The 48,564-nt window shown below is 71.4% G+C and carries 44 protein-coding genes and 7 tRNA genes; 14 read left to right on the top strand and 37 right to left on the bottom strand.

Annotation, left to right across the window (positions count from 1 at the left end; all coding sequences use genetic code 11):
• Positions 1–155 precede the first annotated feature (155 nt).
• From ruvX to ACIHEI_RS18240, 4 genes are read right to left on the bottom strand one after another with little or no spacing between them, the layout of a single operon-like run.
• Positions 156–650, bottom strand: a complete 495-nt coding sequence (gene ruvX, locus ACIHEI_RS18255; RefSeq protein WP_396607319.1) for a Holliday junction resolvase RuvX — start codon at positions 648–650, stop codon at positions 156–158.
• Positions 647–3,313 carry an alanine--tRNA ligase gene (gene alaS, locus ACIHEI_RS18250; protein ID WP_387642914.1) on the bottom strand — a complete coding sequence of 889 codons (2,667 nt, stop codon included), beginning with the start codon at positions 3,311–3,313 and terminating at the stop codon, positions 647–649. The genes ruvX and alaS overlap by 4 nt, the downstream gene beginning before the upstream one ends.
• Complete coding sequence (locus tag ACIHEI_RS18245) at positions 3,313–3,747, bottom strand: DUF6167 family protein (protein WP_387642915.1); 435 nt, start codon at positions 3,745–3,747, stop codon at positions 3,313–3,315. Before ACIHEI_RS18245 ends, alaS begins: the two co-directional genes overlap by 1 nt.
• 6 nt (positions 3,748–3,753) lie before the next feature.
• The gene (locus tag ACIHEI_RS18240; protein ID WP_387861619.1) at positions 3,754–4,230 is read right to left on the bottom strand and encodes a DUF948 domain-containing protein; all 477 of its coding nucleotides are present in this window, start codon (positions 4,228–4,230) and stop codon (positions 3,754–3,756) included.
• 263 nt (positions 4,231–4,493) lie between these two features.
• On the opposite strand from ACIHEI_RS18240, the gene ACIHEI_RS18235 reads away from it, so the two are divergent.
• The gene (locus ACIHEI_RS18235; protein ID WP_396607318.1) at positions 4,494–6,539 is read left to right on the top strand and encodes an ATP-binding protein; all 2,046 of its coding nucleotides are present in this window, start codon (positions 4,494–4,496) and stop codon (positions 6,537–6,539) included.
• 57 nt (positions 6,540–6,596) lie between these two features.
• Here ACIHEI_RS18235 and rpsD read toward each other — a convergent pair whose 3' ends face one another.
• The 8 genes from rpsD to ACIHEI_RS18195 all read right to left on the bottom strand — a co-directional run bounded on the left by rpsD (position 6,597) and on the right by ACIHEI_RS18195 (position 15,167).
• On the bottom strand, positions 6,597–7,211 hold the full coding sequence (rpsD, locus tag ACIHEI_RS18230) for a 30S ribosomal protein S4 (RefSeq protein WP_035860039.1): 615 nt from the start codon (positions 7,209–7,211) through the stop codon (positions 6,597–6,599).
• 306 nt (positions 7,212–7,517) lie between these two features.
• On the bottom strand, positions 7,518–8,867 hold the full coding sequence (locus ACIHEI_RS18225) for a replication-associated recombination protein A (protein ID WP_387643039.1): 1,350 nt from the start codon (positions 8,865–8,867) through the stop codon (positions 7,518–7,520).
• A 237-nt stretch (positions 8,868–9,104) separates the two neighbouring features.
• Positions 9,105–9,716, bottom strand: coding sequence for a hypothetical protein (locus ACIHEI_RS18220; RefSeq protein WP_392954768.1), 612 nt, complete (start codon positions 9,714–9,716; stop codon positions 9,105–9,107).
• Between the two features lie 73 nt (positions 9,717–9,789).
• Positions 9,790–10,578, bottom strand: coding sequence for a polyphosphate kinase 2 (ppk2, locus tag ACIHEI_RS18215; RefSeq protein WP_387861926.1), 789 nt, complete (start codon positions 10,576–10,578; stop codon positions 9,790–9,792).
• A gap of 150 nt (positions 10,579–10,728) precedes the next feature.
• The gene (locus tag ACIHEI_RS18210) at positions 10,729–11,235 is read right to left on the bottom strand and encodes a GNAT family N-acetyltransferase (RefSeq protein ID WP_392954770.1); all 507 of its coding nucleotides are present in this window, start codon (positions 11,233–11,235) and stop codon (positions 10,729–10,731) included.
• A 154-nt stretch (positions 11,236–11,389) separates the two neighbouring features.
• Positions 11,390–13,180, bottom strand: a complete 1,791-nt coding sequence (aspS, locus tag ACIHEI_RS18205; protein WP_387642920.1) for an aspartate--tRNA ligase — start codon at positions 13,178–13,180, stop codon at positions 11,390–11,392.
• Positions 13,177–14,448: a histidine--tRNA ligase gene (hisS, locus tag ACIHEI_RS18200; protein ID WP_392954774.1), complete on the bottom strand. Its 1,272-nt coding sequence runs from the start codon at positions 14,446–14,448 to the stop codon at positions 13,177–13,179. Before hisS ends, aspS begins: the two co-directional genes overlap by 4 nt.
• A gap of 11 nt (positions 14,449–14,459) precedes the next feature.
• Positions 14,460–15,167: an MBL fold metallo-hydrolase gene (locus ACIHEI_RS18195; RefSeq protein WP_396607317.1), complete on the bottom strand. Its 708-nt coding sequence runs from the start codon at positions 15,165–15,167 to the stop codon at positions 14,460–14,462.
• Positions 15,168–15,392: 225 nt separating this feature from the next.
• Between ACIHEI_RS18195 and ACIHEI_RS18190 the strand changes: the two genes are divergently transcribed.
• Both ACIHEI_RS18190 and ACIHEI_RS18185 read left to right on the top strand, forming a co-directional pair.
• Positions 15,393–16,142, top strand: coding sequence for a peptidylprolyl isomerase (locus tag ACIHEI_RS18190; RefSeq protein WP_396607316.1), 750 nt, complete (start codon positions 15,393–15,395; stop codon positions 16,140–16,142).
• Positions 16,143–16,347: 205 nt separating this feature from the next.
• Complete coding sequence (locus ACIHEI_RS18185; protein WP_396607315.1) at positions 16,348–17,577, top strand: DUF349 domain-containing protein; 1,230 nt, start codon at positions 16,348–16,350, stop codon at positions 17,575–17,577.
• A gap of 63 nt (positions 17,578–17,640) precedes the next feature.
• Here the strand turns inward: ACIHEI_RS18185 and ACIHEI_RS18180 are convergent, their stop codons facing one another.
• From ACIHEI_RS18180 to pgsA, 17 genes are all read right to left on the bottom strand, one after another.
• Complete coding sequence (locus tag ACIHEI_RS18180; RefSeq protein WP_396607314.1) at positions 17,641–18,432, bottom strand: hypothetical protein; 792 nt, start codon at positions 18,430–18,432, stop codon at positions 17,641–17,643.
• Between the two features lie 89 nt (positions 18,433–18,521).
• Positions 18,522–20,813, bottom strand: coding sequence for a RelA/SpoT family protein (locus tag ACIHEI_RS18175; protein WP_387642926.1), 2,292 nt, complete (start codon positions 20,811–20,813; stop codon positions 18,522–18,524).
• A 202-nt stretch (positions 20,814–21,015) separates the two neighbouring features.
• Entirely contained in the window at positions 21,016–21,570 is a 555-nt protein-coding gene (locus ACIHEI_RS18170; protein ID WP_387861608.1) for an adenine phosphoribosyltransferase, read from the bottom strand.
• A 26-nt stretch (positions 21,571–21,596) separates the two neighbouring features.
• Complete coding sequence (gene secF / locus ACIHEI_RS18165) at positions 21,597–22,697, bottom strand: protein translocase subunit SecF (protein ID WP_387642928.1); 1,101 nt, start codon at positions 22,695–22,697, stop codon at positions 21,597–21,599.
• A gap of 3 nt (positions 22,698–22,700) precedes the next feature.
• Positions 22,701–24,485, bottom strand: coding sequence for a protein translocase subunit SecD (gene secD, locus ACIHEI_RS18160; protein WP_392954785.1), 1,785 nt, complete (start codon positions 24,483–24,485; stop codon positions 22,701–22,703).
• A 155-nt stretch (positions 24,486–24,640) separates the two neighbouring features.
• Positions 24,641–25,042, bottom strand: a complete 402-nt coding sequence (yajC, locus tag ACIHEI_RS18155) for a preprotein translocase subunit YajC (protein ID WP_387642930.1) — start codon at positions 25,040–25,042, stop codon at positions 24,641–24,643.
• Between the two features lie 184 nt (positions 25,043–25,226).
• Positions 25,227–26,300, bottom strand: coding sequence for a Holliday junction branch migration DNA helicase RuvB (gene ruvB, locus ACIHEI_RS18150; RefSeq protein ID WP_387642931.1), 1,074 nt, complete (start codon positions 26,298–26,300; stop codon positions 25,227–25,229).
• Positions 26,301–26,383: 83 nt separating this feature from the next.
• Positions 26,384–26,995: a Holliday junction branch migration protein RuvA gene (ruvA, locus tag ACIHEI_RS18145; protein WP_387642932.1), complete on the bottom strand. Its 612-nt coding sequence runs from the start codon at positions 26,993–26,995 to the stop codon at positions 26,384–26,386.
• Between the two features lie 37 nt (positions 26,996–27,032).
• Positions 27,033–27,707 (bottom strand): crossover junction endodeoxyribonuclease RuvC, encoded by a 675-nt coding sequence (gene ruvC / locus ACIHEI_RS18140; protein ID WP_392954788.1) that lies wholly within the window; start codon positions 27,705–27,707, stop codon positions 27,033–27,035.
• A gap of 121 nt (positions 27,708–27,828) precedes the next feature.
• Complete coding sequence (locus ACIHEI_RS18135) at positions 27,829–28,584, bottom strand: YebC/PmpR family DNA-binding transcriptional regulator (protein WP_014134592.1); 756 nt, start codon at positions 28,582–28,584, stop codon at positions 27,829–27,831.
• Between the two features lie 91 nt (positions 28,585–28,675).
• The gene (gene pdxT, locus ACIHEI_RS18130; protein WP_387642934.1) at positions 28,676–29,284 is read right to left on the bottom strand and encodes a pyridoxal 5'-phosphate synthase glutaminase subunit PdxT; all 609 of its coding nucleotides are present in this window, start codon (positions 29,282–29,284) and stop codon (positions 28,676–28,678) included.
• Positions 29,285–29,407: 123 nt separating this feature from the next.
• Positions 29,408–30,319, bottom strand: a complete 912-nt coding sequence (gene pdxS / locus ACIHEI_RS18125; RefSeq protein WP_073817016.1) for a pyridoxal 5'-phosphate synthase lyase subunit PdxS — start codon at positions 30,317–30,319, stop codon at positions 29,408–29,410.
• Positions 30,320–30,478: 159 nt separating this feature from the next.
• Positions 30,479–31,024: a hypothetical protein gene (locus ACIHEI_RS18120; RefSeq protein ID WP_387642935.1), complete on the bottom strand. Its 546-nt coding sequence runs from the start codon at positions 31,022–31,024 to the stop codon at positions 30,479–30,481.
• Between the two features lie 20 nt (positions 31,025–31,044).
• Positions 31,045–31,407 (bottom strand): isomerase, encoded by a 363-nt coding sequence (locus ACIHEI_RS18115; RefSeq protein WP_387642936.1) that lies wholly within the window; start codon positions 31,405–31,407, stop codon positions 31,045–31,047.
• Positions 31,408–31,434: 27 nt separating this feature from the next.
• Positions 31,435–32,607 carry a glycosyltransferase family 4 protein gene (locus tag ACIHEI_RS18110; RefSeq protein ID WP_396607313.1) on the bottom strand — a complete coding sequence of 391 codons (1,173 nt, stop codon included), beginning with the start codon at positions 32,605–32,607 and terminating at the stop codon, positions 31,435–31,437.
• A complete protein-coding gene (locus ACIHEI_RS18105; RefSeq protein ID WP_396607312.1) occupies positions 32,604–33,509 on the bottom strand; it encodes a phosphatidylinositol mannoside acyltransferase in 906 nt (301 codons plus the stop codon). The genes ACIHEI_RS18110 and ACIHEI_RS18105 overlap by 4 nt, the downstream gene beginning before the upstream one ends.
• Positions 33,506–34,162, bottom strand: a complete 657-nt coding sequence (pgsA, locus tag ACIHEI_RS18100) for a phosphatidylinositol phosphate synthase (protein WP_396607445.1) — start codon at positions 34,160–34,162, stop codon at positions 33,506–33,508. Before pgsA ends, ACIHEI_RS18105 begins: the two co-directional genes overlap by 4 nt.
• Positions 34,163–34,289: 127 nt before the next feature.
• Here pgsA and ACIHEI_RS18095 point away from each other — a divergent pair, with 127 nt between their 5' ends.
• Positions 34,290–36,305 carry an elongation factor G gene (locus tag ACIHEI_RS18095; RefSeq protein WP_396607311.1) on the top strand — a complete coding sequence of 672 codons (2,016 nt, stop codon included), beginning with the start codon at positions 34,290–34,292 and terminating at the stop codon, positions 36,303–36,305.
• A 4-nt stretch (positions 36,306–36,309) separates the two neighbouring features.
• Here ACIHEI_RS18095 and ACIHEI_RS18090 read toward each other — a convergent pair whose 3' ends face one another.
• Positions 36,310–36,732, bottom strand: a complete 423-nt coding sequence (locus ACIHEI_RS18090) for a thiol-disulfide oxidoreductase DCC family protein (protein ID WP_392954796.1) — start codon at positions 36,730–36,732, stop codon at positions 36,310–36,312.
• 165 nt (positions 36,733–36,897) lie between these two features.
• On the opposite strand from ACIHEI_RS18090, the gene ACIHEI_RS18085 reads away from it, so the two are divergent.
• On the top strand, positions 36,898–38,541 hold the full coding sequence (locus ACIHEI_RS18085) for a hypothetical protein (RefSeq protein ID WP_387642941.1): 1,644 nt from the start codon (positions 36,898–36,900) through the stop codon (positions 38,539–38,541).
• 74 nt (positions 38,542–38,615) lie between these two features.
• On the opposite strand, the gene ACIHEI_RS18080 is transcribed toward ACIHEI_RS18085, so the two are convergent.
• Positions 38,616–39,173 carry an HIT domain-containing protein gene (locus ACIHEI_RS18080; protein ID WP_043908607.1) on the bottom strand — a complete coding sequence of 186 codons (558 nt, stop codon included), beginning with the start codon at positions 39,171–39,173 and terminating at the stop codon, positions 38,616–38,618.
• An 82-nt stretch (positions 39,174–39,255) separates the two neighbouring features.
• Entirely contained in the window at positions 39,256–41,235 is a 1,980-nt protein-coding gene (thrS, locus tag ACIHEI_RS18075) for a threonine--tRNA ligase (RefSeq protein WP_396607310.1), read from the bottom strand.
• A 257-nt stretch (positions 41,236–41,492) separates the two neighbouring features.
• On the opposite strand from thrS, the gene ACIHEI_RS18070 reads away from it, so the two are divergent.
• Positions 41,493–42,266, top strand: coding sequence for an exonuclease domain-containing protein (locus ACIHEI_RS18070; protein ID WP_396607309.1), 774 nt, complete (start codon positions 41,493–41,495; stop codon positions 42,264–42,266).
• 62 nt (positions 42,267–42,328) lie between these two features.
• Here ACIHEI_RS18070 and ACIHEI_RS18065 read toward each other — a convergent pair.
• Positions 42,329–42,400: transfer RNA gene (locus ACIHEI_RS18065), tRNA-Val, on the bottom strand.
• Between the two features lie 213 nt (positions 42,401–42,613).
• A tRNA-Val gene (locus ACIHEI_RS18060) sits at positions 42,614–42,685 on the bottom strand.
• 399 nt (positions 42,686–43,084) lie between these two features.
• On the opposite strand from ACIHEI_RS18060, the gene ACIHEI_RS18055 reads away from it, so the two are divergent.
• From ACIHEI_RS18055 to ACIHEI_RS18045, 3 genes are all read left to right on the top strand, one after another.
• Positions 43,085–43,498, top strand: coding sequence for an SsgA family sporulation/cell division regulator (locus ACIHEI_RS18055; RefSeq protein ID WP_030056266.1), 414 nt, complete (start codon positions 43,085–43,087; stop codon positions 43,496–43,498).
• Positions 43,499–43,757: 259 nt separating this feature from the next.
• Positions 43,758–44,339: a CGNR zinc finger domain-containing protein gene (locus ACIHEI_RS18050; protein ID WP_387642944.1), complete on the top strand. Its 582-nt coding sequence runs from the start codon at positions 43,758–43,760 to the stop codon at positions 44,337–44,339.
• A gap of 57 nt (positions 44,340–44,396) precedes the next feature.
• Entirely contained in the window at positions 44,397–44,885 is a 489-nt protein-coding gene (locus tag ACIHEI_RS18045; RefSeq protein ID WP_387642945.1) for a DsbA family protein, read from the top strand.
• A gap of 54 nt (positions 44,886–44,939) precedes the next feature.
• Here ACIHEI_RS18045 and ACIHEI_RS18040 read toward each other — a convergent pair whose 3' ends face one another.
• The 3 genes from ACIHEI_RS18040 to ACIHEI_RS18030 all read right to left on the bottom strand — a co-directional run bounded on the left by ACIHEI_RS18040 (position 44,940) and on the right by ACIHEI_RS18030 (position 47,701).
• Positions 44,940–45,782, bottom strand: coding sequence for a GNAT family N-acetyltransferase (locus ACIHEI_RS18040; RefSeq protein ID WP_396607308.1), 843 nt, complete (start codon positions 45,780–45,782; stop codon positions 44,940–44,942).
• 63 nt (positions 45,783–45,845) lie between these two features.
• Entirely contained in the window at positions 45,846–46,664 is an 819-nt protein-coding gene (locus ACIHEI_RS18035; RefSeq protein WP_396607307.1) for an aminotransferase class IV, read from the bottom strand.
• Between the two features lie 20 nt (positions 46,665–46,684).
• A complete protein-coding gene (locus tag ACIHEI_RS18030) occupies positions 46,685–47,701 on the bottom strand; it encodes a chorismate-binding protein (protein WP_396607444.1) in 1,017 nt (338 codons plus the stop codon).
• Between the two features lie 302 nt (positions 47,702–48,003).
• Here ACIHEI_RS18030 and ACIHEI_RS18025 point away from each other — a divergent pair.
• From ACIHEI_RS18025 to ACIHEI_RS18005, 5 genes are all read left to right on the top strand, one after another.
• Positions 48,004–48,076, top strand: a tRNA-Gly gene (locus ACIHEI_RS18025).
• A gap of 66 nt (positions 48,077–48,142) precedes the next feature.
• Positions 48,143–48,216 (top strand) — tRNA-Cys (locus ACIHEI_RS18020).
• Between the two features lie 37 nt (positions 48,217–48,253).
• Positions 48,254–48,325: transfer RNA gene (locus tag ACIHEI_RS18015), tRNA-Val, on the top strand.
• 35 nt (positions 48,326–48,360) lie between these two features.
• Positions 48,361–48,435: transfer RNA gene (locus tag ACIHEI_RS18010), tRNA-Val, on the top strand.
• Between the two features lie 33 nt (positions 48,436–48,468).
• Positions 48,469–48,540, top strand: a tRNA-Val gene (locus tag ACIHEI_RS18005).
• Positions 48,541–48,564: the final 24 nt, after the last annotated feature.

The following is a 48,564-nucleotide window of genomic DNA, read 5'->3' as shown; positions in this document are numbered from 1 at the left end:
CCCCTCTTCCCCCCCCCCCCCCTCTGCCTTGGGGGTGTGGGGGGGGGGGGGTTGGGGGGGGGCCGGGGGGGGGCCCCCGGGGGGGGGCAAACCGGGGGGGGCCGGGGCGGCCGCGCGCCCCCCCGGGCCCCGATCGGGAACCTAGACCTGGCCGGTCAGGCCACCGGCTCGACACTCTCGCCGGGTGCGCGTCCGCTCACCCGTTCGGTCTCAAGCGCGGACTGGAGGATCACCACGGCCGCGGCCTGGTCGATCACCGAGCGGCCCTTCTTCGAGGACCGGCCGGAGGCGCGCAGCCCGGCGGCGGCGGTGACGGTGGTCATCCGCTCGTCCACCAGCCGCACGCCGACCGGGTAGGTCAGCATGGCCAGCCGGCCCGCGTACTCGCGGACCTTGGCGGCGGCCGGGCCTTCCTTGCCGCTCAGTGAGCGCGGCAGGCCGACCACCACCTCGATCGCGTCGTACTCCTCGACGATCGCCTTGAGCCGGGCCTGCGAGCGGCCCCCGGCGGGGACGGTCTCCACGGGTGTGGCGATCAGCCCGTCGGGGTCGCAGACCGCGACCCCGATCCGGGCGTCACCCACATCGACGGCGATCCGCCGGCCGCGCCGGAAGACCTTCTCCGGGAACTCGATGTGCTCCTCGCTCACGCGCGCTCGGCCACCAGTGCCCGGACGGCCTCGATCGCCTCGCCGACGGCGGCCGGGTTGGTGCCGCCGCCCTGCGCCACGTCGTCCTTGCCGCCACCGCCGCCGCCGAGCGTCTTCGCCGCGGTGCGGACCAGCTCGCCGGCCTTGATGCCGCGGGCGCGGGCGTCCTCGCTGGTGGCGATGACGGTCAGCGGGCGGTCATTGGCGACGGTGAACGCCGCGACCACGGCCGGGCGGTTGCCGAGCCGGGCGCGGACGTCCAGCACCAGCTTGCGCAGCTCGTCCGCACCGGTGCCGTCACCGACGCGGGCGGCGACCAGGGCCACGCCCTTGACGTCCTCCGCGCCCTCGGCGAGGCCCGCGGCGGCCTGCAGCACCTTCTCGGCGCGGAACTTCTCGATCTCCTTCTCGGCGTCCTTGAGCTTGGCGAGCATGCCGGAGATCTTCTCCGGGAGCTCCTCCGGACGGCCCTTGACCAGCTCGGTGAGCTGGGAGACCACGGTGTGCTCGCGGGCCAGGAACTTGTACGCGTCGACGCCGACCAGCGCCTCCACGCGGCGCACGCCGGAGCCGATCGAGGACTCGCCGAGCAGCTTCACCAGGCCCAGCTGGGCGGTGTTGCCGACGTGCGTGCCACCGCACAGCTCCTTGGAGAAGTCGCCGATGGTGACCACGCGGACCGAGTCGCCGTACTTCTCGCCGAACATCGCGATGGCGCCCTGCTTGCGGGCCTGGTCCATCGTCATGACCTCGGCGGTGACGTCCAGCTCGCGGGTCAGCACGTCGTTGATCTTCTGCTCGACGTCGACCAGCACGCTGCCGGGAACGGCGGCGGGCGAGCCGAAGTCGAAGCGGAAGCGGCCCGGCGCGTTCTCGGAGCCGGCCTGGGCGGCCGTCGGGCCGAGCGCGTCGCGCAGCGCCTGGTGGGTCAGGTGGGTCGCCGAGTGGGCGCGGGCGATGGCCCGGCGGCGCTCGGTGTCGATGGTGGCGTACGCGGACGCGCCGAGCACCACCTCGCCGAACAGCACCCCGCCGGAGTGCACGATGACGCCCGGCACCGGCTGCTGCACGTCGCGGATCTCGACGACCGCGCCGGAGTCCAGCCGGATCCGGCCGTGGTCGGCGAGCTGGCCGCCGCCCTCGGCGTAGAACGGGGTGCGGTCGAGGATCAGCTCAACCTCGTCGCCCTCACTGGCGGCCGGCGACGGGACGCCGTCCACCAGCAGGCCGACCACGGTGGCCTCGCCCTCGGTGTGGTTGTAGCCGGTGAAGACGGACGCGCCGGCGCTGTCGGCGACCTCGCGGTACGCGGCGACGTCGGCGTGGCCCATCTTCTTCGCCTTGGCGTCGGCCTTGGCGCGGTCCCGCTGCTCCTGCATCAGGCGGCGGAAGCCGGCCTCGTCGACCTGGAGGCCCTGTTCCTCGGCCATCTCCAGGGTCAGGTCGATCGGGAAGCCGTAGGTGTCGTGCAGCTTGAACGCCTGCTCGCCGGAGAGCACCACGCTGCCGCCGGCCTTGGTCTCGGTGACGGCGGCGTCCAGCAGGTTGGTGCCGGAGCGCAGGGTCTGCAGGAAGGCGTTCTCCTCGGCGACCACGACCGTCTCGATGCGCTTGCGGTCGGTCTCCAGCTCCGGGTACTGCGGGGCCATCGCCTTGATCGAGATGTCGATCAGGTCCTTGGCGACCGGCCCGGTGGCGCCGAGCAGGCGCATGTTGCGGATCGCGCGGCGCAGGATGCGGCGCAGCACGTAACCGCGGCCCTCGTTGCCGGGGGTGACGCCGTCACCGACGAGCATCAACGCGGTGCGGAAGTGGTCGGTGACCACGCGCAGCGAGACGTCCGACTTGTGGTCGGCGCCGTAGGTGTGGCCGGTGAGCTCGGCGGCGCGGTCGAGGATCATCCGGCTGGTGTCGATCTCGAACAGGTTGTCGACGTCCTGCAGGACGGCGGCGAGGCGCTCCAGGCCGAGGCCGGTGTCGATGTTCTTGCTCGGCAGGTCGCCGAGGATCTCGAACCCGTCCTTGCCGTCGCCGTGGCCGCGCTCGTACTGCATGAAGACCAGGTTCCAGATCTCCAGGTAGCGCTCGCCGTTGACCGCCGGGCCGCCCTCCTCGCCGTACGCGGGGCCGCGGTCGTAGTTGATCTCCGAGCACGGGCCGCACGGGCCGGGAACGCCCATCGACCAGAAGTTGTCCTTCATGCCCAGGCGCTGGATCCGCTCGGACGGGACGCCGATGACGTCACGCCAGATCTGCTCGGCCTCGTCATCGTCCTTGTAGACGGTGATCCAGAGCTTCTCGGGGTCCAGGCCGTAGCCGCCGTCCGCGACGGAGCTGGTGAGCAGCTCCCAGGCGAACTTGATGGCGCCTTCCTTGAAGTAGTCGCCGAACGAGAAGTTGCCGCACATCTGGAAGAACGAGCCGTGCCGGGTGGTCTTCCCGACCTCCTCGATGTCCAGGGTGCGGACGCACTTCTGCACGCTGGTGGCGCGCGAGAACTGCGGCTTGACCTCGCCGAGGAAGTACGGCTTGAAGGGCACCATGCCGGCGTTGACCAGCAGCAGGGTGGGGTCGTCGGCGACCAGCGAGGCCGACGGTACGACGGTGTGGCCGCGCTCCTCGAAGAAGCGCAGCCAGCGGCGGCGGATCTCTGCCGACTCCATCAGTGGGGGTCCTTCCGATCGGTCGTGCTGCCCGGCAGCTCGCGCTGACGGGGCTTGGCAACGATTGTCTGGGGGGTGGTGCGGCGGGTGCCGCGGGACGTGGGCAGGGCGGCGGCCGGGGAGCCCGGGGCCGCCGAGATAGCTCGGCCACCGCTCGACCCGGCCGCGCCGCTGAGCGTGCGGCGGCGGGGCGGCTCGACGACCGCGGTGCCGTCCAGGCCGAGGTCGGCGCGCAGCTGCTGCTCGCGCTCGGCCATGCCGGCCTTCACGTCGCGGGCGAACTGCCGGGCGGCATCGCCGAGTTGGAGCGCGCCGCGGGCGGCGGTGCCGGACAGCGAGTCGGGCGTGAGGCGGTGCACCGCCTCGTTGGCCTTGTTCATGGCCCAGACGGTGGCGCCCGCGCCGACCGCCATCCAGAAGATTCTGCGCACCATCGCCGGTCAGCCCCTCACGGCCCGGCGGACCCGGGCCAGCAGCCCGCCGCGCGGCGCGGTCGCGGCCCGAACCTCGGCCCGGATCAGCCGGGCCAGCTCCTCGCGCTCACCGCTCTGCTGCGGCACCACGGGCCCGGCCTGCTGCCGGTTCACGGCCCGGCGCACGCCGTAGCTGAACGCGGCCAGCTTCACCAGCGGCCCGCCGACGGTGGCGGCCACCGTCGAGGACAGCGCCTTGGCGTCGGCCGCCGCGTCCTGGACGTTGGCGGTGATCTCGTCGACCCGCTCCAACTGCTCGTGCGCGCTGCGGACGGCGGCGTTCGCGTCCTGCAGCAGCGGCACGGCCTGCTCGGTGACGGCGGAGACCAGGACGGTCGCCTCCCGCAGCACCTTGGACAGCCGGACCAGGACCACGGCGAGCAGGGTGACCAGGACCGCCCAGAAGACGGCGACCAGCAGCCCGGCCAGCTCTCCCACGGACACCTTCGCGCGCTCCCTCGCCTGTCGCTGCGACACTCTTGCAATCCGGGGTTGCGCAACTATCACAATCCCAGAGCTGAACCCTACCGTGGCGGCCGACCGCTCCCCGACCGGATATCGGCAGGTACGCCCGCCCCCGAACCGGTCGGATGTGCGAACACCGCGCGTAACCTACCGCCCGGTCACCTCGTTGGTGAGTTGGCTCGCGGAAGCGCGCGCCCACCGGTGAACGGGTTCCTAGCGACGGGGGCGTCCCTATGGATGGCATGGCGGCAGCGCCGAGAGAACCGGGCCGACTGCCCGCCGAAGCCACCGCGTTCATCGGCCGGGCCGCCGAACTCGAGGCCCTGACCGCCCTGTTGGGCCGCTCCCGGCTGGTCACCGTGACCGGCCCGGGCGGGGTCGGCAAGTCCCGGCTGGCGCTGCGGGCCGCCGCCCGGCTCGCCCCCGATTTCCCGGACGGCACGCGCCTCGCCGACCTCGCGCCGGTCCGTGATCCGCTGCTGCTCGGCCCCGCCGTACGGGCCGCCCTGGACCCCACCGGCCGGTTGCCGCTCGCCGAGCGCCGCGTGCTGCTGGTGCTGGACGGCTGCGAGCACCTGGTCGACGCCTGTGCCGAACTGGTCGACTCGCTGCTGCGCGCCGCGCCCGGGCTGCGGGTGCTGGCCACCTCCCGCCAGTCGCTGCGGGCGGCCGGCGAGCACCTGCTGCCGCTGGCCCCGCTGCCGGTCGAGCCGGGAGGCGGCGGGGCCGACTCGGAGGCGATGCGGCTGTTCGCCGACCGGGCCGCCGCCGCCCGGCCCGGCTTCCGCCTGGCGGGCGCCAACCGCGCCGGGGTGGCGCTGCTCTGCCGCCGCCTGGACGGCCTCCCACTGGCCCTGGAGCTGGCCGCCGGCCGGTTGCGCGGGCTGTCCGTGGAGCAGCTGCTGGCCCGGCTCGACGACCGCTTCCGGCTGCTCACCGGCGGCGGCCGCACCGCCCCGTCCCGGCACCGGACGATGCGCACAGCGATCGGCTGGAGCCACGAACTCTGCACCATGCAGGAACGTTTACTCTGGGCCCGTCTGTCGGTCTTCGCCGGCGACTTCGACCTGGACGCCGCCGAATACGTCTGCGGCGGCCACGGGCTGGACCTCGACGACGTCCTCGCCCTGCTCGACTCGCTGGCCGACAAGTCCGTCCTCGAACGCCACGACGGCGAACCCGCCCGGTTCCGGATGCTCGACACCCTGCGCGACTACGGCGGCCACTGGCTGCGGGCCGGCGACGACCACCGGCGGCTGCTGCGCCGCCACCGCGACTGGTACCTGGGCGTCGCCACCTGGGGCGAGGTCGAGTGGTTCGGCCCCCGGCAGGCCGAGACCGCCGAACGCACCCGGCTCGCCCACCCGAACCTGCGCGCCGCCCTGGAGTTCTCGCTCGCCGAACCCGGCGAGGAACAGCCCGCCCTCACCCTGGCCGGCGCCCTCTGGTACTTCTGGCTCGGCACCGGCCTGCTCGGCGAGGGCCGCCACTGGCTCGACCGCGCCCTCGCCCGCGCCCCCGAAGCGACCGAAGCCCGCGCCAAGGCCCTCTGGATCACCGGCCACCTCGCCACCCTCCAAGGCGACCCGGCCCGCGCCCGCCCCGCCCTCGAGCGGTGCCACCGCCAGGCCCTGGCCACCGGCGACCGCCGGGCCCTCGCCCACGCCGTCCACCGCCAGGGATGCGCCGCCCTGATCGGCGACGACCCGGCCCGCGCCGCCGAACTCCTCGACGAGGCACTGCGGCACTACACCGCCCTCGGCGAGCTCGACACCCACGTCCTGATGGCCATGGCCGAACTCGCCCTGGCCCACCTGTTCCTCGGCGACGGCCCGGGCGCCGCCGCCTGGGCGGAACGCGTCCGGCAGACCTGCGAGACGCACGGCGAGCAGTGGGCGCACGCCTACGGCCTGTACACGCTGGCCCACGCCCGCCGGCAGTCCGGCGAGTCGCGGGCCGCCCGGGGCTTCGCCCGCGACTCGATCCGCCTCACCCACCCGCTGGGCGACCCGCTCGGCCTCGCCCTCGCGATGGACCTGCTGGCCCTGCTCGCCACCGAGGACCCCGCCCCCGACCCGTACGAGGCGCGCGTCCTGCAGGGCGCCGCCCACCGGCTCTGGACGGCCCTCGGCACCCCGTTCCTCGGCTCCCGCACCTTCCGCGGCCCGCACCGCACCTGCGAGCAGCGCGCCCGCGCCGCCCTCACCGCGCAGCAGTACGAGGAAGCGTTCCGGCTGGGCACCCGCCTCGACCTCGACACCGCCGTCCACCGCGCCCTGAACACCTGACCGGAAACGGGAAACGCCCCCGCGGTCCGAAGACCGAGGGGGCGTTCCGCTCGCGGGTCAGCGCGAGTAGTACTCGACGACCAGCTGCTCGTCGCAGACAACCGGAACCTCGCGGCGCTGCGGCGCGCGGTCCAGGCGGAAGGCCAGGGCCTTCAGGTTGACCTCGAGGTACTTCGGGGTCTGGCCCTCGCCGGCGTTGCCACCCTCGCGAGCCACCTGGAAGGGGACCTTCTCCTTGGACTTTTCCTTCACCGTGACGACGTAGCCCGGCTTCATCTGGAACGACGGCTTGTTGACCTTCGAGCCGTTGACCTCGATGTGACCGTGCACGACCATCTGGCGGGCCTGGTAGATGGTGCGGGCGATGCCCGAACGCAGAACCAGGGCGTCGAGGCGGACCTCCAGCAGGGCGACGAGCGCCTCACCGGTCTTGCCCTCGACCTTCTTGGCGGCCTCGAAGGCACGCGCCATCTGCTTCTCGCTGAGGTCGTACTGCGCGCGCAGACGCTGCTTCTCGGTCAGACGGACCTTGTAGTCAGAGTTCTGCTTGCGGCCACGGCCGTGCTGGCCGGGCGGGTACGGGCGGGCCTCGAAGTACTTGACGGACTTCGGGGTCAGCGGAACGCCGAGAGCACGGGCGATCTTGACCTTGGGGCGCTTCTGGTTCGCCATGTTTCCTTTTCCTGTTCAGATACGGCTGTCACCAGGTGTTGACGGAGGACGCTTCTCGCGGCCCGGAGAAAAACCGTCCGTCGCCGGATGGTCAGCCGCTCTCCGCGACCGGGCACTATGTGCTTGCACACGAGACGCCCACCGACCGGGAAAGGTGGCGGGCTGCCCGCGACACCGAAAACCGGTGCGCGCCGCTCCTGGAGAACTCCCTTGCGGGAGGCCTCCGTTGGTTGCCCCGCTGGTGCGGCCGGTCGTTCCTCGCGGAACCCCGGGCCCGGGACACACTGCGGACAGTCTACAGGCTGTTCACTCGCCCTTGAGCCGGGCCCTGGTCCACTCCGCGATCTCCGCGTACCGGGCCTCGCCACCCCGCCTGGTCGGCTTGTAGTACTCCTTGCCGTGCACCGCGTCCGGCGCGTACTGCTGCGCCGCGATGCCCTCCGCCAGGTCGTGCGGGTACTGGTACCCCTTGCCGTGCCCGAGCTTCTTCGCCCCGCCGTAGTGCGCGTCCCGCAGATGCGGCGGCACCGCGCCCGCCAGCCCCTGCCGGACGTCCGCCAGCGCGGCGTCGATCGCCAGGTACGCGGCGTTCGACTTCGGCGCCAGCGCGAGCGCGATCGCCGCCTGCGACAGGATGATCCGCGCCTCCGGGAACCCGATCAGCGCCACCGCCTGCGCCGCCGCGACCGCCGTCGACAGCGCGGTCGGATCTGCCAGCCCGATGTCCTCGCTCGCCGAGATCATCAACCGGCGCGCGATGAACCGCGGGTCCTCCCCCGCCTCGATCATCCGCGCCAGGTAGTGCAGCGTGGCATCCACATCACTGCCCCGGATCGACTTGATCAGCGCACTCGCCACGTCGTAGTGCTGGTCGCCGTCCCGGTCGTACCGCACCGCCGCCTTGTTCACGGCCGTCTCGGTCGCCGCCAGCGTCAGCACGCCCCCGCCCTGCTCCAGCGCCGCCCCCGCCGCCGCCTCCAGCATGGTCAACGCCCGCCGGGCATCACCCCCGGCCAACCGCACCAGGTGGTCCTCCGCCTCCTCCGCCAGCTCCACGCTCCCGCCGAGCCCGCGCTCGTCGGTGGTCGCCCGGCGCAGCAGGACGCGAATGTCCTCGTCGGTCAGCGACTCCAGGGTCAGCAGCAACGACCGCGACAGCAGCGGCGAAATGATCGAGAAGTACGGGTTCTCGGTGGTCGCCGCGATCAGCGTCACCCACCGGTTCTCCACCGCCGGGAGCAAGGAATCCTGCTGCGCCTTCGAGAACCGGTGGATCTCGTCCAGGAACAGCACCGTCTCCCGCCCGGTCATCCCGACCGCCCGACGCGCCCCCTCGATCACCGCCCGGACTTCCTTGACCCCGTGCGTGATCGCCGAAAGCTCGACGAACCGCCCCTCCACCGCCTGGCTGATCACATGCGCCAGCGTGGTCTTCCCCGTCCCCGGCGGCCCCCACAGAATCACCGAACTCGTCGCCGCCGGCCCCTTGGCGCCCGCCACCAGCCGCCGCAACGGCGACCCGTCCTTCAACAGCTGCTGCTGCCCGGCCACCTCGTCCAACGTCCGCGGCCGCATCCGCACCGCCAGTGGGGCGCGCCCCGGCTCGGCACTCTGGCGTTCCTCGGCTGCATGCGTGAAAAGGTCGGGCTCGTCCACGGAACGCAACCCTATACGGTGCGAAATCAGGGGCGCGGGGAACTGCGCGAAGGGGGAACGCGCCCACCAGCCAGATCCCGACGCAGGACAGCCACTTGCACGTGATCGCGACCTCGCGGACGTGATGTGCGCTTGTCGCGCAGTTCTCCCCCAGCCCTAGCGGGCCGGGAGGTGCCCCCACGCGCCCCTGTTCTCGCGCCCCTCCGCTCGCGCAGGTCTCCCCGCGCCCGCCTGCTCTCAGCCCTCCGGCGGCCGGTGAAGCAGGACGACGTCGAACTCCTCCATCCCGTAGATCACCGTCCCGGAAGCCTTGCTCGCCGCCGCGCGAACCGCGGCCTGCGCCCCGCGCGAGGCCTCGAACGCCCCCCGGTCCGCGAAGATCGTCCCGACCACCCCTACCGACCGCCCGCGGTCGATGAGCATGGCGGCGCCCACATACCCGTCGATCTCCCTGATCGCCGGGAGGCCGCTCTCCTCGAATCCCTTCACCACCCCGTCCAACCCGGCCGCGTCGTACGCGAAGCGAGTCAGCCGGAAGCCCCCGTTCTCCACCGCGGGCCCGGGTTCCGCCGCGACAACGTCCCAGCGGTTGACGGCAACGGTCGCGGCGAACGGCACCAGCAACGTGTCCCGCCGGTCGGCCAACGCAGTGTCACTCGCGGCTTCGTGTTCGGGGCTGTCCCACCAGGAGCCCATGGTGAGCGTGCCGAGCGCCCGGTTGGCGAACAGCCCGTAGCCGCGGTAGCCGGGCTGGGTGGAGAGGAGTTCGACAGCCTCGCCGCGCAGCGCGTCGAGGCTGTCCTCCAACAGGGCGGGGTCTCCGGTGGCGTAGACGGTACGGACATACATGGGAGTGCCTCCAGCCGTTGCGGGATCCCCTCCATCGCACGCCCGCCACGTCGGCCGGGTCAACCGGGGGCGGTCACCGGGCGAGCAGTGTCGCGGTGTGGTCGAAGACGTACTTCTGGAGGTCGCGCGGCGGCCGCTGGTACCCGCGCGGTTCGGGCCGGTCCGGAAGTGTGATCGCCGGGCGGACCACCTCGTGGTACGGGACGGAGGACAGCAGGTGGGCGATCATGTTGAGCCGGGCGCGGCGCTTGTCGTCGCTGTCGACGACGTTCCACGGGGATTCGGGGATGTCGGTGTAGACGAACATCTCGTCCTTGGCCCGCGAGTAGTCCTCCCAGCGGGTGATGGATTCGACGTCCATCGGGGAGAGCTTCCACTGCCGCATGGGGTCGTCGAGGCGGTCGCGGAAGCGGCGTTCCTGTTCGATGTCACTGACCGAGAACCAGTACTTGCGCAGCACGATGCCCGCTTCGATGAGCATCCGTTCGAAGGTGGGGCACTGGTGGAGGAACTGCCAGTACTCCTCCTCGGTGCAGAATCCCATCACCTTCTCGACGCCGGCCCGGTTGTACCAGGACCGGTCGAACAGCACCATCTCGCCGGCCGCCGGGAGCTGCTCGACGTAGCGCTGGAAGTACCACTGACCGCGCTGGCGTTCGGTGGGGGCGGGGAGGGCGACGATCCGGGCGATGCGGGGGTTGAGGTATTCGGTGACGCGTTTGATCGCGCCGCCCTTGCCGGCGGCGTCCCGGCCCTCGAAGATCACGACCATCCGGATGCCCTCGCTGCGCACCCACTCCTGCATCTTGACCAGCTCCTGCTGGAGCCGGAGCAGTTCGGGTTCGTAGATCCGCTTGGGGATGCGCGGGGCGCTCTTGGCGCCGCGGGGCTTCCTGCCTCGCTTGGGGTCCGCCACTTCGTGTGCCTTTCTCACCGTGCCGCCGACGAGCACTCACGCTACGGGCCGCCGGTGGTCGACGCAGGTCGGCCGACGGCCAGTGGCGGGCGTCGGTCAGACTTCGTCGAACGGCGCCGCGTAGCGGCAGACGCCGTGCGGGGCGCTGTCCGCGCCGGACAGCAGGAGTGCCTGGAAGTACACGTCAGGGACGTCGTACGGGCCGCTGATGCGGTGTCCGGAGGCGGGCGCGAAGCCGAACCGCCCGTAGTAGCCGGGGTCGCCGAGGACCACCACGACGCGCTCGCCGGCTTCCGCGGCGGCGGTCAGCGCGGCCCGGACCACGGCGGTGCCGACGCCCTTGCGCTGCCATTCGGGGGCGACGGCGACGGGGGCGAGGGCGAGTCCCTTGCCGTTGCCGATCTTCAGCCGGGTGAGCAGGGCGTGGCCGATGACGACCTCGCGGTCGTCGACGGCGACCAGGGAGAGTTCCGGCAGCCAGGCGGGGTCACGGCGCAGCGCGTCCACCAGGTCCGCCTCTTCGGGGCCTGGGAAGGCCGCCATGTGCACGCGCCGGGTCTCGGCGGTGTCGGTGGGGAGTTCAACTCTGGTTCGTACGGTCATCCTTGACCCCTCTTGCGCCCTGCACCCCGTCGTGCAGCGTTCCGGCCCCGGGCGGTGCGAGCCTACTCCTGGTAGGCGGGCACCGGCCGGGGCCGGAACGAATCGTGATCTTTGTGATGTGCCGTCAGTTTTCGACGGTGCGTCAGACGGTGGGTCAGGCGGTGGGCTCGGCCTCCGCCTTGGCGCCGTCCTTGGCCTTCGGCTTGGCGTCCACGCCGGCCTCCCGGCGCTGGGCCGGGGTGATCGGGGTGGGGGCGCCGGTCAGCGGGTCGCCGCCGGTGGAGGTCTTCGGGAAGGCGATGACGTCCCGGATGGTGTCGTAGCCGCCCAGCAGGGTGACCACGCGGTCCAGGCCGAGCGCGATGCCGCCGTGCGGCGGCGGGCCGTAGTTGAAGGCGTCCAGCAGGAAGCCGAACTGCGAGGCGGCCTCCTCCTCGGACAGGCCGATCGCGTCGAACGCCCGCTTCTGCACGTCGCGCTGGTGGATACGGATCGAACCGCCGCCCAGCTCCGAGCCGTTGAGCACCAGGTCGTACGCGTTGGAGAGCGCGCTGCCCGGGTCGGTGTCGAAGGTGGCGAGCGACTCGGCGGTGGGCGCGGTGAACGGGTGGTGCACCGCGTGCCAGCCCTGGAACTCGCCCTTGTCGTCCTCGATCGGCTCGAACATCGGGAAGTCCACGACCCAGAGGAAGGCCCACTGGGACTCGTCGATCAGGTTGCAGCGGCGGCCGATCTCCAGGCGGGCGGCGCCGAGCAGCTCCTGCGAGGCGGTCTTCTTGCCGGCCGCGAAGAACACCGCGTCGCCGGGCTTGGCGCCGGCGGCGGCGGCCAGGCCGGCCAGGTGCTCCTCGGACAGGTTCTTGGCGACCGGGCCGCGCAGTTCGCCGGTCTCGGCGTCCACCAGGACGTACGCGAGGCCGCGGGCGCCGCGGGCCTTCGCCCAGTCCTGCCAGGCGTCGAGCTGCTTGCGGGGCTGCGAGGCGCCGCCGGGCATCACGACCGCGCCGACGTACGGCGCCTGGAAGACCCGGAACTCGGTGCCCTTGAAGTACTCGGTCAGGTCGGTGAGTTCCTGGCCGAAGCGGACGTCCGGCTTGTCGGAGCCGTAGCGCGACATGGCGTCGACGTACGTCATCCGCGGCAGCGGGTTGGGGATCTCGTAGCCGTGCACCTCGCGCCAGATCGCGGCGATGACCTTCTCGCCGAGGGCCAGGATGTCCTCCTGGTCGACGAACGACGCCTCGATGTCCAGCTGGGTGAACTCCGGCTGCCGGTCGGCGCGGAAGTCCTCGTCGCGGAAGCAGCGGGCGATCTGGTAGTAGCGCTCCATGCCGGCCACCATCAGCAGCTGCTTGAACAGCTGCGGGGACTGCGGCAGGGCGTACCAGTGGCCGGGCTGGAGGCGGACCGGGACCAGGAAGTCGCGGGCGCCCTCGGGGGTGGAGCGGGTCAGGTACGGGGTCTCGATGTCGAGGTAGTCGTTCTCCTCCATCACCGTGCGGATGATGTGGTTGACCTTCGAGCGCAGCCGCAGCGCGCGGGCCGGGCCCTCGCGGCGCAGGTCGAGGTAGCGGTAGCGGAGCCGCACCTCCTCGTTGACCGAACCGGGCTCGTACTCGGCGACCTGGAACGGCAGCGGCGCGGCCTCGGACAGCACCTCGATGGACTCGACGACGACCTCGACGGCGCCGGTCGGGATGTCCGGGTTCTCGTTGCCCTCGGGGCGGACCCGGACGTCGCCGATCACCTTCACGCAGTACTCGGAGCGCAGCCCGTGCACCGACTCCAGGTCGCGGACCACGACCTGCACAGTGCCGGAGGCGTCCCGCAGATCGATGAAGGCCACGCCGCCGTGGTCACGGCGGCGGGCCACCCAGCCGGCCAGGGTGACGGTGGTGCCGGCGTGCTCCGGTCGGAGCGTGCCCGCGTCGTGCGTGCGGATCACAGCTGCTTCTCCTTCAGGGTGGTGACGAGCGCCTCGAGGGCGACGGGGGTCTGCTCGCCGGACTCCATGTCCTTGAGCTGGACCACGCCCTCGGCGAGGTCCCGGTCGCCCGCGATCAGGGCGAAGCGTGCTCCGGACCTGTTCGCGGACTTCATGGCGTTCTTGATGCTCTTGACGCCGAACGCGAGGTCGGTGGCGACGCCGGCCCGGCGCAGCTCGACGGTCTTCGCGAACAGCACGTTCTTGGCTTCCTCGCCGAGCGCGACCGCGTACACCTCGGTGGTGACGGGCAGGTCGAGCTCGATGCCTTCGGCCTCCAGCGCGAGGAAGGTGCGGTCCACACCCAGGCCCCAGCCGACCGAGGGCAGCGCCGGGCCGCCCAGCATCTCGGACAGGCCGTCGTAGCGGCCGCCGCCGCCGATCGCGGACTGCGAGCCGAGGCCGCCGTGCACGAACTCGAAGGTGGTGCGGGTGTAGTAGTCCAGGCCGCGCACCAGCTTGGGGTCGTCGACGAACGCGACCCCGGCGGCGGTGAGCAGCTCGCGGACCTTCTCGTCGTACGCCTTGCAGTCCTCGCACAGGTAGTCGCGCAGCATGGGCGCGTCCACCAGCTGGGCCTGCACCTCGGGGCGCTTGTCGTCGAGGACGCGCAGCGGGTTGATCTCGGCGCGGCGGCGGGTGTCGGCGTCCAGCTCGAGGCCGGAGAGGAAGTCCACCAGCGCGGTGCGGTAGACCGGGCGGCACTGCTGGTCGCCGAGCGAGTTCAGCAGCAGCTTGTACTCGCGCAGGCCGAGCGAGCGGAAGGCGTCGTCGGCGAGGATGATCAGCTCGGCGTCCAGCGCCGGGTCCTCGGCGCCCAGCGCCTCCGCGCCGACCTGCGAGAACTGCCGGTAGCGGCCCTTCTGCGGGCGCTCGTAGCGGTAGAAGTTGCCGGAGTACCAGAGCTTGACCGGCAGGTTGCCGAGCTTGTGCAGGTTGGCTTCCAGCGTGGCGCGGACCACCGACGCGGTGCCCTCGGGGCGCAGCGCGAGGTCCTCGCTGCTCTCGGGGCGCTTGGCGAGGGTGAACATCTCCTTGGTGACGATGTCGGTGGACTCGCCGACGCCGCGGGAGAACAGCTTGACGTCCTCGAACACGGGGGTCTCGACGTAGCCGTACCCGGCGCGGCGCAGCGGCGCGGACAGCCGCTCGCGGATCGCCAGGTAGGCCGCGGAGTTGACCGTGGGCAGCAGGTCGTAGGTGCCCTTGGGGGCGGTGAAGGTGCTCAACTTCTCTTCCGTCACATTCCTCGTCGCGGGAAAGCCTGGGCGCCGACCGCCCCTGCTGCCTGCTGGAGGTAGGGGTTGGTGGCGCGCTCTCGGCCGATGGTGGTCTGCGAGCCGTGGCCGGAGAGCACCACGGTCGCGTCGTCGAGGGGCAGGCACACCCGGGCCAGGGAGCGCATGATCGCGCCGCTGTCTCCGCCCGGGAGGTCGGTACGCCCGATGGAGCCGGCGAACAGCAGGTCGCCCGAGAACAGCACCGGCGGGATGTCCGGTGTGGCGGGCGTCCTGAACGTCACCGACCCCTTGGTATGGCCGGGGGCGTGGTCGACGGTGAGCCGCATGCCCGCGAGTTCCAGCACGCTGCCGTCGGTCAACTCGCGGACGTCGTCCGGTTCGCCGACAGTGATCGAGCCCATCAACTGCTGCCCGAGAGAGCGCCCGAGGCCCTTCTCGGGGTCGGCCATCATGTACCGGTCCTCGGGGTGGATCCAGGCCGGGACGCCCTGCGCGCCGCAGACCGGGACCACCGAGGCGATGTGGTCGATGTGCCCGTGGGTGAGCAGGACCGCGACCGGCTTGAGCCGGTGCTCGCGGATCAACTCCTCGACGCCGCTTGCCGCTTCGTGCCCGGGATCGACGATCACGCACTCCTCACCTGCGGCGGGAGCGACCAGGTAACAGTTGGTGCCCCAGGCCCCGGCGGGGAATCCGGCGACGAACACGCGAGTCCTTCGTTTCGTAACGGTGGCGGTCTTGTTTCCCCCGCAGCCTACCGGCGGCACCGGGCCGCGGGCGAACCGGTTCCCGCGCGCGTTCAGGCCTTTCTCATGTGGCACTGATCCCCTGCTGACGCGCGGGGTCCCTACACTTGGCCGCCGACGGGTGCGACGATGCGCACACGACAGTCACAAGTCCCTCGCCCCACAGCGCATTAGGAGACACGTCCGGTGGTCAGCAGCGAACAGCGTCGGCGACAGCTCGCCCGCGAGAAGTACGAGCGCCAGATGCAGGCGCGCGCCGAAGCGGCGACCAAGCGCAAGAAGCGCAACGTCGTGGTGGCCTCGGTGGCGGCCCTGGTGGTGCTGGCGGGCATCGGAGCGACCGCGGCCGGTGTGTTCAGCTCGGACAAGAAGGACGACAAGAAGGCGTCCGCCGCGCCGACTCCGTCCGAGAGCGGCAAGAAGTGGGCGGCCGAGCCGGCCATGTCGATCGACGCCGCGTCCCCGTACACCGCGACGCTGGACACCTCGGCGGGCAAGGTGACCCTCTCGCTGGACGCGAAGAAGGCGCCGCACACCGTCAACTCCTTCGTTTTCCTGGCGGGTCAGCAGTACTTCGACGGCTCCACCTGCCACCGGCTCACCACCGACGGCATCTTCGTCCTCCAGTGCGGCGACCCGACCGGCACCGGCCGCGGCGGCCCCGGCTACCAGTTCCAGGACGAGAACCTGACCGGCGCGACCTACCCGGCGGGCACCGTGGCGATGGCCAACGCCGGCGCCAACACCAACGGCAGCCAGTTCTTCCTGGTCTACAAGGACACCCAACTGCCGCCCCAGTACACCCCGTTCGGCAAGATCACCGGCGGCCTGGACGTGCTCCAGAAGGTCGCCGAGGCCGGCGTCAAGGGCGGCGCGACGGACGGCCCGCCGGCCACCCCGGTCGACCTCAAGGCCGTCACCGCGACCAAGGGCTGACCCGCCGCGAAAATCGACCGGCGCCGGATGCGGACAGCACCGGCGCTGGTCGCCTATGTTGCTGTTGTATAGGGTGCCCAGACCGTCGGCCGTCACCCTCGGCACGACAACGACGGCTCGGGACGGCGGACTCCATCGGTCCGCCGCACATCAACTGTGGACGACGCTCCCGCCCGTGGGCGTGGCGTCATGTGGAGGAGGCGCTGTGAGCAGCGACCCGTGGGGCCGTGTCGACGAGCAGGGGAACGTCTACGTGAGGACGGCCGACGGCGAACGCCAGGTCGGCTCCTGGCAGGCCGGCTCTCCCGAGGAGGCCCTCGCCTACTTCGAGCGCAAGTTCCAGGGCCTGGAGGCGGAGACCGCCCTCCTGGAGCACCGGGTGCGCAAGACCGACCTGGCCGCCAAGGAGGCACAGGCCGCGCTGGAGCACCTGCGCGCGCAGGTCGTCGAGGCGCACGCGGTCGGCGACCTGGAGTCGCTGGCCAAGCGCCTGGACACGCTGGCCGGCGAGATCGAGACCCGGCAGACCGAGCGCAAGGCCGCCCGGGCGAAGGCCCAGGAGGAGACCCGCACCGCCAAGGAGGCGCTGGTCGCCGAGGCCGAGCAGCTCGCCGACTCCAACCAGTGGCGGGAGGCCGGCGACCGGCTGCGCGCCCTGGTCGACAGCTGGAAGGCGCTGCCGCGCCTGGACCGCAAGAGCGACGACGAGCTGTGGCACCGTTTCTCGCACGCCCGCTCGGTGTTCTCCAAGCACCGCAAGGCGCACTTCGCGGCCCTGGACTCGGAGCGCGACCACGCCCGCGTGGTCAAGGAGAAGCTGGTCGCCGAGGCCGAGCAGCTCGCGAACTCCACCGACTGGGGCCCGACCGCGGCCGCCTACCGCGACCTGATGACCCGCTGGAAGGCCGCCGGCCGCGCCCAGCGCGAGGCGGAGGAGGAGCTGTGGGCCCGCTTCCGCGGCGCCCAGGACGTCTTCTTCCAGGCCCGGTCCGCGGTGTTCACCGAGCGTGACGCCGAGCAGGGCGAGAACCAGAAGGCCAAGGAGGCGCTGCTGGTCGAGGCCGAGGCGATCCTGCCGATCACCGACCTGAAGGCCGCCAAGGCCGCGCTGCGCGAGGTCTCCGAGCGCTGGGAGGCGATCGGTCACGTCCCGCGCGACGCCCGTCCGAAGCTGGACGGCCGGCTGGCCGCGGTGGAGCGCGCCGTCCGCGAGGCCGAGGAGGCCGAGTGGCAGCGCTCCAACCCGGAGGCCCGCGCCCGCGCCACCGGCATGACCGCGCTGCTGCAGTCCGCCGTCGACAAGCTGCAGTCCGACCTGGACAAGGCCCGCTCGGCCGGCAACGCGTCGAAGGCCGCCAAGCTGGAGGCCGAGCTGGCGGGCCGTCAGGCGCTGCTCGACCAGGCGCAGAAGTCGCTGCAGGAGTTCAGCTCCTGACGCTTCGTCGAGGAAGGGGCCCGGTCGCCGTCACGGCGGCCGGGCCCTTCTGCGTGCGGGCGCTCAGACGGTGGTCGGGCTGGCCTCGGGCTGGAGCTGGTCGATGTCCACGCTCTGGTCGGGGCCGGGGGTGGCGGAGGGCACCGGGGTGCCGAAGTCGCTGAAGTCGACCGCGCCGACGGACTGTTCCAGCCGCAGCGGCACCGGCGGGCCGGAGGTGGCCACGTACAGGGTGGCGGTGCCGCTGTCGGTGCTGCGGGTGAGGGCGACCGCCGGGCGGCCCTGGACGGTGCTGGTGGCGCCCTTGGCGAGGTCGCTCGCCGCGCTGCCGAGCTGGTCGGCGAGGGCGCCGAGGTCGCACAGGCCGGCGATGTCGCCGAAGTCGGGGTCGTCGCTGGTGGTCTTCAGGTAGCGGTCGCCGACGGCGTCGGCCAGCGCGGATCCGCCGTGGCTCTGCCAGAACGCCTGGTCGGGTTTGACCCACAGCTGCTGGCCGGCCTTCACCACCTGGAAGCTGCCCACGCCGCTCTGGCCCAGCGTGCCGGTGCAGTTGCCCGCCGTGTCCAGCCGCAGGTCGATGGTGATCGCCTGGCCCTCGCCGCCGACCGTGCCGACCGCCCGTACCGCGTGGGCGTCGGTGAGGGCCTGGACGGACTGCCGGAGGATCTCGTCGGCCGGTCGGCCGGCCACCCCGTTGTCGGTGCCGGGTGCGGGGGCGGTGGCGCTCGCGGTGGCCGCCGCCGGGCTGCCGGCGGCGCCCGGTCCGGTGGAGTGGCGCGAGCCGCAGCCGGCCGTCAGGGCCGCGACGGCCGCCGCCGCGACGGCCATCGCCGTCGTCGTCCGAATCGCGTGCACGGTGCCTCCGGGAATGAGCGGGCCGCCCCCACCCGGCCAGTGTCGGCGGGGCGGGGGCGGCCTGCACCCGGAGGGCCGGGCGCGGAGGGCTACTTGTTGCGGGCCGAGGTGACCCGGTAGACGTCGTACACGCCTTCGACGCCGCGGACGGCCTTCAGGACGTGGCCGAGGTGCTTCGGGTCGCCCATCTCGAAGGTGAACCGGCTCATCGCCACCCGGTCGCGGGAGGTCTGCACCGCCGCGGACAGGATGTTGACGTGCTGGTCGGAGAGCACCCGGGTGACGTCCGACAGCAGTCGGGAGCGGTCCAGCGCCTCCACCTGGATGGCCACCAGGAACACCGAGGACTGGGTGGCCGCCCACTCGACGTCGATGATCCGCTCGGGCTGCTGCTGCAACGACTCGACGTTGACGCAGTCCGCGCGGTGCACCGAGACGCCGTTGCCGCGGGTGATGAAGCCGACGATCGGGTCGCCGGGCACCGGCGTGCAGCAGCGCGCCAGCTTCACCCACAGGTCGTCGACGCCCTTGACGATGATGCCCGGGTCGCCCTTGGCCCGGCGGCGCATCGAGCGCGGCTGGTGGGACGGGGTGGTGGTCTCGACGAGGTCCTCGACCGCGCCTTCCTCGCCGCCCATCGCCTGGACCAGCTTCTGCACGATGGCCGGCGCGGCGACGTGGCCCTCGCCGATCGCCGCGTACAGCGAGGAGATGTCCGGGTAGCGCATCTCGTGGGCCAGCGTGACCAGCGAGTCCCCGGTGAGGATCCGCTGGATCGGCAGGCCCTGCTTGCGCATGGTCCGGGCGATCGCCTCCTTGCCCTGCTCGATCGCCTCCTCGCGGCGCTCCTTGGAGAACCAGGCGCGGATCTTGTTCCGGGCCCGCGGCGACTTGACGAAGTTCAGCCAGTCCCGGGACGGGCCGGCGTTCTCCGCCTTCGAGGTGAACACCTCGACCGTGTCGCCGTTCTCCAGCGTCGACTCCAGCGGCACCAGCCGACCGTTCACCCGGGCGCCGATGGTCCGGCAGCCGACCTCGGTGTGCACCGCGAACGCGAAGTCCACCGGGGTGGCCTTCGCGGGCAGCGCTATCACGTCGCCCTTCGGGGTGAAGACGAACACCTCGTTGCTGGACAGGTCGAAGCGCAGCGACTCGAGGAACTCGCTGGGGTCCTCGGTCTCCTTCTGCCAGTCCAGCAGCTGCCGCAGCCAGGCCATCTCGTTGACCGCGTCGGCCTTGTCGTGCTGCCGCTTGTGGGTCGGGGTGTCGGTGCGCACCTTGGACGCGCCGGCCACCGCCCGCTGCTTGTACTTCCAGTGCGCGGCGATGCCGTACTCGGCGCGGCGGTGCATGTCGAAGGTGCGGATCTGGAGTTCGACGGGCTTGCCGCCGGGACCGATCACCGTGGTGTGCAGCGACTGGTACATGTTGAACTTGGGCATCGCGATGTAGTCCTTGAACCGCCCCGGCACCGGGTTCCACCGCGCGTGGATGGTGCCCAGCGCCGCGTAGCAGTCGCGGACGGTGTCGACCAGGACCCGGATGCCCACCAGGTCGTAGATCTCGGCGAAGTCCCGGCCCCGGACGATCATCTTCTGGTAGACCGAGTAGTAGTGCTTCGGGCGGCCCGTCACCTGCGCGGTGATCCGCGCCCCGCGCAGGTCGCCCTGCACCTGGTCGATCACGGTCGCCAGGTACTCGTCGCGCTTCGGGGCGCGCTCGGCCACCAGCCGGACGATCTCGTCGTACATCTTGGGGTAGAGGATGGCGAACGCCAGGTCCTCCAGCTCCCACTTGATGGTGTTCATGCCCAGCCGGTGCGCCAGCGGGGCGTAGATCTCCAGCGTCTCGCGGGCCTTCTTCTCCTGCTTCTCCCGCTTCAGGTAACGCATGGTGCGCATGTTGTGCAGCCGGTCGGCGAGCTTGATCACCAGGACCCGCGGGTCCTTGGCCATCGCGACGACCATCTTGCGGACGGTCTCCGCCTGCGCCGCCTCGCCGAACTTCACCCGGTCCAGCTTGGTGACGCCGTCGACCAGCAGCGCCACCGAGTCACCGAAGTCGTGCCGCAGCGTCTCCAGGCCGTAGTCGGTGTCCTCGACGGTGTCGTGCAGCAGCCCCGCCATCAGCGTCGGCGCGTCCATCCCCAGCTCGGCCAGGATGGTCGCCACCGCCAGCGGGTGCGTGATGTACGGGTCGCCGCTCTTGCGCTTCTGCCCGCGGTGCCACTTCTCGGCCACCGCGTACGCCCGCTCGATGTCCTTGAGCAGGGCCGGGTCGGCCTTCGGGTCGTTGGCCCGGATGGTCCGGAACAGCGGTTCCAGCACCGGGTTGACCATCGAACTGCGCTGTCCGCCCAGCCGAGCGAGGCGAGCCCGCATCCCGCCGGGGGAAGGGCGGGAACTGGCAGTCGCAGCCGTGGGCACAACCTCGTCGGGCAAGGACACTCCTACGTGCAGACGGATCAATCTTCATCGTACCGGCGGCGCGACGGGCTTCCGCGCCCGGCCGACCCCACATGTGCGGAAAGCCGCCCGGGAACAGGATCTGTTCCCGGGCGGCTCCCGAAAGCGGTCTTCCCGCTCAGACCACGACCAGGGTCTCCAGCGGCGCACCGTGCAGGTGCGGCTCCAGGCGCTCACGCCCAGTCAGGAACCCGAGCTCCATCAGCACCACGACGCCCACCAGCTCGGCGCCGGCCTCCTGGACCAGGTCCAGCGAGGCGGAGATGGTGCCGCCGGTGGCCAGCACGTCGTCCACCACCAGCACCTTCTCGCCGGGGGCGAACGCGTCGCACTGCACCTCCAGCGTCGCCGACCCGTACTCCAGGTCGTACGAGCGGGAGAACACGTCGCCGGGCAGCTTGCCCTTCTTGCGGATCGGGACGAACCCGAGTCCGGCCGCGACCGCGGCGGGCGCGGCCAGCACGAACCCCCGCGCCTCCAGGCCGACCACCTTGGTGGCGCCGAGTTCCTTCGCCCGCTCGGCCAGCGCCCGGGTCAGCGCGCCGAACGCCTCGGCGTCGGCCAGCAGGGGGGCGATGTCCTTGAACAGGACGCCCGGCTTCGGGTAGTCCTGCACGTCCCGGATCCGGCTGTTGAGCAGCTCGGACAGGGCGGGGTCGGTGGTGGAGGTCACGGGGGTTCCTTAACTGACAGCGGGGTTCAGCGCTTGCCGGACGGCCGTCCCTTGCCCCGGGAGCGGCTGGTCGGCTGGTTGCGCTGTCCGACCATACCTGCCGCGAGCTCCTCGTCGATCATCCCGTCCTCGCCCCGGGCCTCGGCCTCCTCGGCCGCCTTCGCCTCGGACGCCCGGCGCTGCAGGACCCGCTTGGCGAGCGCCTTCATCTCCGGGGTCTGCTCCTTGAGCTGCGCGAGCAGCGGGGTGGCGACGCAGATCGAGGAGTAGGCACCGGCGGCGAGACCGATGAACAGCGCCAGCGAGATGTCGTTGAGGGTGCCCGCGCCGAGCAGGCCGCCGCCGATGAACAGCAGGGCGGAGACCGGCAGCAGCGCGACGACCGTGGTGTTGATGGAACGCACCAGGGTCTGGTTGAGGCCGTGGTTGGCTGCCTCGCTGTAGGTCCGGCGCGACTGCTTGGTCAGGCCGTTGGTGTTCTCCTTCACGGTGTCGAAGACGACGACCGTGTCGTAGAGCGAGTAACCGAGGATGGTCAGGAAGCCGATCACGGTACCCGGAGTGACCTCGAAGCCGACCAGCGCGTAGACACCGATGGTGATCAGCAGGTCGTGGATCAGCGCGACCAGCGCGGCCAGCGCCATCCGCCACTCGAAGGCGATCGCCAGGTAGACGGTGACCAGGACCATGAAGATGACCAGGCCGGTCAGCGCCTTCTTGGAGATGTCCGAACCCCAGGAGGGGCCGATCACCTGGGCGTTGATGTCCTTCTCCTCGACGCCGACGGCCTTCGAGAACTCCTTGGTGAAGGTCGCGGCCGGCACCGACTCCTCGGCGCTGATCTGGACCCGGACGTCGCCCTTGTCCGTGGTCTGCACCAGCGCGGTGTTGGAGCCGGTGATCTTGTTCGCGACGTCCTTCGCCTGGGACACCGTCAGTCCGGGCTTGTGCACGGTGTAGACCGAGCCGCCCTTGAACTCGATGCCCAGGTGCAGGCCCATGGCCAGGCCGATCGCGGCCACCAGGACGATCACCGCGGAGATCGAGTACCAGATCTTCCGCTTGCCGACGAAGTCGAACGAGACCTCGCCCTGGTAGAGGCGGTGACCGATGTTGCGGAGCGACATGGGTCAGACCTCCTGGGTCTGCTGGGAGGGGGCGGGACGGCGGCGCGAGCCGCGGATCGGCGGACGGGCGCCGAGCCGCTTCGGGTCCAGGCCGGACCACGGGTGACCGCTGGAGAAGAACTTCGTGCGGGCCAGCAGGGTGATCAGCGGCTTGGTGAACAGGAAGATCACCACGACGTCCAGCAGGGTGGTCAGACCCAGGGTGAAGGCGAAGCCCTGCACCTTGCCGACCGACACCAGGTACAGCACCGCGGCACACAGGAAGGACACGAAGTCCGACACCAGGATGGTGCGCCGGGCCCGCGGCCAGGCACGCTGCACGGCCGGACGCAGCTGGGCGCCCTCGCGGACCTCGTCACGGATGCGCTCGAAGTACACGATGAACGAGTCGGCGGTGATACCGATCGCGACGATCGCGCCACAGACCGCGGGCAGGTTCAGCGCGAAGCCGACACCGGCACCCAGCAGGCTCATGATCGACCAGGTCAGGACCGCGGAGACCACCAGGCCGGCGATCGAGATCAGGCCCAGGCCGCGGTAGTAGACCAGCGAGTAGACGACCACCAGGACCATGCCGATCAGACCGGCGATCAGGCCTGCCTTCAGCTGGTCGGAGCCGAGCTGCGGGGAGACGGTGGTGACGTCGCTCTTCACGAAGTCCAGCGGGAGCGCGCCGTAGCTCAGCACGTTGCCCAGCGACTTGGCGTCGGCCTGGGTGAAGGTGCCGGAGATGACCGCGCTGCCACCGGTGATCGACTCGGAGACGTACGGGTGCGAGACGACCGCGCCGTCCAGCACGATGGCGAACTGGTTGCCCGGGGACTGCTGGGTGGCGAGCTTGCCGGTGGTGGCCGCGAAGGCCTTCGAGCCCGCGTCGTTGAACGACAGGTCGACCATCCAGCCCTTGGCGCTCTGGGTGTCGTATACGGCCTGCGCCTTGGTGACGTCCTGGCCGTTCACGGCGACACCACCGAGCGCGAACTTGTACCAGAGGCCCTGCTCGGCGTCGTACGAGCAGGCCACGGTCGGCTGGGCCGGGTCGCTGGACTGGTAGTTCTTCCGCTGCTCCTTGACCGAGCAGTCCAGCGCGGTGAACTGCTTCTGCAGCTCGGCCGGGGCGGTGCCCTGGGTCAGCGCGGCAGTCATGTCGGGCTGGTCGGCCGGGGCGCTGGCGCCGGCGCTCGGAGCGGCCGAGCCGGTGGCCGGGGCCGAGGCGGAGCCGCTCGCGGCGGAGGTCGGGTCGGCCTGCAGGGCGCCGGAGACGGCGCGGCCGGCCTTGCTCGCCGAGGAGCTCGGCGAGGCGGGCGCGGAGGCGCTGCCCGAGGCGGACGGGCTGGCCGAGCCGCTGGGCGCCGACGACGGCGACCCGCTCGGCTGCGGCTGGGCGCTCACACCGCTCGGCGCGGCGGCCAGGACCGGGCGGAAGTACAGCTTCGCGGTGTCACCGACCTTGTCGATGGACTCCTGCGTGTTACCACCGTCGGGGATGTTGACGATGATGTTGCTGTTGCCCTGGGTCTGGACCTCGGCCTCGGAGACACCCATGCCGTTGACGCGCTTCTGGATGATGCCGACCGCGGTGTCAAGGTTTGCCTTGTTGATCGCGGAAGGATCGTCCGACTTGGCGGTCAGCGTGACGCTGGTGCCACCGGCGAGGTCGATACCGAGACGCGGCTTGGTGTAGCCCGTCCCGAACATGAGGGCCACCAGGCCGACGGTGACCACCAGGATGAGCGCCAGCGCCCTCCCCGGGTATCCGTCGCGCGACCGCGACTTGGGTGTTGCCACCTTGTTCGTTTCTCCCTGTCCATGCCGCCCGGCGGCCGGCCCCGGACCCCGCACAGGGCGGGGCCCGGGAGAGACGGACGCACGGCGGCCCAAGAGGTCCTGTGGGCTTGCGGCGGATGCCGCTGGTCGGGGAAGAGAGGCCCCCCCCGGCCGTACTACTTGCTCTCGGGAGCCTCGGCGCCGACCTTCGCCTCGTCCTTGGACAGGCTCAGCGGCTTCTCGTCGGCGTCCGTGCCCTCGGCGGCCTCGACCACGTCGTCCTCCGACTCGTCCTCGGCGGGACGGCCGTTGATGATCGCCTCGTACTCGAGCGGCTCCAGGACCGCGGCGATGGCGCCCTTGGTGTAGTGCGCCACCACACCGGGAGCGACCTCGAGCTCGACCGTCTCATCGTTGATCGCCTTGACCAGCGCGTACATGCCGCCGATGGTCCGGACACCCGAACCCGGCTGCAGCGCGGACTGCATGGTCTGCATCTGCGCCTGCCGCTTCTTCTGCGAGCGGAACATCAGGAAGATCGCGAGGAGCGGGAGGACAAGAATGATGTATTGAGACACAGCCAGGGTCCTTAGTCGGTCACCGGTCAGGTGGCCAGTGCGTGTACGTCGGCCCGTCGGGCGAGAGGGGCGGTCCGGCGGAGTCTAGGCGACCCGCACTCAACGGACAACGCCAAGCATGCCAGTGCGGCGCCGAAAGTGGCGAGCCTTGGCATGGACATAAACCCCCGATAAGGCAACCCGGTCAGGCCTGGCCGTCCGCCCACAGTTCGGGCTGCGCCCCGCGCGGCGCCCGGGCCGGCTGCGGCGGAGTGAGACCCAGGTGCTGCCAGGCCGCCGCCGTCGCGATCCGCCCGCGCGGGGTGCGCGCGAGCAGCCCTTCCCTTACCAGGAAAGGCTCGGCGACCTCCTCGACGGTCTCGGACTCCTCCCCGACGGCGACCGCCAGGGTGGACAGGCCGACCGGTCCGCCGCCGAAGAGCTTCAGCAGCGCCTCCAGCACCGCGCGGTCCAGCCGGTCCAGTCCGCGCGCGTCAACCTCGTACACCTCGAGCGCCCGGGCGGCGATTTCCCGGGTGATCAGACCGTCGTGACGGACCTGGGCAAAATCCCTCACCCGGCGCAACAACCGGTTGGCGATGCGGGGCGTGCCACGGGAGCGGCCGGCGATCTCCGCCGCGCCCGCCGGGTCGATCTCGACGTCCAGCAGACCCGCCGAACGGTGGACCACCCGCTCCAGCTCGGCGGGCGCGTAGAACTCCATGTGGCCGGTGAAACCGAACCGGTCGCGCAGCGGCGGCGGTAGCAGACCGGCCCGGGTGGTCGCCCCGACCAGCGTGAACGGCGGCAGCTCCAGCGGGATCGCGGTCGCCCCCGGCCCCTTGCCGACGATCACGTCGACCCGGAAGTCCTCCATCGCCATGTACAGCATTTCCTCGGCGGGCCGGGACATCCGGTGGATCTCGTCGAGGAACAGCACCTCGCCCTCGGTCAGCGAGGACAGGATCGCCGCCAGGTCGCCGGCGTGCTGGATCGCCGGGCCGGAGGTGATCCGGATCGGCGCGTTCAGCTCCGCCGCGATGATCATCGACAGCGTGGTCTTGCCCAGCCCGGGCGGGCCGCTCAGCAGCACGTGGTCCGGCGCCGCGCCGCGCTGACGGGCCGCCTGCAGCACCAGCGACAGCTGCTCACGCACCCGCTCCTGACCGATGAACTCCTCGAGCATCCTCGGCCGCAGCGCCGCCTCCACCGCCTGGTCCTCGCCGTCGGCGGACGCCGTCACCAGGCGGTCAACGGGCTCGGACTCGTACGGATTCATCGGAAAACGGCTCCCCATCGGCTGGTCGTCGGTCGTGTCGATTGTCGACTTGGTGACGGATCGTCAGATTGCTCTGACGCCGGTCAGCGGGCGCGGTTCAGCCCGCGCAGCGCGAGGCGCAGCAGCGCGCCCACGTCCGGCGTGCCCTGCGCGTCGGCGTCCGGCGTCACCCGGGCCACCGCCTCGTCCGCCTCCCGCGGAGCGTAGCCCAGGCCCACCAGCGCCGAATGCAGCTGCTCGTGCCACGGCGCCGGGCCGGTCGCGACCGGCTTCTGCGCCGGCACCGTCCCGTGCGGGGCGCCCAGCTTGTCCTTGTACTCCAGCAGCAGCTTCGCCGCCTTCGCCTTGCCGATCCCCGGCACCGCGATCAGCGCCTTCTCGTCACCGCCCGCCACCGCGACCCGCAGCGCCTCCGGCGAGTGCACCCCCAGGATCGCCTGCGCCAGCTTCGGCCCCACGCCCGGCGCCGCCTGCAGCACCTCGAACGTCGCGCGCTCGTCGTCGTCCGCGAAACCGAACAGCGTCAGCGAGTCCTCACGGACCACGAGAGACGTCGCCAGCCGGGCCACCTCCCCCACCCGCAGGGTCGCCAGCGTGTTCGGCGTGCACTGCACCGCCATCCCCACTCCCCCGACCTCCACCACGGCCACCCCGGCCCCCACCACCGCGACGGGCCCCTGCACAAAGGCGATCACGTGACGTCGTTCCTTTCCTTGCTGTACTAAGCACCCGTCAGGGGCGCGTGGAAGTGCGCGACCGGCCAGGCACTCTGCCGTACGCCGCCCGGGGTGCAACTGGCTGCTGCTCGGGCGGATCTTGCCCGATGCCGTCTTCCGCTTCGCGCAGCTCCCCGCGCCCCTGACTGCGCACCCCTCCGCCGCTGTGCCACTTTCCGCTCTCGTGCGCGCGAATGGCCGCCGTCAGGCGGTTGGTGGTGCCGCCGCGCCAGATGTGGCAGATGGCGAGGGCGAGGGCGTCCGCCGCGTCGGCGGGCTTGGGCGGGGCGTCGAGCCGGAGGAGGCGGGTGACCATGGCGGTGACCTGGGCCTTGTCGGCCCGGCCGGAGCCGGTGACGGCGGCCTTGACCTCGCTGGGGGTGTGCAGGGTGACCGGGATCCCGCGGCGGGTCGCGCACAGGACGGCGACGGCCGAGGCCTGCGCGGTGCCCATCACCGTGCGGACGTTGTGCTGCGCGAAGACCCGCTCGACGGCGACGAGTTCGGGCGAGTAGCGGTCGAGCCACTCCTCCAGCCCGCGTTCGACGGCGAGCAGTCGCGGCCCGAGGTCGTCCCCCGGCGGCGTCCGTACGACGCCCACGCCGAGCATCGTCAACTGCCGCCCGGGCAGCCCCTCGACGACCCCGACGCCGCACCTGGTCAGCCCAGGGTCCACACCCAGTACTCGCACGAGCCCTGCCCCACCTCTCTCCGACCCGGGAAGGCTACCCCTGGCCACGGACAACCGTCCCCGGACACGCTTCCGCCCGGCGGCCGCGAGCAGCCACCGGGCGGGGAAAGCGGAGCGGGACTCAGGCGTCCAGCTCGGCCATGATCTCGTCCGAGACGTCGAAGTTGGCGAAGACGTTCTGCACGTCGTCGCTGTCCTCCAGCGCGTCGATCAGCTTGAAGATCTTGCGGGCGCCGTCGGCGTCCAGCTCGACCTGCATGCTGGGAACGAAGTTGGCGTCGGCGGAGTCGTAGTCGATACCCGCGTCGACCAGGGCGGTGCGGACCGCGACCATGTCGGTGGCCTCGGACATCACCTCGAAGGCCTCGCCGAGGTCGTTGACCTCTTCGGCGCCGGCGTCCAGCACGACGTCCAGGATCTTGTCCTCGTCCACGCCGTCGGCCTTGGGGACGATGACGACGCCCTTGCGGTTGAACAGGTAGGACACCGAGCCCGGGTCCGCCATGTTGCCGCCGTTGCGGGTCATCGCGACGCGGACGTCGGAGGCCGCGCGGTTGCGGTTGTCGGTGAGGCACTCGATCAGGACGGCCACGCCGTTCGGGCCGTAGCCCTCGTACATGATCGTCGAGTAGTCGGCGCCGCCGGCCTCCGCACCGGAGCCGCGCTTGACGGCCCGGTTGATGTTGTCGATCGGGACGGAGCTCTTCTTCGCCTTCTGGATGGCGTCGTAGAGCGTCGGGTTGCCCGCGGGGTCGCCGCCGCCGGTACGAGCCGCCACCTCGATGTTCTTGATCATCTTGGCGAAGAGCTTGCCGCGCTTGGCGTCGATCGCGGCCTTCTTGTGCTTGGTGGTAGCCCACTTAGAGTGGCCGGACATCGCCAGCTCCTTTTCGTCGCCAATGGGAAATGAACAGGGGAGATCTTACCGGTGCCGCACGGGGAGGTGGCACACGGTCACCACGTCGCGCCTAGCGCGCGGCGGCCTCGACCATGCGGACGAAGTACTCGTGGACGCGGTGGTCGCCGGTCAGCTCCGGGTGGAAGGAGGTGGCCAGCAGGTTGCCCTGGCGGACCGCCACGATCCGGGCGTCCGGGCCGTCGGCGGCCGGCACCTCGGCCAGCACCTCGACGCCCGCGCCGACCGACTCGACCCAGGGGGCGCGGATGAACACGCCGGTGACCGGCTCGGCCATGCCGGCGAACGGGATGGCGGTCTCGAAGGACTCGTTCTGCCGGCCGAAGGCGTTCCGGCGGACCGTCATGTCGATGCCGCCGACGGTCTCCTGGTCGTCGCGGCCGTCCAGGATCTTGTCCGCCAGCATGATCATGCCGGCGCAGGTGCCGTAGACCGGCATGCCGGCCCGGACCCGCTCGCGCAGCGGGTCCATCACGTCGAACAGCACGGCCAGCTTGGAGATGGTGGTGGACTCTCCGCCGGGCATCACCAGGGCGTCGACCTCGGCGAGCTCCTCGGGGCGGCGGACCGGCCGGGCCAGCGCGTCGGCGGCGGCCAGCGCCACCAGGTGCTCACGGACGTCGCCCTGCAGGGCGAGGACACCGATGGTGGGGGTGCTCACGGTTTGTCACTACCTCTTCATCTCGAACTACGGGCCGCAAAAGCCCACGGAGCGGCCCGCCGCGCCGATTGCTCGCGCGGCGGGCCGGAGCCGGGAGGCACGGGCCGGGCAGGCCCGCGAGTCTTACCAGCCGCGGTTGGCGTAGCGCTCGGACTCCGGCAGGGTGTCGCAGTTGATGCCGACCATGGCCTCGCCCAGGTTGCGGGAGGCGTCCGCGATGATCTTCGGGTCGTCGAAGAAGGTGGTGGCCTTCACGATGGCGGCGGCGCGCTTGGCCGGGTCGCCCGACTTGAAGATGCCGGAGCCGACGAACACGCCCTCGGCGCCCAGCTGACGCATCAGCGCGGCGTCGGCCGGGGTGGCGACGCCACCGGCGGAGAACAGCACGACCGGCAGCTTGCCGAGCTCGGCGACCTCGCGGACCAGCTCGTACGGGGCGCGCAGCTCCTTGGCGGCGGCGTACAGCTCGTTGTTGTCGAAGCCGCGCAGCTTGGCGATCTCGTTCTTGATCTGGCGCAGGTGGCGGACGGCCTCGACCACGTTGCCGGTGCCGGCCTCGCCCTTGGAGCGGATCATGGCCGCGCCCTCGGCGATGCGGCGCAGGGCCTCGCCCAGGTTGGTGGCGCCGCAGACGAAGGGGGTCGTGAAGGCCCACTTGTCGGAGTGGTTGATCTCGTCGGCCGGGGTCAGCACCTCGGACTCGTCGATGTAGTCGACGCCGAGCGACTGCAGGACCTGGGCCTCGACGAAGTGGCCGATGCGGGACTTGGCCATCACGGGGATGGAGACCGCGTCGATGATCTCTTCGATCATGTTCGGGTCGGACATCCGGGCCACGCCACCGTCCTTGCGGATGTCGGCGGGCACGCGCTCCAGGGCCATCACGGCGACCGCGCCGGCGTCCTCGGCGATCTTCGCCTGCTCGGCGTTGACCACGTCCATGATCACACCGCCCTTGAGCTGCTCGGCCATGCCGCGCTTGACCCGGGCGGTACCGATCTGCGGCTGGTCTGCGGTGGTGGGGGTGGTGGACACGTAAGACCTCACTCAGAGATGAACCGGTGCTATCGACCTATCGTAGGCCCGAGGGGGTCCGGACCCATACGCCACATGGTCCAGCGCAAAACACGGCATACGACAAACAGGCCAGAGCACGACGGGCGGGTAACAGTGGGGGGATCAGCGCCACCCAGCCTACGCGGGAGCCCCCTCCGGGGTGAGGGCGGTCGGCGGTTCGTCGTCCATTTCGAAGGCCATCGGGAACGGCGCCCGGCCCGCCAGCCGGAAGTAGCGCACCAGCCGGTGCTCGCGCACCGCGCGGGCCGCCCGCACCGCGTCGTTGTGGAAACGCCGCGCCATCGGCACCCGGCGCACCGCCTCCACCAGGTCGCGCACCGCCTCCTCGCCGCCGGGCGCCGCCCGCAGCGCCGCCACCTGCGCCGGCTCGTCCAGCACGGCGCGCAGCGCGATGCTCAGCTCGCTCTCGGCCACCTCGCGCTGCTCGTCCTGCGCCTGCCGCGCCCCGTGCGCGGCCTCCAGCAGCAGGATCGACGCGGCCGGGTCGAGCAGCGAGGAGGTGGCCAGTTCCATCGCCACCGAGGCCCGGCGCAGCAACTGGGCGTCCAGCGAGGCCCGGGCCGCGTCGATCCGGGCATGCAGGCGGTCGAGCCTGCCCGCCGTCCAGCTCAGGTAGACGGCGAACAGTACGACGGCCGCGAGGCCCCAGATCCAGTTAGTCACGGGGCGTTACGGTACCCGGCTCAGCCGCCGAAGACCGCCGAGCGGTAGGAGTCCGAGTCGGTCTCGGTGACCGACACGGCCGCCTGCACCGCCCCCGGATCCGCCCCCAGGTACTCGGGCAGCGCGGCCACCGCCGCCTCGGCGAGCGCCGCCTTGGCCTGCGCCGAACGCCCCGGGAAGATCTCGAACTCGATCACCACCAGCGCGAACGTCTCGGCGTCCGCGCCGACCACCGCCTCCTCGGTCCGCCGGAAGCGGGTCTTGCAGGCCTCCGGCTTGGCGTCGATCAGCTTCACCGCAAGCCGGTTCAGGGCCAGCCCGAAGCCGCGCCGGTCCAGGCAGTCGGCGAGCCGGTCGGTGTAGTCGACGGTGATCAGCGGCATGGTGGTACCTCTCGCGAGCAGGGTGGTTCAGCGACCAAGACGCGTACGCCAGCCGGACGGTTCGGCCTCGGCGACCGGAGGACGACCGTCGGTGACCGTCTCGTACACCGACAGCACCTCCGCGCCGACGGTCTCCCAGTCGAAACGCCGCACGTGCCGGGACGCGGCCTCGCGCAGCGCCGCCAGCCGTTCCGGACTGCCGAGCAGTTTGACCGCGGCGGCGGCCAGCGCGTCCGCGTCCTCCACCGGGAACAGTTCACCGGCCGCGCCGCCGTCCAGCACCTGGCGGAACGCGTCCAGGTCACTGGCCAGCACCGGCGCACCCGCCGACATCGCCTCGACCAGGATGATGCCGAACGACTCGCCGCCGGTGTTCGGCGCCACGTACAGGTCGACACTGCGCAGCAGCCGGGCCTTGTCCCGGTCGGAGACCATGCCGAGGAACTCGATCCGGGCCCGCACCTCGGCGGGCAGACCGGCCACCGCCTCCTCCTCGTCGCCCTTGCCGGCCACCAGCAGCCGCACCCCGGGGCGCTCGGCGAGGATCCGCGGCAGCGCCGCCAGCAGCGTCGGCAGGCCCTTGCGGGGCTCGTTGATCCGGCCGATGAAGCCGATGGTGCCCGGCCCGCCGTCGGCCGCGCCACCCTGCCACTTCGGGTCCGGCTCGGCGTCCGCGAAGAACCGCACGTCCACACCGTTCGGAATCACCACCGCGTCGCCGCCCAGGTGCTCCACCAGGGTGCGCCGCGCGTACTCCGACACCGCGATCCGGCCCGACATCTTCTCCAGGCCCGGCTGCAGGATCGGCGAGGCCGCCAGCATCGCCCGCGAGCGCGGGTTCGAGGTGTGGAACGTCCCGACCATCGGCCCGGACGCCGCCCAGGCCGCCAGCATCGACAGCGACGGCGAGTTCGGCTCGTGCACGTGCAGCACGTCGAACCGGCCCTCGCGCAGCCAGCGCCGCACCCGCGCCGCCGACAGAATGCCGAAACTCAGCCGCGCCACCGACCCGTTGTACGGCACCGCGACCGCCCGCCCCGCGGACACCACGTACGGCGGCAGCGCCTCCTCGTCCTCCGCCGGAGCCAGCACCGACACCTCGTGACCGAGCCGGATCAGATGCTCCGCCAAGTCCCGGATGTGGAACTGCACACCGCCCGGCACGTCCCAGTCGTACGGGCAGACCACGCCGATCCTCACGACTCGGCCCTCCGCGGCCTCAGATCCGACAGCCACAGCTTCTGCAGCATGTGCCAGTCCACCGCGTGCTCACGGATCGACTCCGCCCACACATCGGCCATCGCCTGCGTCATCACCGCGACCTGCTCCTGCCGCTCCCCCTCGCCGGACGGCACCACCTCCGGGTGCACCTCCGCACGCAGCATCGGCCCGTCGTACCAGAGCGTCACCGGGAACAGCGCCGCACCCGTACGCTGCGCGAGCGCCGCCGGGCCGGCCGGCATCCGGGTCGGCTCGCCGAAGAAGTCCACCTGGATCCCGGCATCCGACAGATCCCGGTCACCGACCAGGCACACCAACTTGCCCTCCCGCAGCCGCCGCGCCAGCGTCCCCACCACCGACACGCTGGAGCCGGTCAGCGCCAGCACCTCCATGCCGAGGCTCTCCCGGTACGCCACGAAACGGTCGAACAGCGACTCCGGCTTCAACCGCTCCGCGACCGTGGTGAACGGGAACCCGCCCGCCGACGCGATCCACGCGCCCGCCAGGTCCCAGTTCGCCATGTGCGGCAGCGCCAGCACCGCGCCGCGCCCCGCCGCCATCGCCTCGTTCAGCTGATCCAGGTTCTTCACCGTTATCGCCCGCGAGACCCGCTCCCGGCTCCAGGTCGGCAGCCGGAACGACTCCATCCAGTACCGCATGTACGACCGCATCCCGGCCCGGGACAACTCCCGCAGCAGGGCCGCGTCCGCATCCGGCCGGACCCGGGCCAGGTTGGCCTCCAGCTGCCGGACCCCCTTGCCCTGCCGCCGCCACGCCACATCGGCAATGGTGTTGAACAGGCCGCGGGCCATCCGCTCCGGCAGATGCTTCAGCCCCGCCCAGCCGGCCGCGTAGGCCGCGTCGACCAACCGCTCCTTCATTCGCCCCCCTTGACGGCGCCCGCCGCCTCCAGCTCCGCCGACTCCCGGCGCACCGTCAGCATCCGCTGCGCCACCGTCACCAGGCTGCCCACCGCGACCACCCACAGGGCGACCGGCAGCAGCCACTCGATGTACGGCACCCCGAACTTGTGCAGACCCGCGAAACCGGCCGCCACCAGGCTGATCACCAGCCGCTCGGCCCGCTCCACCAGCCCCGACACGTTCACCGGGAAGCCCAGCGACTCACCGCGCGCCTTCGTGTACGACACCACCTGGCCACTGGCCAGACAGAACATCGCCACCGCGCACAGCACGTTGTTGTCGCCCTTGCCGGCGTACCACATCGCCAGACCGCCGAAGATCGCCGCATCGGCGACCCGGTCGAGCGTGGAGTCCAGGAACGCACCCCACTTGCTGGACCGGCCCGCCTGGCGGGCCATGTTGCCGTCCACCAGGTCGGAGAAAATGAAAAGTGTGATGGTGATCGTGCCCCAGAAGAACTCCCCGCGCGGGAAGAACACCAAGGCACCGGCCACCGAACCGGCCGTTCCGATCAGCGTGACAGCATCCGGACTGACACCCCACCGCAGCAGCATCGCCGCGAACGGGGTGAGGACACGTGTGAAGAAGCCACGCGCGTACTTGTTGAGCATGGCCTTCCGGTCCGCTCCGCTCTTCGGATTGGCACCCGCGAGCCGCTTGCCCGCCGGGCGGCCGCGCGGATGGCCCCGCCCGGCTGGACAATGGTATCCACGCTGATCGAGCGGCAGGAGGCCAGCCATGCCGGACCGGACAGCCCACTCCCCCACTACGCCCGCCGACCGACCCGGCCGGCTCCGCAACCTCGCCCTGGTCGGGGCGGCCGGAGCCGGCAAGACCACCCTCGCAGAAGCCCTCGCCGTCACCGCCGGCGCCCTGACCAGGCCCGGAACCGTCCCCGACGGCACCACCGCCGCCGACTGGGAGGACATCGAGCACCAACAGCAGCGCTCCGTCCAGTTCGCGCTGCTCCCGCTGCCCTGGCAGGACCTCACCGTCAACGTGCTCGACACCCCCGGCTACGCCGACTTCGCCGGCGAACTCCACGCCGCCCTGCGCGCCGCCGAAGCCGCCGTGTTCGTCCACTCCGCCGCCGACGAGACCGTCGCCCGCCCCGTCCAGGCCCTGTGGCAGCAGTGCGAGGCCGCCCACCTGCCGCGCGCCCTCGCCCTCACCCACCTCAACACCACCCGGGTCCGCCTCGACGACGTCCTGCGGATGCTCCAGGACACCCTCGGCACCCCCGACACCATCCGCCCGCTCCACCACCCCGACCTGCGCGACGGCCACCTGCACGGCACCACCGAGCTGCTCACCGGCCGCACCTACGGCCGCCCCGACGACCCCGGCGACCTCACCGCCGAACGCGCCCGCCTGGTCGAAGCCCTGGCCGGCGAGGACGACGCCCTGATGCAGCGCTACCTCGACGGCGCCGACCTCGACACCGCCGCCCTCACCGCCGGACTCCGCCGCGAATTCCTCGCCGGGACCCTGCACCCCGTCCTCGCCACCGCCCCCGACGGCACCGGCTGCGACGCCCTCCTCGACCTGGTCGCCACCGCCTTCCCCACCCCCGCCGACCGCGCCGACGGCCTCCCCGCCGCCGACCCCGACGCCCCCTTCACCGCCCAGGTCGTCCAGACCGGCGAGGACCCCTACCTCGGCCGCCTCAGCCTGCTGCGGATCTTCACCGGCACGCTGCGCCCCGACACCACCGCCCACCTCCCCGACGGCACCGACGAGCGCCTCACCGCCCTGCACAGCCCCTTCGGCCACCAGCTGCGCCCCGTCCCGCAGGCCGTCGCCGGCGACCTCGTCACCGTCGCGAAACTCGGCACCGCCCGCACCGGCGACACCCTCGGCACCAACCACACCGTGCTACCGCCCTGGCCGCTGCCCGAAGCCCTGCTGCCCACCGCCGTCCAGGCCCGCTCCAAGGCCGACGAGGACAAGCTCTCCCAGGCCCTCGGCCGGCTCACCGCCCAGGACCCGGCACTGCGCGTCGAACAGAACCCCGACACCCACCAGCTCGTCCTGTGGTGCACCGGCGAGGCCCACCTCGCCGTCACCCTCGACCGGCTCGCCGGCCGGCACGGCGTTCACGTCGAGACCGTCCCCTACGAGGTCGCCCTGCGCGAGACCTTCGCCGCCCCCGCCAGCGGCCACGGCCGGCACGTCAAACAGTCCGGCGGCCACGGCCAGTACGCGATCTGCGACCTCACCGTAGAACCCCTGCCCGGCGGCGGCTTCGAATTCGTCGACCAGGTCGTCGGCGGCTCCGTCCCGCGCAACTTCATCCCGTCCGTCGAGAAAGGCGTCCGCGCCCAACTCGCCCACGGCCTGCACGGCCACCCGATGACCGACGTCCGGGTCACCCTCACCGACGGCAAGGCGCACTCCGTCGACTCCTCCGACGCCGCCTTCCAGACCGCCGCCGCACTCGCCCTCAAGGAAGCCGCCGACCACACCGACGTACGGGTCCTGGAACCCGTCGACGAAGTCCGGGTGCTGCTCCCCGACGAGTACCAGGGCGCCGTCCTCACCGACCTGTCAGCCCGCCGCGGCCACGTCCTCGGCACCGAGATCGGCGGACCGGGACTCAGCCTGGTCCGCGCCGAAGTCCCCGAACTCGAACTCACCCGCTACTCGCTCGACCTGCGCTCGCTGTCGCACGGAACCGGCCAGTTCACCCGCAGCTACCTGCGCCACGCCCCGATGCCCACGCACCTCGCGGCCCAGCTCGCCACCACGGGGTGACGACTCAGGAACGGCGCGGCAGCGCGCACGCCTTGGTGCCGCCGGGCATCTGGTGCCGGTGCCGCGCCACCCAGCGGTACGCCACCTCCGCGAGCGGCCGCACCGGGGCCAGCGCCAGCAGGCCGCCCGCCCAGGCCCACAGCCCGCCCGACCGCATCAACAGCCGCGCCACCGCCTGCGCGCCGCCGTACACCTTGCGGTCCGGCGTGATCCACAACACCTCGCGGGCGGCCCGCTCCTCCGTCACCTGCCCGCCGGTGAACTCCGACAGCGCGTCCAGATCCGCGAACTGGAACGCCACCGCCTCCCACCCGGCCGAGGACAGGCTCTGCCGCGGGTAGCGCTCGGCCCACCGCACACAGCTCGAGCAGAACGCGCAATCACCGTCGAAAACCAGCACCGGCTCCGGTGCGAAGGCACTCGTCATGGCGCGATCCTAAACCCGTGCGTCGAAGTCCCCGCCGCGGGGCAACATCTCCCCGAAACCGGCTTTCACGGCCGAGATGTGACCCAGGATCAGTTGATGATCCGCACGGGCAGGCCGCTACGCGGTAACCTGCCGCAGACCATCAGGGGAGGAGGAGCTGCTCAGGTGACTCAGCTCGACATGACGCCGGGCGCACAGGTACCACGGACGGACGTCGGTCATCAGACCGCGGTCACCCAGGCGTTCTCCTCCGCCGCCTACCGCACCGGCGACTACAACGAACTGGAAGCGCTCGCCGGAGTCTCGGTCAAGCCGGGCAAGTTCGCCCTGTTCCGGCCAAGTGCCGGCGAGGCGTTCAGCCGCGCCCTGATCGACCGCACCCTCGGTGGCGGCCGCAAACCGATAGTGCCCTCGCACGGCACCGATGTCCGCATGGTCGTCGAGCACTGCCTCGCCGCCCAGGACCTGCGCGAGGCCCGCGACCGCCGGCTCGCCACCCTCACCGCGGTCTGCGGCCTGCTCTTCCTGCCCGGCACGCTGGTCTGGCTCGCCGCGTACCAGGCCCGCGCCTGGCTCGGCACCAAGAAGTCCGCCGCCAAGGACGGGCTGATCGGCACGCTCGCCCTGCTGGTCGCCGCCGGTCTCACCGTGTTTCTGGCGATCCGCCCGCCGGCCCACGGCCTGCTCGGCCTGTACTGCCGTGTGGTGATGATCGGCCCGGTCCTCGGCTGGTACCTCGCCAGGCGCACCGTGATCACCTCCGTGATGCAGCAGCGCGCCCGCTGGGGCGACCTGGTCGGCGGCAGCGCGGTGGCCGCGATCGTCCCCAAGGCCGTCCCCAAGGACGACCTCGACAAGAAGGCCAACGAGCTCCGGGCCGGCCTCGAGCGCCTCTCCCGCGAACAGAACACCAACGTCCAGCACTACGCCGGCCCCAAGGGCATCCTCGGCATCGGCGCCCGCTGGGCCGAGTGGTCGCTGCGCGAGGACCTCCGCCCCGCCGAGGGCCACCCCGACTTCCGCACCTTCCACGTCTGGGACCTCGCCCGCCGGATCACCGACCGCCTCGGCGCCCTCAGCGGCAGCGACGTCCCCAACGGCGGCCTGCCCAAGCCGCAGATCAGCCACTGGGTGGTACTCGACACCGGCGAGGGCGCCGACGAGATCGGCCGCCCCTCCGGCGCCGAGATGGACGGCGACCGGATGCGCGACTTCGCCGTCTCCGAACTCGCCAACAAGCAGAGCGTCGGCAACGACACCCGGCACCGCATCGCCGTCCAATTCGTGCTCCACAAGGGCCAGTTGGTCACCACCGTGGTGGTCAGCATCATGGTCCTCTCGCACAGCCTCCAGGTCACCGCCACCGCGCACGCGCTCGGCCCGATCGCCGGCTACTTCGGCTCCAAGCCCAAGACCCCGGAGAAGGACGTCCCCAAGACCCTCCGGTTCTGGGAGAACCGCACCGTCCAACTCCCCGTCGTCACCGACGACGAGATCGTCCGGCAGGCCGTCCGGGCCCCGTTCCACAAGATCCCCAGCCTGCAGAAGTGGCTCGGCGGCTCCATCGGCCTCCCCGAACCCCTGTGCCTGCGCCAGGCCTGGGCCGACCCGGCCTGGAACAGCCGCTTCAAGTCCGACGACGCGCTGTACATCCCCACCCCCGTGGTCGGCCTGATCCACGCCGCCGTCGTCGAGTTCCTCGACGAGCACGACGTCGCCACCGACCGGATCGCCGGCCGCTCCAACATCATCCGCGCCGAAATGCAGGGCACCCGCCCGTTCCGCGCGGACAAGTACGACGCCGGATAATCCCGGGCACACAGACGGCAGGGGCCGTGCGGGAGTTGCTCCCGCACGGCCCCTGCCGTTCGTCCGTCACCGCATCAAACCGGCCACACCTCGGCCAGCACCTTCCGGGTGTCCGCCAGCAGTTGCGGCAGCACCTTGGTGTGCCCCACCACCGGCATGAAGTTGGTGTCCCCGCCCCAGCGCGGCACCACGTGCTGGTGCAGGTGCGCCGCGATCCCGGCCCCCGCCGCCGCACCCTGGTTCATCCCGATGTTGAACCCGTGCGCCCCCGACGCCGCCCGCAGCGCCGTCATCGCCTTCTTGGTGAACTCCCCGAGCTCCGCCGTCTCCGGCCCGTCCAACTCGGTGTAGTCCGCCACGTGCCGGTACGGCACCACCATCAAGTGCCCACCGTTGTACGGGTACAGGTTCAGCACCGCGAACACCGACTCGCCGCGCTGCACGATCAGCCCGTCCTCGTCGCTCAGCTTCGGGATCGAACAGAACGGGCAACCGTCGTCCGGAGCCGGCCCGGTGGGCTTGTTCTCCCCCTGGATGTACGCCATCCGATGGGGTGTCCACAGGCGACGGAAGCCGTCCGGCTCCCCCACGCCCCGCTGCAGTTCCGGCTCACTCGTCATGCCCGCCAGCATATGCTCCGCACCTCGCGAACCAAGCAGTACGGGGCAGACTCCCGAAGGAGACTGCCCCGCAGGTCACATCGGCTTACCGGTATCAGACCTGGACCCGGCTCCGCACCGCTTCAACGATCTCGGCGATCGCTTCGTCACGGGGCACGCCGTTCTTCTGCTCACCGTTGCGGTACCGGAACGACACCGCGCCCGCCTCCACGTCGTCGTTGCCCGCGATCAGCATGTACGGGACCTTCGACTTCTGGGCGTTGCGGATCTTCTTCTGCATCCGGTCGTCCGAGGTGTCGACGTCCACCCGGATCCCGTGCTTCTTCAACTCGGCCGCCACCTCCAGCAGGTACGGCACGTGCTCGTCGGTGATCGGGATGCCGGTCACGGTGACGGGGGCCAGCCACGGCGGCATGGCGCCCGCGTAGTGCTCCAGCAGCACCGCGAAGAAGCGCTCGATCGAGCCGAACAGCGCACGGTGGATCATCACCGGCCGCTGCCGCGAGCCGTCCGCCGAGGTGTACTCGAGCTCGAAACGCTCCGGCAGGTTGAAGTCGAGCTGGATGGTCGACATCTGCCAGGTGCGGCCGATCGCGTCCCGCGCCTGGACCGAGATCTTCGGGCCGTAGAAGGCCGCGCCGCCCGGGTCCGGCACCAGCGGCAGGCCCTGCTTCTCGGCCACGCTCGCCAGCACGGCGGTGGCCTCTTCCCACGCGTCGTCGCTGCCGACGAACTTTTCCGGGTCCTTGGTGGACAGCTCCAGGTAGAAGTCGTTCAGACCGTAGTCGCGCAGCAGGTCCAGCACGAAGGTCAGCGTGCGGTCCAGCTCGTCGGCCATCTGCTCGCGGGTGCAGTAGATGTGCGCGTCGTCCTGCGTGAAGCCGCGGGCGCGGGTCAGGCCGTGCACCACGCCGGACTTCTCGTACCGGTACACGGTGCCGAACTCGAAGAGGCGCAGCGGCAGTTCACGGTACGAGCGGCCGCGCGCGTCGAAGATCAGGTTGTGCATCGGGCAGTTCATGGGCTTGAGGTAGTAGTCCGTGCCCTCGTCGAGCTGCATGGGGGGGTACATGCCGTCGGCGTACCAGTCGAGGTGGCCGCTGGTCTCGAACAGCTTCCCCTTGGTGGCGTGCGGGGTGTAGACGAACTCGTAGCCCTCTTCCTCGTGCCGCTTGCGCGAGTAGTCCTCCATGGTGCGGCGGATGATGCCGCCCTTGGGGTGGAAGACGGCGAGGCCGGAGCCGATCTGCTCGGGGATGGAGAACAGGTCGAGCTCGGTACCGAGCTTGCGGTGGTCGCGCTTGGCGGCCTCCTCGAGGAAGTCGAGGTGGGCCTTCAGCTCTTCCTTGGTGGGCCACGCGGTGCCGTAGAGGCGCTGCAGCATGGGGTTCTTCTCGCTGCCGCGCCAGTACGCGGCGGCGGAGCGCATCAGCTTGAACGCCGGGATGTGCCGGGTGCTGGGCAGGTGCGGGCCGCGGCAGAGGTCGCCCCAGCAGACCTCGCCGGTCTTCGGGTCGAGGTTGTCGTAGATGGTGAGTTCGCCGGCGCCGACCTCGACGTCGGCGCCCTCGCCGGCGGTGGCGGCGGAGCCCTTGAGGCCGATCAGCTCGAGCTTGTAGGGCTCCTTGGCGAGCTCCTCGCGGGCGGCCTCGTCGGTGACCACGCGGCGGGAGAACTTCTGTCCCCGCTTGATGATCTCCTGCATGCGCTTCTCGATGGTCTTGAGGTCGTCCGGGTGGAACGGCTTCTCGACGTCGAAGTCGTAGTAGAAGCCGTCGCGGACGGGCGGGCCGATGCCGAGCTTGGCCTCGGGGAAGACCTGCTGGACGGCCTGGGCCATGACGTGCGCGGTGGAGTGGCGCAGGATGTCGAGGCCGTCGGGGCTGGAGATCTCGACGGGCTCGACCTCGTCGCCGTCCTGGACCGCGTAGGCGAGGTCCTTGAGCTGGCCGCCGACGCGGGCGGCGATCACGGCGCGGTCGTCGGCGAAGAGCTCGGCGGCCGTAGTGCCCGTGGTCACCACGCGCTCTTCCCGATCGGGTTCGCGGTTGATGATGATCCGGACGTCCGTCACCGGTCTCTCCTGACGTTCTGGCTATGGGGCGCAGCACAACCGCTGCGTTGTGCATGGTACCGAGCCGGGCCGGGTCCCTGTCGCCGAGGCCCGTGGCGGCCGCGGTGATCGTTCGATCACTTTCTGCCACGAAGGGGGCATCCGGGACGGTTGACTTTCCGTCAACTGCGGTATCACTTGGACACGGCGCGGCGCTCCGCTGGTCCTCGGTGGCAGCGCCGCCCGGCAAGGGTTCGCGCGGCGTCTGAGGGGGCGTCATGCAACAGCTCCGTTCCTGGTTTCACGGTCCGCTGGCGTCCTTCGACACCGAGACCACGGGTGTGGATGTCGAGCGGGATCGGATCGTCTCGGCCGCCCTGGTGGTGCAGTACGCCCCGGGCGGGGCGGCCGCCGTCCGCAGCTGGCTGGCGAATCCGGGTGTGCCCATCCCGGAGCAGGCCCGGGCCGTGCACGGCATTTCCGACGACCGGGTACGGGCGCACGGCCGTCCGCCGCGGACGGTGGCGGTGGAGGTGGCGCTCGCGCTGGCCGAGCAGTCCCGCGCGGGGGTGCCGCTGGTGGTGATGAACGCCCCGTACGACCTGACGCTGCTGGACCGGGAGTTGCGTCGGCACGGGGCGGGTTCGCTGACGGAGGTGCTGGGCGGCGCGGAGCTGCTGGTGCTGGATCCGCGGGTGCTGGACAAGCAGGTGGACCGCTACCGCAAGGGCCGGCGCACGCTGACTGACCTGTGCGGGCATTACGGGGTTTCGCTGGTGGGTGCGCACGACGCGGCGGCGGACGCGCTGGCGGCACTGGAGTTGGTGCGGGCGGTGGCGTCCCGGCACTCGGAGCGGTTGGGCGGGCTGTCCCCGGCGGAGCTGCATCTGCGGCAGGCGGTGTGGCACGCGTCGCAGGCCCGTGGTCTGGAGCGCTGGTTCGAGCGGGCGGGTACCCCGGAGCGGGTGGACACGGCGTGGCCGTTGCGGCCGACCCGATGCCGGTGCGGCGAGCGCCTGGAGCCGGGCCACGCCTGCGAGTTGGCGGCCTGACGGGACGACAGCAACGCGGAAGGCCCCGACCTGGTGGTCGGGGCCTTCCGCGTTGTGCTCGGTGGGCGATACTGGGATCGAACCAGTGACCCCTTCGGTGTGAACGAAGTGCTCTCCCGCTGAGCTAATCGCCCGGGCAACGAGATGAACAGTAGCACCACTTGGGCCCGGGTATCCAATCGGTTCCCCGACGGCCCCCCAGATCCCGTGCCGGGCACGTCCGTTGAATGGCTTCCGTGCCGGGCGGGCCAGTTGAATGCCCGTCAGAACTCGGGCCGGGGAACACGGAAAAGGCGCGGGGCCCCGACCTGATAAACAAGTCGGAGCCCCGCGCCTTTGCATTCCGGTGGGCGATACTGGGATCGAACCAGTGACCCCTTCGGTGTGAACGAAGTGCTCTCCCGCTGAGCTAATCGCCCGGGTGCAGAAAGAACATTACCCCATCTGCGCGGGTGCTCCGACCACCCCCGCCCCCCGTCGCGCCCGGTCCGCGTCCCGGGCCCCGACCAGCGGAGTCGGCGGGCCGGCCGGTGGAGGTCGTGGACGGGGCGACGCTCCGGGCGGGTCCGGCGGCGGCAGCTTCGTGTGTTCCTCCAGCCGTCCGGCCGCAGGTCCGGTGCGACCGCCGGTAATCCGTGGCGTTACCGGGCCGGTCGGCAGCCGGTCGGGCCGTTCGGGGGATTCCGCAATGCGCCGGAAGGGGTACGACTCGCACCGGAATCGGGACAGACGGGTTTACACCGGGCTTTCAGGTGGGATGGTCCGTTCGCCGACGTGCGATTCCCCGAGCGCACACTGAGCGAAAGGCCCTGGCGCTTATGAACACCACGGTCAGCTGCGAGCTGCACCTGCGCCTCATCGTGTCCAGCGAGTCCTCACTGCCCGTCCCCGCGGGCCTGCGCTACGACACTGCCGACCCCTATGCCGTGCATGCGACGTTCCACACCGGAGCAGACGAGACCGTGGAGTGGGTGTTCGCCCGCGACCTCCTCGCGGAGGGGCTGCACCGACCGACCGGTACCGGCGACGTCCGGGTGTGGCCGTCCCGCAGCCATGGTCAAGGCGTGGTTTGCATCGCCCTGAGCTCTCCGGAAGGAGAGGCACTGCTGGAGGCCCCGGCCCGGGCGCTTGAGTCCTTCCTCAAGCGGACGGACGCCGCGGTGCCGCCCGGCACCGAACACCGTCACTTCGACCTCGACCGGGAGCTGTCCCACATCCTCGCCGAGAGCTGAACCCGAACGAGTTACGGCCCGCCGTCGCGCGGCGGCGGGATCGCCTCGATGCGCACCGTCCTACTCGGGGGCACGGTCGCAGTTCACTGCCGCCCGCCGGCGGCCTCGGGGCCCGGCCCCGGGCGTTCCCTCCTACCGGAGCGGACGTCCGGGGCTAAGCCGCGTCCAGGGCCCGAACGGCGGCCCGGGCCGGTAGAGTCGGGCCCCGCGTTGACCGACGCGGCGGTCCACGGGCCGCCGCCGCGTGAGGAGTTCCCACGTGCTGATCACCCATGACACCGAGTGCGCGCTGAGCATCCTGGTGGAGCTGCTGAACACCGCGCCGGAGGCCTGCGGCAGCGAGCAGCTACCCGATGTGGCGGCTCTGAGCGGCTTCGTGGTCCGGCAGGAGATCAGCGAGATCGACTCGCTCGGTCCGGCCGACCTGGCCTCGGTGCACGAGCTGCGCGACCGGCTGCGCGAGGTGTTCTCGGCCGGCACGGTCGAGCAGGCCGCGGAACTGGTCAACGCGCTGGTCGCCGACGCCGGGACGACGCCGCGGCTGACCAACCACGACCACCACGGCTGGCACATCCACTACTTCGCGCCGCACGCCGCGGTCGGCCGGCACCTGGCCGCCGAGCTCGGCATGGCGCTGGCGTTCATCGTGATGGCGGGCGAGCTGGAGCGGCTGCGCCGCTGCGAGGCGCCGGACTGCGCCCGGGTGTTCGTCGACCTGTCCCGCAACCGCTCCCGCCGCTACTGCGACAGCCGCACCTGTGGCAACCGGCTGCACGTGGCCGCGTACCGGGCCCGGCAGCGCTCGGCGGAGGCCGGGGCGGTGGCGGCGGCCGGACGCTGACGTCCGCCCGGGCTGGTCGGGGCCGGGGTCGGGGTGTGGACCTGGGAGACTTGGGGCATGAGCGATTCCCCCCTGCCCCGTGTCGAATTCTGGTGCGACCTGCTGTGCCCCGACTGCCGTACCGCGCTGGCGGACATCCGCGCGCTGCGTGACCGCTTCGGTGACGCGCTGACCGTCGAGCTGCGGCACTTCCCGCTGGAGAAGCACAAGTTCGCGTACCCGGCGGCGGAGGCCGCGACCGAGGCGTTCGAGCAGGGGCGCGGCTGGGAGTTCGTCGAGGCGCTGCTGGCCCGGATCGAGGACGTGGAGCGCGGGGGGGCGCAGGTGCTGGTGGAGATCGCCGGGTCGGTCGGGCTGGACGCGGACGAGGTCGACACCGCGCTGATCGACGGCCGTCACATGCTGCTGGTCGACTCGGACGTGGCCGAGGGCCGGGCGATCGGTGTTTCGGGCACCCCGACGTACGTGGTGGCCGGCAAGCGGCTGGACGGCGGCAAGTCCCAGGACGGGCTGCGCGAGCGCATCGTCGAGCTGCTGGGCGGCTGACCGCCCCGGCGTCCGTGACGGCGGGGCGGTCGGGCTTTCCCGGAGCGGCCGGGCTCAGAGCAGTGACTTGCTGAGCCTGCGCAGGGTGACCCGGTAGCCGAGCGATTCGTAGAGCGCGACCGCCACGCCGTTGTCGGAGAACACGTTGAGCCCCAGGTCGTGAACGCCTGCGGCGAGGCACTCGCGTTCGGCGAGCCGCATCAGGGTGCGGCCGTGGCCGTGGCCGCGCTGCTCGGGGGCGACCTCGACCAGCATCACCCAGGCCAGCGGGCGGCCGTCCGGCAGGCTGTTCAGGCGGAGGGCGACCCAGAGGCAGCCGAGCACGTTCCCGTCGGCGTCGAGGAGTTGGCGCAGCGCGGTGTCCGGGGTGTCCGGGCCGTCCGGCAGGGCGCGCTGGTGGTCGTGCTCCGATTTCGCGGTGGCTTCGGCGGCGCCGAGACCGGAGTCGATCAGGTCCTGCCGGTAGCCCGCTACCGCGGCCTGCTCCCAGGCGGGGTACTGTTCCGGGCCGATCCGGCGGTCCGTCAATCCTGCTGGCAGCTGCGGGAGTTCGTCGAGCGGCTTGATCATGTTGCGCATCCGCTCGACGTAGCCGAGGGCGTGGGCCAGCCGCAGGCCAGCCTCCGCGTCGGCGGGCACCGTGATGTCGACCCGGGTGCAGCCCCAGGAGCGCAGCACTTCTTCGGCGGCGAGCGCGGCGACGGTGCCGCGGCCGCGACGCCGTCCTTCGGTGACCTCGAGTTCGCTGATCTCGCCCGGGCAGAACCCTTCCCCGGGCCAGGCGGTCGTCCGCAGGCCGCCCACCGGGTGTCCGTTCACCATGATGTGCCAGCGCCGCGTCCGCCCGTCGTTGGCCGCGGCCTCCTCGGCCCCGTCCGGTCGCAACGTGGTTGTCATACCAGCCCCCTTCCCTCCCCCACTGGGCTTCTACCGTCCCACACTGCCCGCCGGGAATGTGCTTCAGACGGGGTCGGTGTTCCGGGCCGCGTGGTCGGCGAAGATCTCCGTCGCCTTGCGGGTCACCGGGCCGATGGCGGGGAGGGTGCGGGAGTCGACGCGGGTGACGGCCTGGACGTCGCGGAGGGTGGAGGTGAGGAAGACCTCTTCGGCCTCGGCGAGGGCCTCGAGGGGGACGTCGGTCTCTTCGGCGCCGGTCCAGTCGATGACGAGTTGGCGGGTGATGCCGGCCAGGCAGCCGGAGGAGAGGGTGGGGGTGAGGAGGCGCCCGTCGAGGACCAGGAAGACGTTGGAGCCGGTGCCTTCGCAGAGTTGGCCGGCGGTGTTGGCGAGGAGGGCTTCGCTGGCGTCGGCGCGGTGGGCGGCGGCGAGGGCGATGACGTTCTCGGCGTAGGAGGTGGTCTTCAAGCCGGTGACGGCGGAGTGTTCGTTGCGGCGCCAGGGGACGGTGACGACGGCGGTGGTGTCGGGGCGGCGCGTGGCGGAGCCGAGGGCGACGACCAACGTCGGTGCGCCGTCGCCGCGTTCGGAGCCGAGGGGGGCGCGGCCGCCGGTGTAGGTGATGCGCAGGCGGCCGAGCGGGAGCGGCTTCGCGGCGAGGACGGCGGCGCAGGCCTCGCGGACCTGGTCGTGGTCGGGGTCGGGGAGGCCGAGGCCGCGTGCGGAGCGGGTGAGGCGGTCGAGGTGGCGGGTGAGTGCGAAGAGTTGGCCGTGCTCGGCCTTGACGGTTTCGAAGACGCCGTCGCCGACGGTGAGTCCGTGGTCGAGGACGGAGAGGGTGGCCTCGTCCTCGGTGGTGAGGGTTCCGTTGACCCAGATCATCGGCGTCGTACTCCTTGCGCTCAGGCGGGGCTGCCGGTGGAGGCTATCGCCACCAGCCTGGCGGCTTTGAGCTCGGTTTCGTGCCATTCGCGGTCCGGGTCGGAGTCCCAGGTGATTCCGGCGCCGGTACCGAATTTGAGGACGGGCCGGCCGCTGTCCCGTTCGATCCAGAACGAGCGGATTCCGACGGCGAGTTCGGCCTCGCCGCGGTCGGCGTCGACCCAGCCGATGGCGCCGCAGTAGGGGCCGCGGGGGGCGGTCTCCAGGTCTCGGATGATGCGCAGCGCGCTGCTCTTGGGGGCGCCGGTGACGGAGCCGGGCGGGAAGGTCGCGTCGAACAGTTGCGGCCAGCCCGCGTCGGCGCGCAGACGTCCTTCGACGGTGGAGACGAGGTGGACCAGGCCGGGGTGCTTCTCGACGGCGCACAGGTCGGGGACGGTGACGGTGCCGGTGTCGCAGACCTGGCCGAGGTCGTTGCGGACCAGGTCGACGATCATCACGTTCTCGGCGTGGTCCTTGTCGAGCAGGTCGTGTTCGGTGCGGCCGGTGCCCTTGATCGGGCCGGAGCGGACGGTGCGGCCGTGCCGGCTCAGGTACAGCTCGGGTGAGGCGGTGGCGATTTCGATGCCGTGCTCGGGGAGCCGGATCGTTCCCGCGTACGGCGCGGGGTTGTGAGCGGCGAGCAGGCCGGTGAGGGCGTCGATGTCGGTGCGCCCGGGGTCGGGCAGGGGTGCGCTCAACACCCGGCAGAGGTTGGCCTGGTAGACCTCGCCGGCGGCGATGTGTTCGCGGATGCGGCGCACTCCGGCGCGGTAGGCGTCGGCGTCGAGGGAGGTGTGCCAGCTGTCCGGGGCGGGGCCGTGCCAGTTGTGGGTGGCCGGCGGGGCCGGGTCGGGGCGGACGTCGTCGAACCGGGCGCAGGTAAGGCGGCCCTCGAAGTCGTGGGCGACGGCCCAGAATCCGCAGCGGTCGAGGGCGGTGGGGTCGTGGGTGACTTCCCGCAGGCCGGTGGCGAGGCGTCCGGCGAAGCGGGCCATCGGCTGGTGGGGGCTGAGCGGGGCGGTGCGGCCGGACACGGTTCTCCTGCGCGGATTGCGGTGCTGCCCGTTGCGCCCGCGCGGGCGCGGGCGTGGGCGCCGGGGGATCGCCCCGGTACCGAAAGTCTAGGTCGGAGGCCTGCTGGAACGCTCCGGCCGAGCCCGACGCTTGGGCATCCGGCGGCCACCCCCGCGCCACGCTGCGGGAACGGATTTTTCAGCTGGGCCGGGGATCCGCTAGAGTTCAACACGTCGCCAGGGAGCGCAGCCGGGAAAAACCGGAAGAGCTTCCAAGGAGACAGGCGGACGTGGCTCAGTTGGTAGAGCATCACCTTGCCAAGGTGAGGGTCGCGAGTTCGAATCTCGTCGTCCGCTCGACGGAGAACAGGTAAGGTCGTTCTCCAAGAGGAACAGGTAAGATCGTTCCTCGTATGTTGCCCTGGTGGAGTGGCCGAGAGGCGAGGCAACGGCCTGCAAAGCCGTGTACACGGGTTCAAATCCCGTCTCCACCTCCAAGAGGTATCACCCGGTTTCGACCGGGTGGTCCTCCCTGCGCGATTAGCTCAGCGGGAGAGCACTACCTTGACACGGTAGGGGTCACTGGTTCAATCCCAGTATCGCGCACTGATCTTCGGATCTTTGATCTTCGGATCATCCCCGCGCGATTAGCTCAGCGGGAGAGCACTACCTTGACACGGTAGGGGTCACTGGTTCAATCCCAGTATCGCGCACCACAGGCAAGGCTCCTCGGAGCGCCTGACACCCCCGCGCGATTAGCTCAGCGGGAGAGCACTACCTTGACACGGTAGGGGTCACTGGTTCAATCCCAGTATCGCGCACTGATCTTCGGATCTTTGATCTTC

Origin of the sequence: Kitasatospora sp. NPDC051984 (genome assembly GCF_044593455.1) — a bacterium.
Classification (GTDB): domain Bacteria; phylum Actinomycetota; class Actinomycetes; order Streptomycetales; family Streptomycetaceae; genus Kitasatospora.
This window is presented reverse-complemented; position numbering and strand designations above follow the sequence as displayed.

What these genes read in the sequence shown, in the direction of transcription:
- alaS (WP_387642914.1), bottom strand. Translation starts at nt 3,313, where the DNA reads ATGGAGTCGGCAGAGATCCGCCGCCGCTGGCTGCGCTTCTTCGAGGAG.
- ACIHEI_RS18245 (WP_387642915.1), bottom strand. Translation starts at nt 3,747, where the DNA reads ATGGTGCGCAGAATCTTCTGGATGGCGGTCGGCGCGGGCGCCACCGTC.
- ACIHEI_RS18235 (WP_396607318.1), top strand. Translation starts at nt 4,494, where the DNA reads ATGGCGGCAGCGCCGAGAGAACCGGGCCGACTGCCCGCCGAAGCCACC.
- rpsD (WP_035860039.1), bottom strand. Translation starts at nt 7,211, where the DNA reads ATGGCGAACCAGAAGCGCCCCAAGGTCAAGATCGCCCGTGCTCTCGGC.
- ACIHEI_RS18220 (WP_392954768.1), bottom strand. Translation starts at nt 9,716, where the DNA reads ATGTATGTCCGTACCGTCTACGCCACCGGAGACCCCGCCCTGTTGGAG.
- ACIHEI_RS18210 (WP_392954770.1), bottom strand. Translation starts at nt 11,235, where the DNA reads ATGACCGTACGAACCAGAGTTGAACTCCCCACCGACACCGCCGAGACC.
- ACIHEI_RS18175 (WP_387642926.1), bottom strand. Translation starts at nt 20,813, where the DNA reads ATGCGGGCTCGCCTCGCTCGGCTGGGCGGACAGCGCAGTTCGATGGTC.
- secF (WP_387642928.1), bottom strand. Translation starts at nt 22,697, where the DNA reads ATGTCGCTCCGCAACATCGGTCACCGCCTCTACCAGGGCGAGGTCTCG.
- ruvB (WP_387642931.1), bottom strand. Translation starts at nt 26,300, where the DNA reads ATGAATCCGTACGAGTCCGAGCCCGTTGACCGCCTGGTGACGGCGTCC.
- ACIHEI_RS18135 (WP_014134592.1), bottom strand. Translation starts at nt 28,584, where the DNA reads ATGTCCGGCCACTCTAAGTGGGCTACCACCAAGCACAAGAAGGCCGCG.
- ACIHEI_RS18115 (WP_387642936.1), bottom strand. Translation starts at nt 31,407, where the DNA reads ATGCCGCTGATCACCGTCGACTACACCGACCGGCTCGCCGACTGCCTG.
- ACIHEI_RS18105 (WP_396607312.1), bottom strand. Translation starts at nt 33,509, where the DNA reads ATGAAGGAGCGGTTGGTCGACGCGGCCTACGCGGCCGGCTGGGCGGGG.
- pgsA (WP_396607445.1), bottom strand. Translation starts at nt 34,162, where the DNA reads ATGCTCAACAAGTACGCGCGTGGCTTCTTCACACGTGTCCTCACCCCG.
- ACIHEI_RS18095 (WP_396607311.1), top strand. Translation starts at nt 34,290, where the DNA reads ATGCCGGACCGGACAGCCCACTCCCCCACTACGCCCGCCGACCGACCC.
- ACIHEI_RS18090 (WP_392954796.1), bottom strand. Translation starts at nt 36,732, where the DNA reads ATGACGAGTGCCTTCGCACCGGAGCCGGTGCTGGTTTTCGACGGTGAT.
- ACIHEI_RS18080 (WP_043908607.1), bottom strand. Translation starts at nt 39,173, where the DNA reads ATGCTGGCGGGCATGACGAGTGAGCCGGAACTGCAGCGGGGCGTGGGG.
- ACIHEI_RS18070 (WP_396607309.1), top strand. Translation starts at nt 41,493, where the DNA reads ATGCAACAGCTCCGTTCCTGGTTTCACGGTCCGCTGGCGTCCTTCGAC.
- ACIHEI_RS18055 (WP_030056266.1), top strand. Translation starts at nt 43,085, where the DNA reads ATGAACACCACGGTCAGCTGCGAGCTGCACCTGCGCCTCATCGTGTCC.
- ACIHEI_RS18045 (WP_387642945.1), top strand. Translation starts at nt 44,397, where the DNA reads ATGAGCGATTCCCCCCTGCCCCGTGTCGAATTCTGGTGCGACCTGCTG.
- ACIHEI_RS18040 (WP_396607308.1), bottom strand. Translation starts at nt 45,782, where the DNA reads ATGACAACCACGTTGCGACCGGACGGGGCCGAGGAGGCCGCGGCCAAC.
- ACIHEI_RS18035 (WP_396607307.1), bottom strand. Translation starts at nt 46,664, where the DNA reads ATGATCTGGGTCAACGGAACCCTCACCACCGAGGACGAGGCCACCCTC.
- ACIHEI_RS18030 (WP_396607444.1), bottom strand. Translation starts at nt 47,701, where the DNA reads ATGGCCCGCTTCGCCGGACGCCTCGCCACCGGCCTGCGGGAAGTCACC.